Annotated in this window: 51 protein-coding genes, 1 tRNA gene and 1 pseudogene; 19 read left to right on the top strand and 34 right to left on the bottom strand. The window is 73.1% G+C overall.

Annotated elements, in window-relative coordinates; all coding sequences use genetic code 11:
* Positions 1 to 347: 347 nt before the first annotated feature.
* Positions 348 to 1019 carry a class I SAM-dependent methyltransferase gene (locus BM414_RS07445; protein WP_175551479.1) on the bottom strand — a complete coding sequence of 224 codons (672 nt, stop codon included), beginning with the start codon at positions 1017 to 1019 and terminating at the stop codon, positions 348 to 350.
* 165 nt (positions 1020 to 1184) lie between these two features.
* On the opposite strand from BM414_RS07445, the gene BM414_RS07440 reads away from it, so the two are divergent.
* A complete protein-coding gene (locus BM414_RS07440) occupies positions 1185 to 1688 on the top strand; it encodes a DUF5994 family protein (RefSeq protein WP_093578826.1) in 504 nt (167 codons plus the stop codon).
* An 84-nt stretch (positions 1689 to 1772) separates the two neighbouring features.
* Entirely contained in the window at positions 1773 to 1913 is a 141-nt protein-coding gene (locus BM414_RS29190) for a hypothetical protein (RefSeq protein ID WP_175551478.1), read from the top strand.
* A gap of 18 nt (positions 1914 to 1931) precedes the next feature.
* On the opposite strand, the gene BM414_RS07435 is transcribed toward BM414_RS29190, so the two are convergent.
* The 3 genes from BM414_RS07435 to BM414_RS29180 are packed head-to-tail and all read right to left on the bottom strand — an operon-like array spanning position 1932 to position 6639.
* Positions 1932 to 3254: an ATP-dependent 6-phosphofructokinase gene (locus BM414_RS07435; protein WP_175551477.1), complete on the bottom strand. Its 1323-nt coding sequence runs from the start codon at positions 3252 to 3254 to the stop codon at positions 1932 to 1934.
* A 53-nt stretch (positions 3255 to 3307) separates the two neighbouring features.
* Positions 3308 to 4312 (bottom strand): zinc-dependent alcohol dehydrogenase, encoded by a 1005-nt coding sequence (locus BM414_RS29185; RefSeq protein WP_175551476.1) that lies wholly within the window; start codon positions 4310 to 4312, stop codon positions 3308 to 3310.
* A gap of 2 nt (positions 4313 to 4314) precedes the next feature.
* Positions 4315 to 6639, bottom strand: a complete 2325-nt coding sequence (locus BM414_RS29180; RefSeq protein ID WP_175551475.1) for a transketolase-like TK C-terminal-containing protein — start codon at positions 6637 to 6639, stop codon at positions 4315 to 4317.
* Positions 6640 to 6737: 98 nt separating this feature from the next.
* Here BM414_RS29180 and BM414_RS07425 point away from each other — a divergent pair, with 98 nt between their 5' ends.
* The gene (locus BM414_RS07425; protein WP_093578824.1) at positions 6738 to 7091 is read left to right on the top strand and encodes a nuclear transport factor 2 family protein; all 354 of its coding nucleotides are present in this window, start codon (positions 6738 to 6740) and stop codon (positions 7089 to 7091) included.
* Positions 7092 to 7125: 34 nt separating this feature from the next.
* Here BM414_RS07425 and BM414_RS07420 read toward each other — a convergent pair whose 3' ends face one another.
* The 3 genes from BM414_RS07420 to BM414_RS07410 are packed head-to-tail and all read right to left on the bottom strand — an operon-like array spanning position 7126 to position 9948.
* Positions 7126 to 8151, bottom strand: a complete 1026-nt coding sequence (locus BM414_RS07420; protein WP_093578823.1) for an NAD(P)-dependent alcohol dehydrogenase — start codon at positions 8149 to 8151, stop codon at positions 7126 to 7128.
* Positions 8148 to 8903: a metal-sulfur cluster assembly factor gene (locus tag BM414_RS07415; RefSeq protein WP_093578822.1), complete on the bottom strand. Its 756-nt coding sequence runs from the start codon at positions 8901 to 8903 to the stop codon at positions 8148 to 8150. The genes BM414_RS07420 and BM414_RS07415 overlap by 4 nt, the downstream gene beginning before the upstream one ends.
* A 1-nt stretch (position 8904) precedes the next feature.
* Positions 8905 to 9948, bottom strand: a complete 1044-nt coding sequence (locus tag BM414_RS07410; protein ID WP_093578821.1) for an amidohydrolase family protein — start codon at positions 9946 to 9948, stop codon at positions 8905 to 8907.
* A 167-nt stretch (positions 9949 to 10115) separates the two neighbouring features.
* Between BM414_RS07410 and BM414_RS07405 the strand changes: the two genes are divergently transcribed.
* The gene (locus BM414_RS07405; RefSeq protein ID WP_245784552.1) at positions 10116 to 11588 is read left to right on the top strand and encodes a helix-turn-helix domain-containing protein; all 1473 of its coding nucleotides are present in this window, start codon (positions 10116 to 10118) and stop codon (positions 11586 to 11588) included.
* Positions 11589 to 11634: 46 nt separating this feature from the next.
* On the opposite strand, the gene metH is transcribed toward BM414_RS07405, so the two are convergent.
* Positions 11635 to 15453, bottom strand: a complete 3819-nt coding sequence (metH, locus tag BM414_RS07400) for a methionine synthase (protein ID WP_245784551.1) — start codon at positions 15451 to 15453, stop codon at positions 11635 to 11637.
* A 140-nt stretch (positions 15454 to 15593) separates the two neighbouring features.
* Between metH and BM414_RS07395 the strand changes: the two genes are divergently transcribed.
* Complete coding sequence (locus tag BM414_RS07395; RefSeq protein WP_093578818.1) at positions 15594 to 16457, top strand: PAC2 family protein; 864 nt, start codon at positions 15594 to 15596, stop codon at positions 16455 to 16457.
* Positions 16458 to 16617: 160 nt separating this feature from the next.
* Here BM414_RS07395 and BM414_RS07390 read toward each other — a convergent pair whose 3' ends face one another.
* The 5 genes from BM414_RS07390 to BM414_RS07370 form a co-directional block, all read right to left on the bottom strand.
* Positions 16618 to 17652 (bottom strand): HD domain-containing protein, encoded by a 1035-nt coding sequence (locus BM414_RS07390; protein WP_093578817.1) that lies wholly within the window; start codon positions 17650 to 17652, stop codon positions 16618 to 16620.
* Complete coding sequence (gene mshC, locus BM414_RS07385) at positions 17652 to 18917, bottom strand: cysteine--1-D-myo-inosityl 2-amino-2-deoxy-alpha-D-glucopyranoside ligase (RefSeq protein ID WP_093578816.1); 1266 nt, start codon at positions 18915 to 18917, stop codon at positions 17652 to 17654. The genes BM414_RS07390 and mshC overlap by 1 nt, the downstream gene beginning before the upstream one ends.
* A 133-nt stretch (positions 18918 to 19050) precedes the next feature.
* The gene (gene glpK, locus BM414_RS07380) at positions 19051 to 20571 is read right to left on the bottom strand and encodes a glycerol kinase GlpK (protein ID WP_093578815.1); all 1521 of its coding nucleotides are present in this window, start codon (positions 20569 to 20571) and stop codon (positions 19051 to 19053) included.
* A 40-nt stretch (positions 20572 to 20611) separates the two neighbouring features.
* Positions 20612 to 21337 (bottom strand): MIP/aquaporin family protein, encoded by a 726-nt coding sequence (locus BM414_RS07375; RefSeq protein WP_217644600.1) that lies wholly within the window; start codon positions 21335 to 21337, stop codon positions 20612 to 20614.
* Positions 21338 to 21481: 144 nt separating this feature from the next.
* A complete protein-coding gene (locus BM414_RS07370) occupies positions 21482 to 23227 on the bottom strand; it encodes a glycerol-3-phosphate dehydrogenase/oxidase (RefSeq protein ID WP_245784550.1) in 1746 nt (581 codons plus the stop codon).
* Positions 23228 to 23401: 174 nt separating this feature from the next.
* Between BM414_RS07370 and BM414_RS07365 the strand changes: the two genes are divergently transcribed.
* Both BM414_RS07365 and BM414_RS07360 read left to right on the top strand, forming a co-directional pair.
* A complete protein-coding gene (locus BM414_RS07365; protein WP_093578814.1) occupies positions 23402 to 24385 on the top strand; it encodes a sugar-binding transcriptional regulator in 984 nt (327 codons plus the stop codon).
* A gap of 36 nt (positions 24386 to 24421) precedes the next feature.
* Complete coding sequence (locus BM414_RS07360; RefSeq protein WP_093579030.1) at positions 24422 to 25138, top strand: maleylpyruvate isomerase family mycothiol-dependent enzyme; 717 nt, start codon at positions 24422 to 24424, stop codon at positions 25136 to 25138.
* Positions 25139 to 25297: 159 nt separating this feature from the next.
* On the opposite strand, the gene BM414_RS07355 is transcribed toward BM414_RS07360, so the two are convergent.
* The 3 genes from BM414_RS07355 to BM414_RS07345 are packed head-to-tail and all read right to left on the bottom strand — an operon-like array spanning position 25298 to position 27349.
* Positions 25298 to 26041: an SCO1664 family protein gene (locus BM414_RS07355; RefSeq protein WP_093578813.1), complete on the bottom strand. Its 744-nt coding sequence runs from the start codon at positions 26039 to 26041 to the stop codon at positions 25298 to 25300.
* 16 nt (positions 26042 to 26057) lie between these two features.
* Positions 26058 to 26609 carry a DUF3090 family protein gene (locus BM414_RS07350; protein WP_093578812.1) on the bottom strand — a complete coding sequence of 184 codons (552 nt, stop codon included), beginning with the start codon at positions 26607 to 26609 and terminating at the stop codon, positions 26058 to 26060.
* A 35-nt stretch (positions 26610 to 26644) separates the two neighbouring features.
* Entirely contained in the window at positions 26645 to 27349 is a 705-nt protein-coding gene (locus BM414_RS07345; RefSeq protein ID WP_093578811.1) for a histidine phosphatase family protein, read from the bottom strand.
* 78 nt (positions 27350 to 27427) lie between these two features.
* Here BM414_RS07345 and BM414_RS07340 point away from each other — a divergent pair, with 78 nt between their 5' ends.
* Positions 27428 to 28093, top strand: a complete 666-nt coding sequence (locus BM414_RS07340; protein ID WP_093578810.1) for a GPP34 family phosphoprotein — start codon at positions 27428 to 27430, stop codon at positions 28091 to 28093.
* A 4-nt stretch (positions 28094 to 28097) separates the two neighbouring features.
* On the opposite strand, the gene BM414_RS07335 is transcribed toward BM414_RS07340, so the two are convergent.
* A complete protein-coding gene (locus BM414_RS07335; protein WP_093578809.1) occupies positions 28098 to 28931 on the bottom strand; it encodes an undecaprenyl-diphosphate phosphatase in 834 nt (277 codons plus the stop codon).
* A gap of 177 nt (positions 28932 to 29108) precedes the next feature.
* On the opposite strand from BM414_RS07335, the gene BM414_RS07330 reads away from it, so the two are divergent.
* Positions 29109 to 30089: an aldo/keto reductase gene (locus BM414_RS07330; protein ID WP_093578808.1), complete on the top strand. Its 981-nt coding sequence runs from the start codon at positions 29109 to 29111 to the stop codon at positions 30087 to 30089.
* The gene (locus BM414_RS07325) at positions 30086 to 32068 is read left to right on the top strand and encodes an AAA family ATPase (protein WP_093578807.1); all 1983 of its coding nucleotides are present in this window, start codon (positions 30086 to 30088) and stop codon (positions 32066 to 32068) included. Before BM414_RS07330 ends, BM414_RS07325 begins: the two co-directional genes overlap by 4 nt.
* A gap of 56 nt (positions 32069 to 32124) precedes the next feature.
* Here BM414_RS07325 and BM414_RS07320 read toward each other — a convergent pair whose 3' ends face one another.
* The 5 genes from BM414_RS07320 to BM414_RS07305 form a co-directional block, all read right to left on the bottom strand.
* Positions 32125 to 32895 carry a DUF2470 domain-containing protein gene (locus BM414_RS07320; protein WP_093578806.1) on the bottom strand — a complete coding sequence of 257 codons (771 nt, stop codon included), beginning with the start codon at positions 32893 to 32895 and terminating at the stop codon, positions 32125 to 32127.
* A gap of 136 nt (positions 32896 to 33031) precedes the next feature.
* Positions 33032 to 33454, bottom strand: coding sequence for a Rossmann-fold NAD(P)-binding domain-containing protein (locus BM414_RS30090; protein WP_217644599.1), 423 nt, complete (start codon positions 33452 to 33454; stop codon positions 33032 to 33034).
* 18 nt (positions 33455 to 33472) lie between these two features.
* Entirely contained in the window at positions 33473 to 33916 is a 444-nt protein-coding gene (locus tag BM414_RS30085) for an NAD(P)H-binding protein (RefSeq protein ID WP_217644598.1), read from the bottom strand.
* 30 nt (positions 33917 to 33946) lie between these two features.
* A complete protein-coding gene (locus BM414_RS07310; protein ID WP_093578805.1) occupies positions 33947 to 34429 on the bottom strand; it encodes a hypothetical protein in 483 nt (160 codons plus the stop codon).
* A gap of 70 nt (positions 34430 to 34499) precedes the next feature.
* Positions 34500 to 34760: a hypothetical protein gene (locus BM414_RS07305; RefSeq protein ID WP_093578804.1), complete on the bottom strand. Its 261-nt coding sequence runs from the start codon at positions 34758 to 34760 to the stop codon at positions 34500 to 34502.
* A 123-nt stretch (positions 34761 to 34883) separates the two neighbouring features.
* On the opposite strand from BM414_RS07305, the gene BM414_RS07300 reads away from it, so the two are divergent.
* A complete protein-coding gene (locus BM414_RS07300) occupies positions 34884 to 35087 on the top strand; it encodes a DUF5703 family protein (protein WP_093578803.1) in 204 nt (67 codons plus the stop codon).
* A 56-nt stretch (positions 35088 to 35143) separates the two neighbouring features.
* Here BM414_RS07300 and BM414_RS07295 read toward each other — a convergent pair whose 3' ends face one another.
* From BM414_RS07295 to BM414_RS07280, 4 genes are all read right to left on the bottom strand, one after another.
* A complete protein-coding gene (locus BM414_RS07295; protein WP_093578802.1) occupies positions 35144 to 36097 on the bottom strand; it encodes an NADPH:quinone oxidoreductase family protein in 954 nt (317 codons plus the stop codon).
* A 63-nt stretch (positions 36098 to 36160) separates the two neighbouring features.
* A complete protein-coding gene (locus BM414_RS07290) occupies positions 36161 to 36967 on the bottom strand; it encodes an SDR family oxidoreductase (protein ID WP_093578801.1) in 807 nt (268 codons plus the stop codon).
* A gap of 21 nt (positions 36968 to 36988) precedes the next feature.
* Entirely contained in the window at positions 36989 to 38308 is a 1320-nt protein-coding gene (locus BM414_RS07285) for a M20/M25/M40 family metallo-hydrolase (protein WP_093578800.1), read from the bottom strand.
* A gap of 114 nt (positions 38309 to 38422) precedes the next feature.
* Positions 38423 to 39016, bottom strand: coding sequence for a hypothetical protein (locus BM414_RS07280; RefSeq protein ID WP_093578799.1), 594 nt, complete (start codon positions 39014 to 39016; stop codon positions 38423 to 38425).
* 186 nt (positions 39017 to 39202) lie between these two features.
* On the opposite strand from BM414_RS07280, the gene BM414_RS07275 reads away from it, so the two are divergent.
* A tRNA-Leu gene (locus BM414_RS07275) sits at positions 39203 to 39290 on the top strand.
* On the opposite strand, the gene BM414_RS07270 is transcribed toward BM414_RS07275, so the two are convergent.
* The 3 genes from BM414_RS07270 to BM414_RS07255 form a co-directional block, all read right to left on the bottom strand.
* Positions 39269 to 40972, bottom strand: coding sequence for a recombinase family protein (locus tag BM414_RS07270; RefSeq protein ID WP_093578798.1), 1704 nt, complete (start codon positions 40970 to 40972; stop codon positions 39269 to 39271). The two genes, BM414_RS07275 and BM414_RS07270, sit on opposite strands and share 22 nt — an antisense overlap.
* 163 nt (positions 40973 to 41135) lie before the next feature.
* Complete coding sequence (locus tag BM414_RS07265) at positions 41136 to 42806, bottom strand: recombinase family protein (RefSeq protein WP_093578797.1); 1671 nt, start codon at positions 42804 to 42806, stop codon at positions 41136 to 41138.
* Between the two features lie 585 nt (positions 42807 to 43391).
* Complete coding sequence (locus BM414_RS07255) at positions 43392 to 44192, bottom strand: hypothetical protein (RefSeq protein WP_139245736.1); 801 nt, start codon at positions 44190 to 44192, stop codon at positions 43392 to 43394.
* A 2044-nt stretch (positions 44193 to 46236) separates the two neighbouring features.
* Here BM414_RS07255 and BM414_RS07250 point away from each other — a divergent pair.
* Positions 46237 to 46737, top strand: coding sequence for a hypothetical protein (locus BM414_RS07250; RefSeq protein ID WP_093578794.1), 501 nt, complete (start codon positions 46237 to 46239; stop codon positions 46735 to 46737).
* A gap of 275 nt (positions 46738 to 47012) precedes the next feature.
* On the opposite strand, the gene BM414_RS07245 is transcribed toward BM414_RS07250, so the two are convergent.
* The gene (locus tag BM414_RS07245; RefSeq protein WP_093578793.1) at positions 47013 to 48374 is read right to left on the bottom strand and encodes a hypothetical protein; all 1362 of its coding nucleotides are present in this window, start codon (positions 48372 to 48374) and stop codon (positions 47013 to 47015) included.
* 1606 nt (positions 48375 to 49980) lie between these two features.
* Between BM414_RS07245 and BM414_RS29175 the strand changes: the two genes are divergently transcribed.
* Positions 49981 to 50472: a hypothetical protein gene (locus BM414_RS29175; protein ID WP_093578792.1), complete on the top strand. Its 492-nt coding sequence runs from the start codon at positions 49981 to 49983 to the stop codon at positions 50470 to 50472.
* A 267-nt stretch (positions 50473 to 50739) separates the two neighbouring features.
* Here BM414_RS29175 and BM414_RS07235 read toward each other — a convergent pair whose 3' ends face one another.
* Positions 50740 to 51423: a hypothetical protein gene (locus tag BM414_RS07235; RefSeq protein WP_139245734.1), complete on the bottom strand. Its 684-nt coding sequence runs from the start codon at positions 51421 to 51423 to the stop codon at positions 50740 to 50742.
* Between the two features lie 967 nt (positions 51424 to 52390).
* The gene (locus tag BM414_RS29170; protein WP_175551474.1) at positions 52391 to 52540 is read right to left on the bottom strand and encodes a hypothetical protein; all 150 of its coding nucleotides are present in this window, start codon (positions 52538 to 52540) and stop codon (positions 52391 to 52393) included.
* Between the two features lie 366 nt (positions 52541 to 52906).
* Here BM414_RS29170 and BM414_RS07230 point away from each other — a divergent pair, with 366 nt between their 5' ends.
* The 3 genes from BM414_RS07230 (at position 52907) to BM414_RS07220 (ending at position 55693) form a co-directional block, all read left to right on the top strand.
* Entirely contained in the window at positions 52907 to 53785 is an 879-nt protein-coding gene (locus BM414_RS07230) for a spherulation-specific family 4 protein (RefSeq protein WP_175551473.1), read from the top strand.
* A 634-nt stretch (positions 53786 to 54419) separates the two neighbouring features.
* Positions 54420 to 54893: a hypothetical protein gene (locus BM414_RS07225; protein WP_139245733.1), complete on the top strand. Its 474-nt coding sequence runs from the start codon at positions 54420 to 54422 to the stop codon at positions 54891 to 54893.
* Positions 54890 to 55693 (top strand): hypothetical protein, encoded by an 804-nt coding sequence (locus BM414_RS07220; protein WP_093578788.1) that lies wholly within the window; start codon positions 54890 to 54892, stop codon positions 55691 to 55693. The genes BM414_RS07225 and BM414_RS07220 overlap by 4 nt, the downstream gene beginning before the upstream one ends.
* Positions 55694 to 55824: 131 nt before the next feature.
* Here BM414_RS07220 and BM414_RS07215 read toward each other — a convergent pair whose 3' ends face one another.
* A complete protein-coding gene (locus tag BM414_RS07215; RefSeq protein WP_093579029.1) occupies positions 55825 to 56103 on the bottom strand; it encodes a ribonuclease H-like domain-containing protein in 279 nt (92 codons plus the stop codon).
* Positions 56104 to 56455: 352 nt separating this feature from the next.
* On the opposite strand from BM414_RS07215, the gene BM414_RS30680 reads away from it, so the two are divergent.
* Together BM414_RS30680 and BM414_RS29165 are read left to right on the top strand one after the other, a co-directional pair.
* Entirely contained in the window at positions 56456 to 56620 is a 165-nt protein-coding gene (locus tag BM414_RS30680; protein ID WP_245784549.1) for a hypothetical protein, read from the top strand.
* 199 nt (positions 56621 to 56819) lie between these two features.
* Positions 56820 to 57497 carry a hypothetical protein gene (locus tag BM414_RS29165; RefSeq protein ID WP_175551472.1) on the top strand — a complete coding sequence of 226 codons (678 nt, stop codon included), beginning with the start codon at positions 56820 to 56822 and terminating at the stop codon, positions 57495 to 57497.
* Positions 57498 to 57530: 33 nt separating this feature from the next.
* Here the strand turns inward: BM414_RS29165 and BM414_RS28275 are convergent.
* A pseudogene (locus tag BM414_RS28275) lies at positions 57531 to 57671 on the bottom strand (IS701 family transposase); the annotation flags it as partial.

The following is a 57671-nucleotide window of genomic DNA, read 5'->3' as shown; positions in this document are numbered from 1 at the left end:
CGCCGTCGATGGTCAGCACCCACAGTCCGATGGCATGGGCTCCGCCCTTGACCTTCAGCGCCCTTGACCTTCAGGTGGATCCCGGTCCCGACGACGGTGACCGTCCCGTCCGCGTTGAAGGTGATCCGGTCCATGCCGCGGTCGGACGTGGTCAGGGGGCCCCCGAGGGGCCGGTCGACGTGGTCGTGAAACCGGGGTGGGCGACGATCCGTGTGATCTCGCCGGACTCGTCGACGTGCACCGTGGCCCGGAAGTGACCTCGGGAGGCACTCCTCACGTCGAAGCCGCACGCGTCGGTCAGGACCGGGTCGATGGCCGGGCACGGTACGAGGGACGGGAGGGCGACGTCAGGGCAGCGGCACGGCCGTGGACCAGACGCCGTCGTCGGTCAGCCGCCGGTCGGCGCGCAGGCCGGCGGCGGCGAGGTCCCGGTCGAGGTCGTGCAGGCGCCAGCGGTCGAAGGCGTGCGTCCACGTCTGGCCGTCGGCGTGGTAGTCGACGACCACCTCCACCCGGTCGCCGGAGCGCCGCACCGACCGCAGCACCCGCCGGATGCCGGCCTCCTCCCGCTCGCCGGGCGCGACGGAGCCGAACCAGGCCGGCGCGGACTGCTGCAGCACGACCACGCCGTGCGGCGCGACGTGGCGGCGGCAGGCCGCGAGGAAGCGGTGCCGCAGGCCGGGCGGCCCGTTGACCAGCGTGCTGGCCAGCAGCACGGCGTCGAAGGTCCGCCCGAGGTCGACCGCCTCGATGCTCGACAGCGTCGTCGGGAGGTCGACGGCGTGGGCGAGCATCTCCGGCGACTCGTCGACCCCGTGGACGGGGTGCCCCAGTCGCGCCAGTGCGCGGATCAGCCGGCCGGTGCCGCAGCCCAGTTCGAGCACCGAGGCGCCGGCCGGGATCGCGGCGTGCACGACCTCGGGCTCCCCCATGAGCGGCAGGCGCGCGTACACCTCGACGGGGCAGCCGTCGGGTGCGATCGGGCCGCGACCCGCTCCCCAGTACCCGTTCGTGCCCACGCCCTCCCCCTCCTCGGAGCACCCGGCCGACGACCCGGCGGGTGTAGGTTCAGCCCACGGCGCCACTGCGGCGCTCAGCCCCTCCGCTCCCGGAGGGAGATCGGCGGTCCCTGTCATGGGACTCACCACGCACGCATCCTCCCGTCGTCCGACCGCGAGCCGGTCGTGACCACCATCCGGGTCACCCGCCGCTCCTCCGCCGGCAGTGGGGACGCCGAGACCCCCGCCGTTCGTCCCGGTGCGGTCCGGCTCGAGCTCATCGACCCGGTGTCGGCCCGCACCACCCTGGACGGCGCCTGGCGGCCCCGGTCGTCGGACCTGACCACCGAGCTGGCCCCGTTGCTCGAGGAGCTGTCCCGTCGCGGGATCCGGGCGACCCGGGTGGCGTTCAACCCCGGCTCCTGGGCGGCGGCACCCCGCCGGCTGCAGGTCGGCGACCGGACCGTCCGGCTGGGCTGGTTCCGCCACCTCGACCCGCAGCTGCTCAACCTCACCGGCGACCTCAGGCGCGGCCGGGTGGACCTGCTCGTCGTGCCGCCGGACACGACGAAGGCCGACGCACGGCGCGCCTTCGCCGCGGCCACCGACCGCGCCAACTCCGCCGAGCCCACCGTCCTGCTGCACGATCTCGACGCCCCGGAACCCGACAGCGGGCAGCCTGCCCGCTGACCCCGGTCAGCTCGATCCCGGGGCGGCCGCCGTCGGCCCCGGGCAGCCGCCGGCCGACCGGCCGGCCCACCCGAGGAGAGCCCCATGGCCGACAAGTCGCCGCGCCACTCGATGTCGAAGAAGTCCGGCAAGTCGCTCAAGGAGAAGCGCAGCGAGCGCAAGGCCAAGGTCGACGACCGGTCGCAGATGGAGCGCCTGACCACCACCGCCGACAAGAAGCACTGATCCCTGCGGGGGCGGTGCCTACTCGAAGCGGACGGGCTGCCCGGTCGCCTCGAGCACCGACATCCACAGGTCGCCCAGCGGGTCGACGTGGTTGCGGCGGCTGACCGCCAGCGCCATCGGGATGTGCACGAACCGCCGGCGCCGGCGCGCCACGATCACCTCGGTGCGCCCGGCCATGGCCGCGTGCACCGCGGCGTGCGCCAGCCGGAGGCAGTACGCGCTGTCGTAGGGGTTGGCCGGGACGCTGCGGATGGCGTAGCTCGGGTCGAAGTAGCGGACGTTGTTCTCGACCTTCGCGTCGTCGAGGTGCTCGGTGATCAGCCGGCGCAGCAGCCGGCCGACGTCGCCGAGACGGACGTTGCCCGAGGCGTCGCGGCCGGGCTCGTGCTCGTCGATGTGCTCCTGCCCGGCGCCCTCGGCCACCACGACGACGGCGTGCCCGCGGTCCTCCACGCGGCGGCGCAGGTGCTCGAGGAAGCCGCGCTCGCCGTGCAGCGCGAAGGGCACCTCGGGGATGAGCACGTAGTCGGCGTCGTCCTTGGCCAGCACCGAGTAGCAGGCGATGAAGCCCGAGTGCCGGCCCATGAGCTTGACCAGGCCGACACCGCCGGGCGCGGAGCGCGCCTCGACGCTGGCGGCGTGGATGGACTTGGTCGCCTCCGACATCGCCGTCTGGAAGCCGAAGCTCTGGTCGATGTAGGGGATGTCGTTGTCGATCGTCTTCGGGATGCCGACGACGGCGATCTTCAGGCCGCGCTCCCCGATGACCCGCACGACCTCCATCGCGCCGCGGATCGTCCCGTCGCCGCCGACGACGAACAGGATGTTGATCGCCAGCCGCTCCAGGGCGTCGACGATGTCCTCCGGGTCCTGCATCCCCCGCGAGGTGCCGAGGATGGTGCCGCCCTCGTCGTCGATGTGCTGCACCACCTCGGGCGAGAGGTCGACGACGTCCTCGCCGTAGTGCGGGATGAAGCCGCGGTAGCCGTTGCGGAACCCGACGATGCGGCGGACCCCGTAGTGCCGGCACAGCTCGAGGACCAGCCCGCGGATGACGTCGTTGAGGCCCGGGCACAGCCCGCCGCAGGTGACGATGCCGACGCGGGTCTTGGCCGGGTCGAAGTAGATGCGCTTGCGCGGGCCGCCGGGCTCGAGGCTGGGCAGCTGCTCGACCGGGACGCCGCGGACCCCGGCCATCGAGATCGTGTCGTCGAAGAGGATGCGGTCGTCCTCCACCACCGAGTGCTGCGTCGTCTCCCGGGCGGCCAGCCGTTCGGCCAGCGGCGAGTCGATGCGGCAGGGCCCCAGCGTCCGCACGGCGAGGTCCTCGTGTCCGATCACGGGGAGAACGCTCCCACACCGGCACCCCGCCACTGCGCGCGGCACCCCGGTCGTCAGGTCGTCATGTCGACCAGGATCTTGGGGCCCGGTCCGGCTCCCCGGGGCCGCCGTCCGCCGAGCACGGCTCCCACCTGCTCCAGGCCCACGGTCGCGGCCACCAGCGGCCGCGGGTCGACGTCGCCGGCGGCGTAGGCGGCCACCGTGTCGGCGAGCCCGGGCGAGGCCGACAGGACGCCGACCGCCGTGACGTCGCCGAGCACCAGCGCCCGGGTGTCCACGGTGCTCGGGACCCCGGCCAGGCCGATGTACACGACCCGGCCGCCCGGCTCGACCAGGTCCAGCGCCCGCGCCGGGACGGCGGGGTCGCTGGAGGCGTCGACGACGGCGTCCAGCGGCAGGTCCGGCGCAGCAGCGGAGGCGGCGAACCCGAGGCTCCGGGCGAACTCCAGCGACGGCGCGGTCACCCCCAGCAGGTGCACCTCGGCGCCGGCGGCCCGCAGGAACATCGCCGTCAGCAGGCCGATCGTGCCGGGACCGACCACGAGCACCCGGTCGCCCGGGCCGGCGCCGGTGGCCCGCGCCGCGCGCAGCGCGTTGCCGCCGGGCTCGACCAGCGCACCCAGGACCGGGTCGACGGCGTCGGGCAGCGCGTGCAGCGACCGCGCCGGCACCGCGAGCCGGTCGGCCAGCGCCCCGGGCCGGGCGCCGCGGATGCCGACCTCCTGCCGCTGCGCGCAGACGTGCTGCTGCCCGCGGCGGCAGCGCCGGCAGGTGCCCTCGCCCAGCATCGTGTCGCCGGTGACCCGGCGGCCGGCCCAGCCCGGGTCCACGCCCTCCCCCACCGCGGACACCGTGCCCGCCCACTCGTGGCCGAGCCGCATCGGGTACGCGGCGTGCCCCTGGTGCAGGTAGGCCATCTCGCCGGTCCAGAACTCGACGTCGGTGCCGCAGACGCCGGCCCGCTCGACGTCGACGACCACCTCGCCCGGGGCCGCGACAGGGTCGGGCACCTCCTGCACCCCGCCCTGCCCCGGCCCGGTGACGACGAACGCGCGCACGCCTAGTCGACGAGGTCGAGCGCCGCGCCGACCAGCGAGTCGACGTCGAGGCCGTGGTACCGGTACACGCTGTCGAGGTCGCCGGACTGCCCGAAGCGGGTGACGCCCAGGTGCGCGGCCGGCACGCCGCGGACGCCGGCGAGGAAGGCCAGCGTGTGCGGGTGCCCGTCGAGGACGGTGACCAGCGGCGTGGCCCGGTCGGCGGGCAGCACGGCGTCGAGCACCCACGGCGAGGTCTCGTCGAGACCGCGCCGGGACTGCACCGCCCGGAACAGCAGCCCCGGGCTGGTCACGACGACGACGTCGGCGGGGAACCCGAGCCCGTCGAGCCGCTCGGCGGCGGCCAGTGCCTCGGGGACGACTGCGCCCATCGCGGCGAGGGTGACCGCCGGGCGCGGCGCCCGGCGCAGCGGGTAGGCGCCGGCCACCACCTGGCGGCGGCGCCGCTCGCGGGCGGCCCGGTCGGCGGGGACGGCGGCCAGCGCCTGGTCGACCGGCCGGGTGGACAGCCGCACGTAGGCCGACTGCCCGCCGGGGCGGCCCATCTGCCCGAGCGCGGCGAGCAGCACCCACTCGGTGTCGAGGGTGAACGCCGGCTCGTAGGACAGGCAGCCGGGCTGCTCCAGTCCGACCGACGGCGTGGTGATCGACTGGTGCGCCCCGCCCTCGGGCGCCAGCGTCACACCCGACGGCGTCCCGACCAGCAGCGACTGCCCGCCGGCGTAGATGGTGAACGACCAGGGCTCCAGCGCCCGCTCCACGAAGGGGTCGTAGAGGACGCCGACCGGCAGCAGCGGCTGGCCCCACCGCGACCAGGTGGCGCCCAGCTCGCCGATGGCGCCGACCAGGTTGGTCTCGGCGATGCCCAGCTCCACGTGCTGGCCCGAGGGCCGCTCGCGCCAGTGCAGGATCGTCTCGGCGTCGTCGGCGAACCAGTCGCGGCGGTCCTCGTGCGACCAGACGCCGACCTTGTTCACCCAGCCGCCGAGGTTGGTCGAGCTCGACACGTCGGGGCTGACGGTGACCACCCGGCGGCCCACCTCGGGCGCGGCCCGGTTGAGGTCGAGCAGCGTGCGGCCCAGCGCCGCCTGCGTCGTGGCGGTGCCCGACGGCGTCCGGCCGAGGTCGGCCGGCACCTCCGGGGCGGGGCGGTCCTCGGGCGCCGGGCGGCGCAGCCGCCGGGCGGCCGCCGCCAGCAGCTGCGCCGGGCGGCTGCCGTCGGGGAAGCCGGCCCAGGGCTGCGCCGGGTCGACGCCGACCCGCGCGGCCAGCTCGCCCAGCTGGGCCTCGGTGAGCAGCGCGGAGTGGTTCTGCGGGTGCCCCTCGGTGGCCAGGCCGTAGCCCTTGAGCGTGTAGGCGATGACCACCGTCGGGCGGGTGTCGTCGATCCGCGCGAACGCCTCGCGCAGCGCGCTCAGGTCGTGCCCGCCGAGGTTGCGCACCGCGGCGAGCAGGTCGGCGTCGGAGACCCCGGCCACCAGCCCGGCGATCGCACCGGCCGCCGGCCCCTCCCCCGGCAGCTCGCGGCGCACGTCCTCCGCCGGGCGCCGCAGCAGCCGCTGGTACTCGGCGTTGCTCATGCCGTCGATGCGGTCGCGCAGCTCGGCGCCGCCGGGCCGGGTGAACAGCTCCTCCAGCAGGGCGCCGTACTTGACGGTGAGCACCTGCCAGCCGGCCGCGGTGAACATCCCCTGCAGCCGGGTGCCGCCCATGGTCGGGACCACGCGGTCCAGCGACTGCCGGTTGAGGTCGACGATCCAGTTCACCTCGCCGAGCTCGGCGACCATCGGGTCGAGCACGGCCTCCCACACCGCGCCCTCGTCGAGCTCGGCGTCGCCGACCAGCGACCACTGCCGGCCGGTGCCGCCGGTGCCGAACTGGGTGTTGACGTAGCGGCGGGCCAGCGCGCCCCAGATCGGTGCGGTCGCACCGATGCCGACCGACCCCGTCGAGTAGTCCGCCGGGACGGGGTCCTTGAGCCGCGAGGGATAGGACTGCAGGCCGCCGAACTCGCGCAGCGTGGTCAGCCAGGAGGCGTCGAGCTGCCCGAGCAGGAACTCCAGCGCGTGCAGCACCGGCGAGGCGTGTGGCTTCACCGACACCCGGTCGTCGGCCCGCAGCTGCTCGAGCCACAGCGCCGTCATGATCGTGACCATCGAGGCGCTGGAGGCCTGGTGGCCGCCGACCTTGAGCCCGCTCGGGTCGGGGCGCACCCGGTTGGCGTGGTCGACGACCGCCGTGGCCAGCCACAGGACGCGCTGCTCGATCTCGCGCAGCGCGGCGTCGTCGGCACCGGTGGCGGGCGGCCGCGGGGCGGCGAGCGTCATGGGTCTCCTGTCGGGACGGCGGCGGGATCGCAGGCACCAGGATCGCGCGTGCCCGCCGGCACCCCGCGACGAGGTGCCGTGTGCCACCGTGCGCGGCCATGACCGCACCGGACCGCGCCGATCGGCTGCGCGCGCTCTACCAGGCCTTCACCGCCCACAACGTCGACGCGGTGCTCGCCGCCATGGCCCCCGACGTCGACTGGCCCAACGGCTGGGAGGGCGGGCGCCTCTCCGGGCACGAGGAGGTGCGCGGCTACTGGGAGCGCCAGTGGGCCGAGATCCGCCCGCTGGTCCGGCCCACCGGGTTCGCCGACCGCCCCGACGGCTCGGTCGCCGTCACCGTGGCCATGACCGTCCGCGACCCGGGCGGCACGGTGCTGTCGCGGGAGACCGTCCGCCACGTGTACCGGTTCGACGGCGACCTCGTGCAGCGGATGGACGTCGAGCGGTAGGCGCCCCCGGCCCGGGAGCCGGGGGCGCCACCGGTCACGGCACGAGGATCGCGCGCCCGCGGACCTTCCCGGCGTCGAGGTCGCGGATCGCGTCCACGGCCCGGTCGAGCGGGTACTGCTGGGTGTGCAGGGTGACCTTCCCGGCCTGGGCGAGCACCATCAGCTCGGCCAGGTCGGTGTAGGTGCCGACGATGTTGCCGACGATGTTCTTCTCCCCGGCGACGAACTCCAGCGTCGGGATGCGCAGCTCGCCGCCGTAGCCGATGACGTAGAGCGAGCCGGCCGGGCCGGTCATGCGCCAGCCGTCCATCTCCGCGCCCTGCTCGGCGACGAAGTCGAAGACGACGTCCGCGCCCCCGCCGGTCAGGTCCTGCACCGCCCGCACCTGGTTGCCGTCGGCCACCACGGTCTCGTCCGCGCCGATCTGCCGGGCGAGCTCCAGCGCGTCGGGGTTGCGGTCGACGACGACCACCCGGGTGCCGGAGAGCGCGGCCAGGCACTGGACGCCGATGTGGCCGAGGCCGCCGGCACCCTGTACGACCGCCGTGGTGCCCGGGTGCAGCAGCGGCAGGGCCTTGCGTACGGCGTGGTAGGCGGTGATGCCGGCGTCGGCGAGCGCGGCGACGTCGGCGGGGTCGGTCGACGGGTCGAGCTTCACGCAGGCGCGGGCGGTGGTGCGCAGGTACTCGGCCATGCCCCCGTCGTCGTTCGACAGCCCGGGGAAGAAGGCGTTCTCGCACTGCATGTCCCGGCCGGCGCGACAGGCCCTGCAGAGGCCGCAGCTGGGCTGCGGGTGCAGGATCACCGTGTCACCGACGGCGACGTTGGTGACGCCCTCCCCGACCGCGTGCACCCACCCGGCGTTCTCGTGCCCGATCACGTAGGGCAGGTCCGGGTTCTGCAGGTCGGCCCACTGGCCCTCGAGGATGTGCAGGTCGGTCCGGCAGACCCCGGCGCCGCCGATCTTGACGATGACGTCGAGGGGACCCCGGAGCTCCGGTTCGGGGACGTCGTCGATCGCGGGGTCGGCGTGGTACTCGTGCACGCGGACGGCCTTCATGGCAGGACCTCCAGGGGCAGGACGGGACGGTCGTCGGGGCGGGGCACCTGGTCGGCCTCGGCCCCCGGGTAGCGGGTGGTGAGCAGCCCGCGGCAGAAGTGGGCGTTGCCGTCGACGGAGATCCGCACCGACCGGGCGCGGCGCAGGACCATCGCCGCGTCGGCGGGGCCGGGGCGGGTGCCGTCGTCGTGGACGAGCACAGCGGCGCCGTCGTCGACCGGCAGGCCGACGGCGGCCCGCCGGCGCCGCAGGGCCGCGGCGGCGTCGCCGGGGAGGTCGCCGAGGGTGACCGCCCCGAGGTCGACCGACGGGTCGGCCCGGAGCAGGGCGGTGAGCGCCCGCTCCATCGCGGCGGTGTGCGCCTTGCGGGTGAAGGTGGCCCGCAGCTCGTCGAGGGAGTCCTCGGCCTCGGTGCCGAACGTGCCCCGGTAGCCGAGCCCGGCGGCCAGGCCGCGGTTGATGAGGTCGGAGTCGGAGTGGTCGTCGAGCTCGACGACCACCCGCTCGACCCCGGGGACGGCGCAGACCGCGTCGTGCGCGTCGGACACCATCAGCCAGGCGAAGTTGGGCGCGCAGAACGAGGTGGGCAGCCGCAGGTGCACCTCCACCGCCCCGCCGTCGACGGCGACCGAGCGGACGAAGCCGAGGTCGGTGACCGGCTCGTCCAGCTCGGGGTCGACGACGGTGCCCAGGGCGGCGCGGACCTGCTGCTCGGTGACCCCGGTGGCGAGGTCGGACAGGACGGCCGTCACCTCACACCGACGCCAGGTCGGCCGCGGCCGGCTCGCGCGGGCCGGTCCGGGTCTCGTCGGCCTCGGGCAGCCGCAGGTGCTCGGGGACGGGGAGGTCGTAGAGGCGGGCGGCGTTGAGCCCGAGGACCTTCTTCTTGAGCTCGGTGGTCAGCGGCGCGTACTCGGTCAGGTCCTCGGGGATCTGGAAGTCGACGAACCGCTCCACCAGCCACTTGGGCGTCCAGAGCGCGTAGTCGCTGGAGAACAGGATCCGGTCCTCACCGAGCCAGTAGACGAGCTCGCCCATGATCTGCGCGAAGTAGCGCGGGCGGGTGTGGATGAACGGGATGGCCACGGCCAGGCCCGCGACCACGTTGGGCTCCTGGGTGGCGATCCAGCAGAAGTCCTCCAGCCGCGGCAGCCCGCAGTGCTCCACCACGAACGTCAGGTCGGTGAAGTCGGTGGCCACGTGGTCGACGTCGGCGACGTCGAAGGCGTCGCGGTCCAGCGGCCGGATCGTCGGGCCCTTGTGGACGTGGATGTTCCGGATGCCCAGCTCGCGGCACAGCTCGAGGTAGCGGTAGGCCATCGGGTCGGTGAGCTTCCAGCCGCGGGACTCCCCGTGCCAGTCGGCGGTGTAGAGCTTCACGCCCTTGAGGTGCATCCGCTCGGCGGCGGCGCGCAGCGCGTCCAGGCCGTTCTCGCCGTCGCGCGGGTCCCAGTAGTGGTTGTAGGTCAGCTTCTCCGGGTGCGCCTGCGCGAGGGCGAACGCCTCCTCGGTCTGCCCGAACCCGCGGTGGTAGAACTCCGCGAGCCGCGCCGGCTGGAAGATCGCGTGGTCGACGATCCCGTCCACGAAGACGTCGCGCATCAGGCGCTCGCCGCCCTGGTACAGGTACTCCTCGTAGTCCCACACCTCGGCCTCCGGGCTGAGGTTGCGGTGGTAGTCGTAGAAGCAGTCGATGAACTGCTTGCCGTGCACGTTGCGCTGGTTCTCGGGGCGGGCGTCCCACAGGGCGATGTGCGCGTCCACGACGTAGTACTGCTCGCCGTCCTTGGTGTACATCCGTCGGCCTCCGTCGGCTCCGGGGCGTGAGCTGGATCACGTCTCCACCCGTGACGCTAGGTCGGGACGGGGCCGCCGCCCACGGCCCGGCTGTCCCACTTTGAGACGCCGCACCGCTCCTCCTCCGCGTACATTGCCGTGACACAGGCCACAGCCGGGAGGTGCCCGTGGACGAGGTGGTCACCGCACCCGGTCCGCTGCCCGACCCGGCGCCGGCCGCCCGGCGGGCCGCCCCACGGGTGCGTGCCTCGTGGCGGCGCAGTCAGGGCTACGGGGTCCCGTCCGACGAGGTCGTGCCCGTCTTCACCGGCACCCCGGACACCGGGTCGCTGCTGTACGAGTGCGCGCACCGGGTGCTCACCGACCTGCAGTCGACGATCGCCGACGAGCCGGTCAGCCTGATGGTCGCCGACCCGGACGGGTTCGTGCTCGCCCGCCTCGGCGACGACGCGTCGATCTCCCGCGCCCTCGACCGCGTCCACCTGGCACCCGGGTTCTCCTACAGCGAGCGCAACGCCGGCACCAACGGCCTGGGCCTGTCGCTGGCCGACCGGGCGCCGTCGCTGGTGCGTGCCGCCGACCACTGGTGCACCGACCTGCGCGGCTACACCTGCGCCGCCGCGCCCGTGCTCGAGCCCGTCACCGGCGAGCTGGCCGGCAGCATCAACCTGACCACCTGGTCGGACTCCTCCTCCGAGCTGCTGCTTGGCTTGGCCCAGACGGCGGCCAGCGCCACCAGCGCGCTCATGGCGGTGCGCACCGGCGGCCGGGTGGTGCGCCCCGCGCCGCGCGGCGAGGTCTTCCGGGTGATCGGCGGCTCGCTGGCGCCCGACGACGGCGACCCCTGCGTCTCCCCCGCCTGGCGGGCGGCGGTGGACCAGGCGGCGGTCGCGGTCTCCGCGGGCCGGGTGACCGTCGTCGTCGGCGAGGAGGGCGCCGGCAAGGCGACGCTGGCCGCACTGGCCCGGCGGCGGATGCCGGCCCGGCAGCGGCTGCTGCACGCCCGCGCCCCGGAGGCCGGGGACGTCGCCCCCTGGCTGGAGCTGTGGACCCCGGAGCTGCGCGACGCCGACACCTGCGTGATCGTCTCCGGGCTGCACCGCCTGCCCGCCTGGGCCGCCGGGGAGCTCGCGCAGGTGCTGGCGACGGTCCGCCGCACCGGCCGGCCGCAGCCGTTCGTGCTCACCGCGCCGGACTACGCGGCGCTGCCCGACCCGCTCGCCCGGCTGGTCGACGCCGTCGTCGAGGTGCCGCCGCTGCGCGCGCGGTCCGACGACGTGCTGCCGCTGGCCGCCTGGACCGCCCGGCGGGAGCGCCACCGCGAGGTCGCGTTCACCCCGCGCGCGGCCCGGGCGCTGGCCGGCTACGGCTGGCCGGGCAACGTCGCCCAGCTGCGCCGCGTGGCGCGGGAGGCCGCGGCCCGCGCCGACGTCGTCGACGTGCACCACCTGGCGCCCGAGGTCCTCGACGGCGGCACGCGGCCGCTGTCCCGGCTAGAGCGGCTCGAGCGCGACGAGATCGTGCGGTGCCTGACCGAGCCGGGCACCACGATGACCCGCGTCGCCGAGGAGCTCGGCATCGGCCGCGCCACGCTCTACCGCAAGATCGCCCAGTACAAGATCACGGTCCCGCAGCGCTGAGCAGGCGGCGTGTCGGAGCGGCCCCGGTGCACGGGCCCGCAGTTCGTCACTCGTCGTCGGTGCGGTAGCCCAGGTTCGGGGCCAGCCAGCGCTCGGCCTCCCGCAGCGTCCAGCCCTTGCGCCGCGCGTAGTCCTCCACCTGGTCGCGGCCGACCCGGCCCAGGTTGAAGTAGCGCGACTCCGGGTGCGAGAAGTACAGCCCGCTGACCGCCGCCCCCGGCCACATGGCCATCGACTCGGTCAACTGCAGGCCGGTGGCCGCCTCGACGTCGAGCAGGTCCCAGATCGTCTGCTTCTCGGTGTGCTCGGGGCAGGCCGGGTAGCCCGGCGCCGGCCGGATGCCGCGGTAGCGCTCGGCGATGAGCGCGTCGGCGTCGAGCCGCTCGTCGGTGGCGTAGCCCCAGAACTCCCGGCGCACCCGCTCGTGCAGCCGCTCGGCGAACGCCTCGGCCAGCCGGTCGGCCAGCGACTCGAGCAGGATCGCCGAGTAGTCGTCGTGGGCGGCCTTGAAGGCCGTCACCCGCTCGGCCGAGCCCACCCCCGCGGTGACGGCGAAGGCGCCCACGTGGTCGCGCAGCCCGGTCTCCTTGGGCGCCACGAAGTCGGCCAGCGACTTGCGCGGCGCGCCGTCGCGGCCCTCGTTCTGCTGCCGCAGCTGGTGCAGCACGGCGCGCACCTGCGTGCGCGACTCGTCGGTGTAGACCTCGATGTCCTCGCCGTCGACCCGGGCGGCGGGGAACAGCCCCACGACGCCGTTGGCGGTCAGCCAGCGCTCGGCGACGATCCGGTCGAGCATCTCCTGCGCGTCGGCGTAGAGCCGCCGCGCCGCCTCGCCGCTGGCCGGGTTGTGCAGGATGTCGGGGAACCGGCCGCGCATCTCCCACGCGGAGAAGAACGGCTGCCAGTCGATGTAGCCGCGCAGCTCCTCGAGGGAGTAGTCGCGCAGCACGCGGGTGTGCTGCACGGCCGTGTGCTGGACGGCCTGGCCGTGCCCGCGGTGGTCGCAGGCCGGGCCGGTGCACACGTCGCGGGCCTGCTGCACGAGCATCCGCGGCCGCGGCGGGGTGTAGGACGACCAGTCCAGCTGCGGCGCGGCGGCGCGGGCGGCGGCCAGCGGCAGCAGCCGGCGGGTGTCCTCCCGGGCGGCGTGCCGCTCCCGCAGCGTCTCGTACTCGGTCTCGGTGGCCGACAGCAGCCCCGGGCGCTGCTCGTCGCTCAGCAGCGCGGCCACGACCGGCACCGACCGGGAGGCGTCCTTCACCCAGATCACCGGGCCGTGGTAGCGCGGGGCCACCTTGACGGCGGTGTGCGCGCGCGACGTCGTCGCCCCGCCCACGAGCAGCGGGACCTCGAAGCCCTGCCGCTCCATCTCGCCGGCCAGGTTGACCATCTCGTCCAGCGACGGCGTGATCAGCCCGGACAGGCCGATGACGTCGGCGCCGACCTCCTTGGCGGTGTCGAGCACCTTCTGCGCCGGCACCATGACGCCGAGGTCGACGACGTCGTAGTTGTTGCACTGCAGGACGACGCCGACGATGTTCTTGCCGATGTCGTGGACGTCGCCCTTCACGGTGGCCATGACCACGGTGCCGTTGGTGCGCTCGGCGTCGCCGGGCTGCTTCTCCGCCTCGATGTACGGGATGAGGTGGGCGACGGCCTTCTTCATCACGCGGGCGGACTTGACCACCTGCGGCAGGAACATCTTCCCGGCGCCGAACAGGTCGCCGACGACGTTCATGCCGGCCATCAGCGGGCCCTCGATGACCTCGATCGGCCGGCCGCCGCGGGCGGAGATCTCCACGCGCAGCTCCTCGGTGTCGGCCTCGACGAACTCGTCGACGCCCTTGACCAGCGCGTGGGTGATCCGCTCGTCCACCGGCAGCGCGCGCCACTCCTCGGTGGCCGCCTCCTTGGCGACGCCGTCGCCGGCGTAGTCCCCGGCGATCTCCAGCAGCCGCTCGGTGGCGTCGGGGCGGCGGGCGAGGACGACGTCCTCGATGCGGTCCCGCAGCTCGCGCGGGACCTCCTCGTACACCTCCAGCGCCCCGGCGTTGACGATGCCCATGTCCATGCCGGCGGCGATGGCGTGGAAGAGGAACACCGCGTGGATGGCCTCGCGCACCGGGTTGTTGCCCCGGAAGGAGAACGACACGTTGGAGACGCCGCCGGAGACCAGCGCGCCGGGCAGGTTCTCCTTGATCCAGCGGGTGGCCTCGATGAAGTCCAGGCCGTAGCGGGCGTGCTCCTCGATGCCGGTGGCGACGGCGAAGATGTTGGGGTCGAAGATCAGGTCCTCGGCGGGGAAGCCGACCTGCTGCGTGAGGACGTCGTACGCGCGGCGGCAGATCTGCTGCCGGCGCTCGAGCGTGTCGGCCTGGCCGTCCTCGTCGAAGGCCATGACGACGACGGCCGCGCCGTACTTGCGGCACAGCCGGGCCTGCTCGACGAACTCCGCCTCGCCGTTCTTCAGCGAGATCGAGTTGACGATCGACTTGCCCTGCAGCTGCTGCAGACCGGCCTCGATGACCTCCCACTTGGAGGAGTCGACCATCACCGGCACGCGGCAGATGTCGGGCTCGGAGGCGATCAGGCGGGTGAAGCGGGCCATCGCCGCGACCCCGTCGATCATGCCCTCGTCCATGTTGACGTCGATCACCTGCGCGCCGGCCTCGACCTGCTGGCGGGCCACGGCCAGCGCCGTCGGGTAGTCGCCGTCGCGGATCAGCCGGCGGAAGCGGGCCGAGCCGGTGATGTTGGTCCGCTCGCCCACGTTGACGAACAGCGAGTCCCCGTCGACGGTCAGCGGCTCCAGGCCCGACAGCCGCAGCGCGGGGCGAGCCGTCACCGGCGTGCGCGGGGGCAGCCCGTCGACGGCCGCGGCGACGGCGGCGATGTGCGCCGGCGTGGTGCCGCAGCAGCCGCCGACCATGTTGACGAAGCCGTCCTCGGCGAAGCCGCGCAGGACCGCGGCGGTGTCCTCGGGCGCCTCGTCGTACTCGCCGAAGGCGTTCGGCAGCCCGGCGTTGGGATAGGCGGAGACGAAGGTGCCGGCGAGCCGCGCGAGCTCGGCGACGTAGGGCCGCAGCTCCTTGGCGCCCAGCGCACAGTTGAGCCCGACCAGCAGCGGCCGCACGTGGCGCACGGAGTTCCAGAACGCCTCGGTGGTCTGCCCCGACAGCGTCCGGCCCGAGGCGTCGGTGATCGTGCCGGAGACCATCACCGGCCAGCGCCGGCCGCGCTGCTCGAACAGCGTCTCCACCGCGAAGACCGCCGCCTTGGCGTTGAGCGTGTCGAAGACCGTCTCGATCAGCAGGACGTCGGCGCCGCCGTCAACCAGGCCGGCGGCCTGCTCGAGGTAGGCCTCGACCAGCTCGCCGAAGGTGACGTTGCGGGCGCCGGGGTCGTTGACGTCGGGCGAGATGGACGCCGTCCGGCTGGTCGGCCCGATCGCGCCGGCGACGTACCGGGGCCGCTCGGGCGTGCGCGCGGTCGCGGCGTCGGCCTCGCGGCGGGCCAGCCGGGCCGCCGTCACGTTGATCTCGCGGGCCAGCTCCGACATGCCGTAGTCGGCCAGCGAGATCGCCGTCGCGTTGAAGGTGTTGGTCTCGATGACGTCCGCGCCGGCGTCGAGGTACTCGCGGTGGATGCCCGCCACCAGCTCGGGCCGGGTGAGCACGAGCAGGTCGTTGTTGCCCTGGACGTCGACCGGCCAGTCGGCGAAGCGCTCCCCGCGGTAGCCGGCCTCGCTCGGGCGGTCGCGCTGGATCGCCGTCCCCATCGCACCGTCGAGCACGAGGATGCGCTGGCGGAGCAGGGCGGTGAGCTCCGCGGTGGCGTCGGGGCGTGGCTGCGGGGCGTCGGTCACGGGCGTCCTCGGGGGTCGGTGGGTGGAGGTGCGCGTAGCACCAGCAGCGGCCGCGGACCCGGCCGCATTCCACGGCGGCGCCCATCCTCCCATCCCGCGTTCCCCTGGTGGGGCGGCGCGACCGACGTAGGCTCGCAGGGGTGATCGACCCGAAGTCCGCTCCCGAGGAACTGCCCCAGCTGAACCAGCCGGTGGCGGTGGTCGCCTTCGAGGGCTGGAACGACGCGGGGGACGCCGCCACCGGGGCGCTCGAGCACCTCGAGCTGATCTGGGACGCCACGCCGCTGGCGGCGCTCGACCCCGAGGACTACTACGACTTCCAGGTCAACCGGCCCACCGTCTCCCTCGTCGGCGGGGTGAGCCGGCGCATCGAGTGGCCGACGACGCGCATCTCCGTGGCGCGCCCGCCGGGCAGCGACCGCGACGTCGTCCTGATCCGCGGGATCGAGCCGAACATGCGCTGGCGGGGCTTCTGCCAGGAGCTCATCGAGCTGTGCGAGGAGCTCGAGGTCCAGACCGTCGTCGCGCTCGGCGCCCTGCTCGCCGACACCCCGCACACCCGGCCCACGCCGGTGACCGGCTCGGCCTACGACGAGGAGTCCGCGCGGGCGTGGGGGCTGGAGACCTCCCGGTACGAGGGCTCGACGGGCATCCTCGGCGTCTTCCAGGACGCCTGCGTGCAGGCCGGTCTCCCGGCGGTGAGCTTCTGGGCGGCGGTGCCGCACTACGTCTCCCAGCCGCCGTCGCCACGGGCCACCGTCGCGCTGCTGCAGCGCGTCGAGGAGGTGCTGGAGGTGACCGTGCCGCTCGGCGGGCTCCCCCAGCAGGCCGACGAGTGGGTCAAGACCGTCGACGAGATGGCCCAGGAGGACGCCGAGGTCGTCGAGTACGTGCGCTCGCTCGAGGAGCGCGCCGCCGAGACCGACCTGTCCGAGGCCAACGGCGACCAGATCGCCCGCGAGTTCGAGCGCTACCTCCGCCGCCGCGGGTCCTCCCCCAACTAGCCGGTCCCCCGTCCGCCGCTCCGGCGGCGGGCGGGTTCCTCGCGGATGGGTTGGGGGTAACGGCTGGCCGACACCGCGTTGCGGGCGTCGTCCGTGCGTTGCCGGTCCTGCCGCACCCGCACCGCGCGAGCAACGCCGGCAGTGCGGCCTCCCGACCGGCTCAGCCCCGGCGCAGGAGCGGGGTCATGCGGGCGGCGGCGTCGTCGCCGAAGAGCCGGTCGTGGGTGGCCAGCGCGAAGCGGTCGGTCATGCCCGAGACGTGGTCGACGACCTGCGTGACCGGGTCGGCCGCGGTGTCGCGGTAGGTCGCCGGGATGAGCTCGGGGTGCGCGAGGTGGTGATCGACCAGCCGGCGGATGACGTCGACGGCGAGCTGCTTCTGCCCCGCGGCCGTCTCCGACAGGTAGACGCGCTGGAACATGAACGCCCGCAGCTCGTGCATCGCGGCCAGCGGCCGGGGCGCCATGACCACGGCGCCACCGTCGGCCAGCGAGCCCTCGACGACGGCGCCGACCATCGCGCCGACCATCGCGCTGCCGGGCTCGCCGAACACCTCGCGCGCGCGGGCGGGCAGGTCTCCGGCCCGCAGCACCCCGGCCCGGACGGCGTCGAGCGCGTCGTGGGAGAGGTAGGCGATCCGGTCGGCGTAGCGGACGCACTCCCCCTCGCGCGTGGCCGGCGGCGGCGTGATCTTCCAGCTGTGCGCGCGGATGCCGTCGCGCACCTCCCAGGTCAGGTTGAGGTGCTCGAGCACCTCCACGATCCGCACGCCCTGCGCGGCGTGGTGCCAGCCGCCGGGGACGTAGGGGTCGAAGGCGTCCTCGCCGATGTGGCCGAACGGCGAGTGGCCGACGTCGTGGCCCAGCGCGATCGCCTCGGCCAGCGTCTCGTTGAGCCCCAGGGCCCGGGCGATGGCGCGCGCGACCTGGGTGACCTGCAGCGTGTGGGTGAGCCGGGTGACGAAGTGGTCGCCGTCGGGGTTCAGGAAGACCTGCGTCTTGTGCTTGAGCCGGCGGAACGCCTTGGCGTGCAGGATCCGGTCCCGGTCGCGCTCGAAGGCGGTGCGCAGCGGGTCCTCGGGCTCGGCGACGGCGCGGCCGCGGGTGGCCGCCGCGCGCGTGGCGGCCGGGGCGAGCGCCTCCTCCTCCCGCTCCCGGGCGGCGCGGTCGGTGGACCGGAAGCCCGCACCGGCCATCAGGCCTCCTGGAGGCCGACGCCCAGCAGCGCGTCGACGGCGTCGGCGACCACGGCCGGCGCCCCGTCCTCGGGGTCCCCGTCGCCGGCCAGCGTCGCCGCCGCCCACGCGTCGACGGCGGCGATGGCACCCGGGCTGTCGAGGTCGTCGGAGAGCCGCTCGCGCAGCGCCGCGAGCACCGGTGCGGCCGGGGCGCCGGCGTCGAGGGCCGCGGCGCGCCGCCAGGTGGCCAGCCGCTCCTCGGCGGCGGTCAGCAGGTCCGGCGTCCAGGCACGGTCGGTGCGGTAGTGGCCCGACAGCAGCGCCAGCCGGATCGCCATCGGGTCGACGCCCTCGCCGCGCAGCTTGGAGACGAACACCAAGTTGCCCCGGCTCTTGCTCATCTTCTCGCCGTCGAGGCCGATCATCGCCGCGTGCACGTAGGCCTGCGCGAAGGGTCCCTTCTCCCCCGCCGTGATGGCGGTGAGCGCCTCGGCGTGCACGGCGGAGTACTCGTGGTGCGGGAACACCAGGTCGCTGCCGCCGCCCTGCACGTCGAAGCCCATGCCGATGGTGTCCAGGGCGATGGCCGCGCACTCGATGTGCCAGCCCGGCCGGCCCTCGATCCCGCGGGGGCCGGGCCAGGACGGCTCGCCCTCGCGCCGGCCGCGCCACAGCAGCGGGTCGAGGCGGTTGCGCTTGCCCGGGCGGTCGGGGTCGCCGCCGCGCTCGGCCGACAGGGCCAGCATGGTGGCCTCGTCGTAGCCGGACTCCTCGCCGAAGCCGGGCGCCTGGGCGACGTCGTGGTAGACGTCGCCCGTGCCGTCGTCGAGGACGTAGGCCAGGCCCTCGTCGAGCAGCGTCTCCACGTGCGCCACGATCCGCGGGATGGTCGCGACCGCGCCCACGTAGTCCTCGGGCGGCAGCACGCGCAGCGCGGTCATGTCCTCGCGGAACAGCGCGGTCTCGCGCATGGCGAGCACCACCCAGTCCTCGCCGTCGCGCTCGGCCCGCTCGAGCAGCGGGTCGTCGACGTCGGTCACGTTCTGCACGTAGTGGACGGCGTGCCCGGCGTCCCGCCACAGCCGGTTGACCAGGTCGAAGGCCAGGTAGGTGGCGGCGTGTCCGAGGTGGGTGGCGTCGTAGGGGGTGATCCCGCAGACGTACATCCGGGCCACCGGTCCCGGCTCGGTGTCGACCACCTGGCCGCGCGCGGTGTCGAACAGCCGCAGGACCGGACCGGGGCCCGGGAGGGTCGGCAGGAGCGGAGCGGGCCAGGCGAGCACGGCAGCGAGCCTAGTGTCGCGGTCCGACACGCCCGCGGACGCCGTCCCCGCCTGGGGACGGCGCCCGCGCACGGCCCCTCTGCAGGGTCCCGCCCCGAGCGTGCGAGGGGTGGGGGGCAGAGGGGTCCCTCACTCACTCGGCGTCGTCGTCGTCCACCCAGTCGAGGGTGCGCTGGACCGCCTTCTGCCACTTGCGGTAGTACCGGTCGCGGTCGGCCGACTCCATCGCCGGGCTCCACCGCTTGTCCTCGGCCCACTGGCTGGTCAGCTCGTCCTCGTCGGCCCAGAAGCCGACCGCCAGGCCCGCCGCGTACGCCGCGCCGAGCGCCGTCGTCTCGGCGATCTGGGGCCGGACGACGTCGACGCCGAGGATGTCGGCCTGGAACTGCATGAGCAGCTCGTTGCCCACCATGCCGCCGTCGACCCGCAGCTCGGTGAGGTCGACGCCGGAGTCGGCGTTCATGGCCTCGACGACCTCGCGCGTCTGGTAGGCCGTGGCCTCCAGCACCGCCCGTGCCAGGTGCCCGCGGTTGACGTAGCGGGTCAGCCCGACCAGCGCGCCGCGGGCGTCGGAGCGCCAGTGCGGGGCGAACAGGCCGGAGAACGCCGGCACGAAGTAGGCGCCGCCGTTGTCGTCGACCGACCGGGCCACCGCCTCGATCTCCGCCGCCCCGCCGATGAGCCGCAGGTTGTCGCGCACCCACTGCACCAGCGAGCCGGTGACGGCGATCGAGCCCTCGAGCGCGTAGACGGGCTTGCGGTCGCCGATCTTGTAGCAGACCGTCGTCAGCAGGCCGTTCTTCGACGACACCGCCTCCTCGCCGGTGTTGAGCAGCAGGAAGTTGCCGGTGCCGTAGGTGTTCTTGGCCATGCCCGGCGAGAAGCAGACCTGCCCGAAGGTGGCCGCCTGCTGGTCACCGAGCGAGCCGGCGATCTTCACGCCGGCCAGCGCACCGGCCTTGCGGCCCTCGCCGTAGACCTCGGAGTTGGAGCGGATCTCCGGGAGCATCGACATCGGGATGCGCATGTCGGCGGCGATGGACTCGTCCCACGTGAGCGTCTTGTAGTCCATGAGCATCGTGCGTGAGGCGTTGCTGACGTCGGTGATGTGCTGGCCGCCGTCGGTGCCGCCGGTCATGTTCCACAGCATCCAGCTGTCGATCGTGCCCATGAGCAGGTCGCCGCGCTCGGCGCGGTCGCGGGCGCCCTCGACGTTGTCGAGGATCCAGGTGACCTTGGGCCCGGCGAAGTAGGTGGCCAGGGGCAGGCCGACCTTCTCCTTATAGCGCTCGGCTCCCCCGCCGAGCTCGCCGAGCTCGGTGACGATCCGGTCGGTGCGGGTGTCCTGCCAGACGATGGCGTTGTACACCGGCTCGCCGGTGTTCTTGTCCCACACGACGGTGGTCTCGCGCTGGTTGGTGAGCCCGACGGCGGCGAGGTCGGTGGCGACGAGGTCGGCGCGGGCGAGTGCCTGGCCGACGACCTCGCGGACGTTGGTCCAGATCTCCTGCGCGTCGTGCTCGACCCACCCGGCGCGCGGGAAGATCTGGCGGTGCTCCTTCTGGGCCACGGCCACGACGGCCCCGGCGTGGTCGAAGACCATGCAGCGGGTGCTGGTCGTGCCCTGGTCGATGGCGGCGATGTAGGTGGTCACTGCTTCCTCCTGGTGCGTCGTTGCAGAGGGGTGGGGCGGGTCAGAAGACCCGGGAGAGCAGGCCGGCCAGGACGGCGCCGACGATCGGTCCGACGACCGGGACCCACGAGTAGCCCCAGTCGCTGCCGCCCTTGCCGCGGATGGGCAGCACCGCGTGCGCGATGCGAGGCCCGAGGTCACGGGCGGGGTTGATGGCGTACCCGGTGGGTCCACCGAGCGACGCGCCGATCGACACGACGAGCAGCGCCACGGCGAGCGGGCCGATCTGGGAGGGGGTGTTGCCGAACTTCAGGATCACGTAGACCAGCACGAAGGTGCCGATCAGCTCGGTGACGACGTTCCAGGGGAGCGCCCGGATCGCCGGGCCGGTGGAGAAGGTCCCCAGGATCTCGCCGGGGTCGGGGTGGGCGGCGTAGTGCTCGCGGTAGGCCAGCCAGGCGACCACGGCGCCGAGGAAGGCGCCGACGAACTCGCCGGCGAAGTAGACCAGGGTGCTGCCGATGGTGATGTCGACGCCGGGGGCGTACTCGTCGGCCCCTGACGCCCACAGACCGACGGTGACGGCCGGGTTGAGGTGCGCACCGCTGCGGTAGGCGGCGTAGACGCCGACGAAGACCGCCAGCCCCCAGCCGAAGTTGATCAGCAGCCAGTCCGCGCCGCGACCCTTCGAGTCGGTGAGCAGCACGTTGGCGACCACGCCGACGCCGAGGAGGAGCAGCAGTCCGGTGCCGAGCACCTCGGAGAAGAAGACGGAGACCAGTGACACGTAGACACCTCTCTGTGTCCGGTTGTGCCGGGATGGGGGTCCCGCCCGGCTCGGGCGGGTCGTGCGGGATCCCTGTCCAGTCCTCCTCTCGCGGGGATCGTCGTGGGGATCCGGGCCGGCGGGGCTCCCCGCCGGCCCGGGGGTTCAGGAGGCGCTGGCGAAGGGCCGGATCTCCGGCGCCTGCAGCCGCGCCCGCTCGGCGGAGGTGTCGTCGGGCATCGCCTCGGCGGCGTGCTCGGCCTCCACGCGAGCGAGGTACGTGGAGATCTCCCGCTCGAGCTGCGCGTCGTCCCAGCCCAGCAGCCCGGCCATGAGCTCGGCGGCCGGGCGGGCCGACGCCGTCCCGCGGTCGGCCTGCTCGTAGGACAGCCGGGTGCGGCGGGTGAGCACGTCCTCCAGGTGCAGGGCGCCCTCGGCGGTCACGGCGTAGACGACCTCCGCCCGCAGGTAGTCCGGCGCGCCCTCGAGCGGGCGACCGAGGTCGGGGTCGGCGTCGACCAGCGCGAGGACCTCGTCGACGAGGCTGCCGTAGCGGTCGAGCAGGTGCTCCACGCGGGTCTCGGTCCAGCCGTGGGCGGTGGCCAGGTGGGCCTTGCGGTTCCAGCGGACCCGGTAGCCGTCGGCGCCGGCCAGCGGCAGCTCCTCGGTGAGCGAGGCGGGGATGGGCGCCACGGGGTCCTCGCCGGGCGCCCGGTCCTTCAGGGCCATGTCGACGACGTCGCGGGCCATGACGCGGTAGGTCGTGTACTTGCCGCCGGCGATCATCGTCAGGCCCGGCCGGACGGTGGCCACGGTGTGCTCGCGGGAGACCCGCGTCGTCCCGCCGGCCTCCTCGTCGATCGGCTGCAGCAGCGGGCGCAGGCCGGTGTAGACGCCGAGGACGTCCTCGCGGGTGAGCGGCCGGGTGAGGACCGCGTTGGCGTGCTCGAGCAGGTAGTCGACGTCGGCGGCCGAGGCGACCGGGTGGTCCTTGGCGAGGTCCCACGGGGTGTCGGTCGTGCCGATCACCCAGTGCGTCGGCCACGGGATGATGAACAGCACGCTCTTCTCGGTGCGCAGGATGAAGCCGTCGTCGCCGGCGATGACGTCGCGCGGGACGGCGATGTGCACGCCCTTGGAGGCCCGCACGGTCAGGCCCTGGGCGGCGAAGAGCTCCTGCACCTGATCGGTCCACACACCGGTGGCACCGACGACGTGGCGGGCGCGGATGGTGAGCTCCCGGCCGGTCTCGAGGTCCACGGCGCGCACGCCGGCGACCCGGCCGTCCTCCTCGTGGTAGCCGGTGACCTGGGTGCGGCTGGCGGCCAGCGCGCCGTGGCCGACGGCGGTGCGCACGAGCACCTGCACGAGGCGGGCGTCGTCGACCTTGGCGTCCCAGTAGCGGATGGCGCCGATGGCGACGTCGTCGCTCAGCGAGGGGGCGACCCGGCGCAGCGCCTTCTTCGACAGGTGGCGGTGCAGCGGGACGCCGCGGCCGCCCACCCGGCCGAGCAGGCCGCCGAGGGCGTCGTAGAGGGCGATGCCGGCGCCGGTGTAGACCCGCTCCCAGACGCGGTGGCGCAGCGGGTACAGGAACGGCACCGGGTGGACCAGGTGGGGCGCGAGCCGGCCGACGAGCAGGCCGCGCTCGTGCAACGCCTCGCGGACGAGGGCGAAGTCGAGCATCTCCAGGTAGCGAAGGCCGCCGTGCACGAGCTTGCTGGCCCGGCTGGAGGTGCCCGAGGCCCAGTCGCGCTGCTCGAGCAGGCCGACCGACAGGCCGCGGCTGGCGGCGTCGAGGGCCGCGCCGGCACCGGTGACGCCGCCGCCGATGACCAGGACGTCGAGGACCTCGCGGGACATGCGCTCGAGGGCGGAGGTGCGGACCTCGGGTGAGAGGGCTGTGGACACCGGGACTCCTGGGTGGTGCGGGTGGTGCGGGGCGACGGCGGGCGTGCCGCCACCCGGGGACAGGGTGCAACTTGCACCTACTCGGCTCCCGGGGCAACCGTCTGCACATCCGTGCACGCCGGGGCTAGTGTGGAGCCCGCGCGCGGGGCCTCCCTGGCGGGGAGGGGGTGGGGCATGGCGGCCGACCAGGACCTGGAGCGGGTGGCCAGGCGGTACTGGCTGGATCGCGTGCGGATGGATGACATCGCCACCGAGGAGGGGATCTCCCGCTCCACGGTGTCCCGGATGCTCGACGCCGCGCGGGCGCTGGGCATCGTCACCGTGTCGGTGAACGCCGTGCACGGACGTGCAGCGTCGATGGCGAGCGAGCTCGGGCACCGGTACGGCGTGACCGCGCGTGTCGTGGCGGTGCCCGACGACGCCTCCGACGTCGCCCGGTTGCAGCTCGTGGCCGACCGCACCGCGGCGGTCCTGGACGAGGCGATGGGCGACGGGATGACCCTCGGACTGGCCTGGGGTACCACCACCAGCGCGGTCGGGCAGCACCTGCGGGCGCGGCCGCTGCGCGACGCGCACGTCGTCCAGCTCAACGGCGCGATGAACACCCACAGCAGCGGCGTGGGGTACGGCAGCGACGTCCTCGGCCGGTTCGGCACCGCCTGGGACGCGCAGGTGCACCACTTCCCGGTGCCGGCGTTCTTCGACCGGCCCGAGACCCGCCAGGCCATGTGGCGGGAGCGCAGCGTGCGGCGGGTGCTCGGCATCCAGCAGTCCGCCGACGTCGCGCTGTTCGGCGTCGGCGCGGTGGCCGGCGCCGTCCCGAGCCGGGTGTGGGCCGAGGGGTACCTGACCCACGCCGACCGCGCCGACCTCGCCGCCGCCTCGGTGGTCGGCGACGTGTGCACCGTGTTCCTGCGCGCCGACGGGTCGTGGGAGGGCATCCCGATCAACGCGCGCACCAGCGGGTTGGTCCCGCCGGCGCTGCGCCGCATCCCGCGGCGGGTGTGCGCGGTGTCCGGCGTCAACAAGGTCACGGCGCTGGCCGCGGCGCTGGCCGGCGGGCTGGTCACCGACCTGGTGCTCGACGAGCGCACCGCCTCCGCACTCCTGCTGCGCCGCACCGCGCCGCGCCCCGTCCCGGCGCTCTGGAGCCGCTAGCGTCGGCCCGCACCCGTGCTGCGCGAGGAGGCCGAGATGGAACTGTCGGGCTACCTGCCGGAGCTGCGCCGGGTCGACGCCCGCTTCGCCGACGCCGCCGCCGAGGCCGTGCTGGCCCGCGGATGGGCGGCCCCGGTGCCCGGCTGCCCGGGCTGGACGCTGGCCGACCTGGTCGCACACCTGGGCGAGGTGCAGCACTTCTGGGCGTTCGTCGTGCGCACCCGCGCCGCCGACCCGGGTGCATACGTCGAACCAGCCCGCCGTCCCGACGACGAGCTGCTGGCATGGGCGGCCGCGCAGTCCGCGGAGCTGGAGACCGTGCTGGTCTCCGCCGACCCGGCCGCGCGGGTGTGGACGTGGGCGCCGCAGAAGGACGTCGCCTTCGTCCTGCGCCGGCAGGTCCAGGAGGCCGTGGTACACACCGTCGACGTCGAGCAGGTCCTCGGCGACGTGCGGCCGATCCCCGCCGACGTGGGCCTCGACGGCCTCGACGAGTGGCTGGAGGTCATGGTGCCCGGCGCGCTGCCCGACGGTCCGCCCGAGGGCGCGCACCCGGTGGTGCTGCACGCGATCGACGCCGGGGTCGAGCGCACGCTGTTCGCGGGCTCCCGTCCGCAGCCGGTGGCCACGCTGCGGGGCACCGCCGGGGACCTGCTGCTCGCCTGCTGGCGGCGGGTGCCGCTGGAGGTGCTCACCGTCGACGGCGACGGGTTGCAGGCCGCGGCGATGATCGCCGCCGTCGACCTGTCCTGAGCCGCCTCAGGGCCAGGTGCGGCATGCCGGGCAGTGTGTGCGCCGACGCCGGGTTCCGGGACCCGGAGTGCTGCGTCAGCGCACACCCTCGTCGGGTGGGGCCCAGCGGCGCCCGGGACGGCACCTGGCCGCGGTGTCGGCCGGTGGCCGACGGTGTGCTCAGAAGGGCGGCCAGGGCAGGGCGGGCCAGTCCCCCGACGGCTCCGGGTGCAGCTGGGTGCGCAGCAGCTCGGCCACCCGCTGCTGGGTGCAGCGGACCTCGCGGCGGGTGAGGTGCTCGTGCAGCGCCTCGCCGAGGTCGCCGCGCAGGTCCTCGGCCAGCCGCTCGAGCACGGCCAGGGCCTCCAGCGGCAGCGGCTTGCCCGCCCAGCGCCACAGCAGTGTGCGCAGCTTCGGGTCCGGTGAGAAGCAGATGCCGTGGTCGACGCCGTACACGTGCCCCGAGGTCGTCGGGATGATGTGCCCGCCCTTGCGGTCGGCGTTGTTCACGACGGCGTCGAACACCGCCATGCGGCGCAGACCGGGGTCGTTGGAGCGCACGAAGGCGGCCAGGTCGACGTCGGGGTCGCTGTCGATCCACAGCTGTACCATGCCCGGCCCGAACGGCCCCTCGCGCAGCACGGTGGGCGGCACGACCGACCAGCCGGTGGCCTCGCTGACCAGCGCGGCGGAGACCTCACGGCCGGCGAGCGTGCCGTCGGGGAAGTCCCACAGCGGGCGCTCCCCGGCGACCGGCTTGTAGACGCACTCCGCCTCGAGCGTGCCGGTGCGCAGCGTGCCGAACAGCGTCACGTTGCTGGCGTCGATCATCCGGCCCTCGAGGTCGATCTCGCCCTCGAGCAGCAGGGTCCGCGCCTCGGCGTCGCCGGCCGGGGCGCGCAGCTCCTCCACGGGGTCGCTCATCACCGGGCCCCGCGGATCAGCGGCGGTAGCCGTTCTGCCGCGGGCAGACGTGCCCGGTCGGGTCCAGCGGCAGTGAGCACAGCGGGCACGACGGCCGTCCGGCGGCGACGACGCGGCGGGCGCGGGCCACGAACGAGCGGGCCGCGCCGGGGGTGATGGTCACCCGCAGCGCGTCGGGGCCCTCCTCGGCGTCGGAGAGGATGGCGTCCTCGTCGACCGGCTCGTCGGTGGCGGCCACGGCCTCGACGACGACGGCCTGCGCCTCGCCGTCCCAGGCCAGGCCCATGGCGGCGACGCGGAACTCCTCGTCGACGGGCGGGGTGAGCGGGTCGAGGTCGTCGACGTCGGCGGTGGTGGGGACGGCCGTGCCGGGGCGCGTGGCGATCTCGTCGAGCAGCTCGTCCATGCGCTCGGCGAGGACCTGCACCTGCGACTTCTCCAGCGCGACGCTGACCACCCGGCCGTCGCCGTCGGAGGCCTGCAGGTAGAAGGTGCGGTCCCCGGGCTGGCCCACCGTGCCGGCGACGAACCGGGACGGGCGGTCGAAGTGATGGACCTGGCGGGGCACGCGCCCAGGTTACGCGGGCGTCCGGACCGCCGCGTTCAGGTCGCGGCCGCCCCGGCCCCGCCGCCCACGACGGCGTCGGAGTCGGCTCGGCTCCGCCGGCGGCCCTTCTTCTTCGGCGGGACCAGCGCGGAGACGTCGCCGCCGGAGTCGTTCATGCGGACGACGAACGGGCGGGTCTCGGTGTAGGTGACCACCGAGATCGACGCCGGGTCGACGACGATCCGCTGGAAGGCGTCCAGGTGCAGGCCGAGGGCGTCGGCGAGGACGGCCTTGATGACGTCGCCGTGGCTGCACGCGAGCCACACCGCGTCGGGCCCCAGCCGGGCGTTCCACTCGCGGACGGCGGCCACCGCGCGGGCCTGGGTCTGTGCCAGCCCCTCACCCTCGGCGCCGGGGAACACCGCCGCGGAGGGGTGCTGCTGCACGACCTTCCACATCGGGTCCTTGACCAGTTCCTTGAGCGGCCGGCCGGTCCAGTCGCCGTAGCGGGCCTCGCCGAGGCGGTCGTCGGTCGCCAGCTCCAGGTCACGGCCGCCCAGGACGGCGCCGGCGGTCTGCCGGCAGCGCTCCAGCGGGCTGCTCACCACCGCGGCCAGCGGCACCGGCGCGAGGCGGGCCGCCACCGCGTCCACCTGCGCCTGCCCGGTCTCGTCGAGCTGCACGCCCGGGGTCCAGCCGGCCAGCACGCCACCGGCGTTCGCCGTCGTCCGACCGTGGCGCAGGAGGATGACGGTGGTCACGCGGCCGAGCGTAGGCGGGCGTCCCGGGCGACGCCGTCCGCGGTGATCACCGGGGTCGAGCGATGCGGAGGGCAGCACGTGGGCGAGGGAACCGGTGGCGGCGCGGCCCTGGACGGGATGCGCGTGGCTGCTCGACTGGCGCTGCTGTGCCTGCAGGGCGACGGGCGCCTGACGCCGTCCCGTGCGGCCGGGCAGGCCGTGCGCGCGGGCGGCCTGGTCGACCTGGTCCTGGCCGGGCGTCTGGTCGAGGAGGCCGACGCCGTCGACCTCCTGCCCGGGCCGGGTGCGGGCCCGGTCGCCGAGGGGCTCGTGGCGGAGGTCGACGCCGACCCGGGACGGCCGCTCGCCGACCTCGTCGAGCGCGGCCGGACGGGCCTGGCCGAGGCGGCCGGCGAGCTGGTGGGCCGCGGGCTCTGGGGAGCGCGGGCGTCGCTGCTGCCGTGGCGCCCGGACCGCTACCGGCCGGCCGACCCGTCGCTGGCCCGGACGGCCCTGGCGCCGGCGGTCGCCGCCGTCTCCACGGAGGGAGCCGCCCCGGCTCCGGACCGGGCTGCCACCGCGGTCCTCGCCACGGTCGCGGGCCTGGTCGACGGCCGCTACGCCGACGCCGACGAGCGCCTGCTGGCCGCCTGCGGACCGGCGGAGTGGGTGACGCGCACGGCCGCCGAGGTCATCACGACGTCACGCCGGTGGCACGACTCCCTCGGCCGCACGACCATCGCCGACCTGGGGACGCCGTGGTGAGCCGCTACTGCGAGGCGAGGACCCCCACGCCGACCAGCGCGAGCAGCGCGAGCCCCAGCACCACGCGGTAGACGACGAACGGCGTGAACGTGCCGCGGTCGAGGTAGCGCAGCAGCCAGGCGATCACGGACAGGCCCACGGCGAAGGCGATGACCGTGGCGAGGGCCGTCGGACCCCAGGAGACCGTCTCCCCCTCGACGCCGCCGGTGAGCACCTCGTAGACCTGGAACGCACCCGAGCCGAGCACCGCCGGGATGGCCAGTAGGAACGAGTACCGGGCCGCGGCGGCGCGGGTGTAGCCGAGGAACAGCCCCATGGTGATCGTGCCGCCCGAGCGGGACACACCGGGCACCAGCGCCATCGCCTGCGCGAGTCCGAACAGCAGCCCGTCGCGGACGGTGAGGTGCCGCAGCTCCCGCTCCTTGCGCCCCACCCGGTCGGCCCAGTAGAGGACCAGCGAGAACGCCACGAGCGAGATGGCCACGATCCGCAGGTCGCGCAGCGTCGTCTCGATGTCGTCCTGGAACAGCAGGCCGAGGACGACGATCGGGATGCTGCCGACGATGATCAGCCAGCCCATGCGGGCGTCGGGGTCGGACCGCTTCGCGCGGTCGGACAGCGCCCGCACCCAGGCGACGACGATCCGCGCGATGTCCCTGCGGAAGTAGAGGAGCACCGCGGCCTCGGTGCCGATCTGCGTGATCGCGGTGAAGGCCGCGCCCGGGTCACCCCAGCCGGCGGCCTCGCCGACCACCCGCAGGTGCGCGCTGGAGGAGATCGGCAGGAACTCCGTCAGCCCCTGCACCAGCCCCAGGACGACCGCCTCGAACCACCCCACGGCCGCTCAGCCCCGCCGGTCCGTCGTCGGGCGGGCGGGCGGGCACGGGCGGAACGGGAGCACGGGGGGACAGCCTAGGTCGGACCCCGCGGTGCGGCCGGAGCCACACCGGCGCGCCGTCGCCGACCCGCCGCGCCCACCGGCCGGTGTCGTCCCGCGGCGGTAGGTTGGCCGGTCGTGGAACAACGGGCGCTGGGGCGCAGTGGCCTGGTCGTCTCCCGGCTGGCGCTGGGCACCATGACCTGGGGCCGGGACACCGACGAGGACGAGGCGGCACTGCAGCTCACCGCCTTCGTCGACGCCGGGGGCACCCTCGTCGACACCGCCGACGTCTACTGCGACGGCGACAGCGAGCGGACGCTGGGCCGGCTGCTCGCCGACGTCGTCCCGCGGTCGGAGGTGCTCGTCGCCACCAAGGCCGTGGGCCGCACCGGCCCCGGGCCACTGGGCCGGGGCGCCTCCCGCGGGCACCTGCTGGCCGCGCTCGACGCCTCGCTGGCGCGGCTGGGCGTCGACCACGTCGACCTGTGGCAGCTGCACGCCTGGGACGAGCACACCCCGGTCGAGGAGACCCTCGCCGCCTGCGACATCGCCGTCGCCACCGGCCGGGTGCGCTACGTCGGTGTGAGCAACTACACCGGCTGGCAGACCGCGCAGGCCGCCACCTGGCAGCGCGCCTGGCCCGGCCGCATCCCGCTGGTGAGCACGCAGGTCGAGTACTCGCTGCTGCAGCGCGGCGTCGAGCGGGAGGTCGTGCCGGCCGCGGAGGCGCTCGGGCTCGGCGTGCTGGCGTGGTCGCCGCTGGGCCGCGGGTTGCTCACCGGCAAGTACCGCACCGGCACCCCGCCGGAGTCCCGTGGCGCCTCGCCGCAGTGGGCCGGCTTCGTCGACGACCTGCGCTCGGCGACCGCCGACCGGATCGTCGAGGCGGTCGCCACCGCCGCCGGCGGCCTGGGCACCTCGCCGCTGGCCGTAGCGCTGGCCTGGGTCCGCGACCGCCCCGGCGTGGTCGCCCCCGTCGTCGGCGCGCGCACCGCCGCGCAGCTGCAGGCCTCCCTCGACGCCGACGCCGTCCGGCTGCCCGCGGCCATCCGCACCGCGCTCGAGGACGTCTCGGCGCCGCACTTCTCCTACCCCGACCAGCGGACCGCCCGATGACCTCTCCCTCCACCCGCACCGCACCGACCCCCGCGCCGGTCTGGCCGGACCCGGTCTTCGGCGCCTTCTGCACCGCCGGGCTGTGGCCGGGCCTGGGCAAGCGGGCCGTCGCCGAGCTGCCCGGCGCCGGGATCACCACCCCCGACGACGTCACCGCGGCGAAGCTGCTGAAGATGCCGCGGGTCGGCAAGCAGCGCGCCGAGCGGCTGTTCTCCTCGTTCCTGTCCGCGGCGCCCACCTACGAGGTGGTCGAGCTGCTGGTCAAGGCCGGGCTGGAGGCCAAGCTGGCGTCCTCGGCCGCCGACTCGCTCGGCGACGACGCGGCGCGGCGGCTGCGCGACGACCCGTGGGCGCTGCTCGGGCTCACCAACGTCAGGCTCGGCGACGCCGACCGGCTGGCGATCTCGCTGCTCCCCGGCGCCGACCGTCAGGACTCCCGCCGCGGCCGCGCGATCGTCGTCATGACGCTGCGGACCGCCGCCCGCGACGGGCACACCGTGCTGCCGGCCGACCTGGTCGTCGCCGCGCTGCGCGCCGAGGGCGTGGCCGACGCGGCGGCGGCGATCACCGCGGCGGTCGAGTCCGCCGACGTGCTCGCCCACGAGCCGCCGGAGCCCGAGTGGGACGAGGACTCCGGCGAGGAGCCGCCCGAGCCCGACCCCGCGCTGCGGACGCTGTCCCTGGCCCGCTACGGCATGGCCGAGGAGGAGGTCGCCGAGGGCGTGGCCCGGCTGGCGGCCACCGCCGAGCGGATCGCCGACCCAGCCGCCGTCCGGTCGGTGTCCAAGGGCCTCGACGAGGCGCAGAAGCAGGCCGTCGCCCAGGTGCTGGGCGCCGGCGTCTCGTTGCTGACCGGCGGACCGGGCACCGGCAAGAGCCGCACCGTGGCCGCCGTCGTCCGGCTGCTCAAGGCCAAGGGCACCGAGGTGGCGCTCGCCGCGCCCACCGGCCGGGCGGCCAAGCGCCTGGAGGAGCTCACCGACCACCCGGCGGTCACCGTGCACCGGCTGCTGCAGGCGCAGGGTTTCGGCGGCGGGTTCGCCCGCAACGAGGAGTGGCCGCTCGACGCCGACGTCGTCGTGGTGGACGAGGCCTCGATGCTCGACGTCGAGCTCACCTCGGCGCTGATCGAGGCCTGTCCCGACGGCACCCACCTGCTGCTGGTGGGCGACCCCGCGCAGCTGCCCTCGATCGGCCCCGGGCACGTGCTCGGCGACCTCATCGACTCCGGAGCCGTCCCGGTGACCGAGCTGAGCACGCTGTACCGGCAGGCCGAGGGCGGCGCCATCGCCCGGCTGGCGAGCGCGGTGCGCACCGGTGAGCTGCCCCCGGTCGACTCCCCCGACCGCGAGGTCGTCGTCGTCCCGGCGTCCGGCAGCGGCGAGGCCGCCCGCCGGGTGGTGCAGCTGGTCACCGACTCGATCCCGCGGGCGCTGGGGATCGAGCCGCGCAACGTGCAGGTGGTGACGCCGGTGCACCGCGGGCCGGCCGGCACGATCGAGCTCAACAAGGCGCTCAAGGAGGAGCTCAACCCCGGCGACGGCACGGTGTTCGGCTTCGACGTCGGCGACCGGGTGGTGGCCACCGCCAACCACCTCGACCTCGAGCCGATCGGGTTCGCCAACGGCGAGGTCGGCGTGGTCACCGGCACCGGCGAGGGCACCCTCGACGTCGCCTTCGCCTCCGGGCCGGTCACGGTGCCCGGTGACGCGCTGCCCGACCTCAAGCACGGCTGGGCGATCACGGTGCACCGCGCGCAGGGGTCGGAGTGGCCGGGCGTCGTCGTGGTGCTGCCGCCGGAGGCCGGCGGGATGCTGTCGCGGCCGCTGGTCTACACCGCGCTCACGCGCGCGCAGCAGCACCTGTCGATCGTGCACGCGTCGGGCGCGGCGCTGGCGCGGGCGGTGCGGGAGGTCGACGTCCGCCCGCGGCGTACCCGCCTGGCCCAGCTCCTCCGCGAGAACCTGTCGCAGGCATAGGAAGCTCTCCGCACGTCTCGGGAGCCGGGACGTGCGGAGAGCTTCCTTTGCCGCGTTCAGTCGCGGCGGGTGAGACCGGCGCGCAGGGCGCAGAGCAGCTGGGACGTCGCCGCGCGGAGCTGGCCGGGGCAGCTGAGCGGGCTCGGGAAGGGCACCCGGACGTCGCGGTGCCCGCCCGGCCGCTCGACGCGCAGCCGGTAGCCGAAGCGGTCGATGCCGAGCGGCCGCACCGTCTCCCCCGGGCCGACCGGTACCCGGCTGCGGAGGACCGCGAGCACGTCGGGGTGGTCGCGGTCGAGGTGCTGCAGCATCCGCTCCTCGACGGCGGCGACCGGGTCGGGCCGGGCAGCGGCGAAGTCGGCCGGCGAGACCTCGGCGCAGTCGGCGCCCTCGCGCAGCACCACCTCGGCCAGGTCCAGGCGCAGCAGCAGGGCGCTCGTGCCGACGTCGAGCAGCGCGCCCTCGGGGCGGACCTCGGCGAAGGCCACCGCGGCCGGGCGCCGGTCGGCCTCGGGCACCGGGGTCAGCCAGCCGGACAGCCACAGGGTGGCGCGCACCGGGTCGCGCAGCGGCACCGGCGCGCGGTCGCTGACCATGAGCAGCGCCGACACGTCCCGGTCGGGAGCGGCGCCCAGGGCGCCGGCGACCTCGCCGTCGGCGGGCACCAGCACGAGGACCTGCCCGGCGGCGGTGGTCGCGTGCGTCAGCGGGCGGCTCGGCTCGCGGCCGGCCACGCACAGCGCGGCGGCGGTGCGGGTGGCCGCGGTGCGGGCGCGCTCGGGGGCACCGGCGACGGAGAGCGCGGACGGACCAGGGCAGGTGGTCAAGGCTCCCCCTCGGGACGACGACTTAGGCCAGCCTAACCACACTCGTCGCCACCGGGGAAGCGGAGGAGCAGCAGGACGAGCACGAGGGGCGACGCCCGAGCACGGCCGGCGCGGGCTCGCCTGCGGACGCGCCGGGTCAGGCGGCCAGCAGCGGGCGCAGGTGCTCGTGCGCCCAGGCCGCGAGCGTCGTCGGCGTGGTGGTCAGCACCGTGCGCGGGTCCGCGGGCTCGAGGTCGCGCAGGCCGGCGGCCATGCCGACGACCGCCTCGACCTGCCGTCCGGTCAGGCCGACCGCCGTCAGCCCGGCGCGCAGGTCGTCGTCGCTGATCCGTTCCGCCCGGACCGGGTGCCCGGTGGCCGTGGAGACGACCTCGGCGACCTCGTGCCAGGTGAGGTCGGCCGGGCCGTGCACGCCCTGCACCTGCCGGCCGGTCCAGTCGGCCGCGAGCAGCCGGGCGGCGGCGACGTCGCCGACGTCGCGCGGGTCGACCCACGGCATCGGGGCGTCGAGGTGCCAGGGGGTGCGCAGCACGCCGGCGCGCAGGTCGTCGACGTCCATGAGCAGGTTGGTCGTGAATCAGCCGCAGCGGAGGTGGCAGACGGCGGCGCCGGTCGTGCCGGACGCCGCGTCGAGCGCCTCCTCGGTGCGCGCCAGCCCGTCGATGTCGCCGGCGCCCGAGCGCTTCTCGGCCCCGACGCTGCTCTGGAACACCGTGTGCCCGATGCCGTGCGTGGTGACCGCGCAGGTGGCGGTCTCCCCCAGCGCGGCCGCCGCGGCGACCGGGTCGTCGGCGCCGGTGGGCGGGCAGACCCAGTACAGGGCGGTGGCGCCCTCGGTCGCGCGCAGCACGGCGTCGCGGTCGGTGAGGTCGACGGGGACGGCGTCGACGTGCCCGTGCAGGCCGGGCTGGAGCCGTGCGGGGTCGCGCAGCAGGAGCCGCGGGCGGACCCCGGCCTGCACGAGCAACCGCGTCACGCGCGAGCCGACGTTCCCGGTGGGCGTGGTCACCACGATCGTCATGCCCGAGGTCTACCGGCCCCCACCGACAGGTCAGGCGGGCGGCCCGCTGTTCAGCGCGACGGCCCGGTGCAGCCGGCGCCGGAAGACCACGGTGGCCCCGACGGCCACGGCGAGGACTGCGACGACGCCCCACGAGACGTCCTCGGGCTCCCCCGCGACCAGCCGGACCGCGATCCCCACGACCTGCAGGAGGAGCCAGACCGCCACCAGGACCAGGAGCACCCGCTGGCCCCTCGTCGCCTCCCGCCACTGCAGCCCGGACAGCGCCTGCCGCGCGTGCGCGACCGCCGCCCGCCGCAGCCGCTCGTCGTCGAGCCTCCGCCCGCGCGCCACCGCGGTGCTCACCGCGGCGGCCTCCCCGGCGCTGAGGCCGTGCGCCCGGACCAGGTCACCCCACGGGTCGGCGCCGCGGCCGGGACGCAGCCGCGACCAGGAACGCCGTCCGCCGAGCCAGAACGCCAGCAGGGGAAGGCCGACGAGCAGCAGGACGATCGAGACGACGGCGGCGGTCACGCCGGGGATCGTCGGGGTGCACGGTCACCCTGCGCGAGGCGCTCCCCCGATCGGGTGCCGTGCTGCAGTGTCAGGAGGTGCGGTCGTCCTCGTCGAAGGGGACGTCGACCTCCTGCTCGAGGACGTCGGCCTCGTTGGCGTCGACGTCGCCGATCGGCCGCAGCGGACCAGCCGAGCCCGGCGCGGCGGCCAGCTGCTGCTCGAGCGCGTCCGCCTCGTTCGCGCCGTCGGCGATCGGGCCGGCGTCCCCGGCGACCGCGGGCGCGGCCGGCTCGAGGAGGGCCTCCTGCTCGGCGCGGTCGGCCTCGCTGGCGGAACCGGGATCGGTCACGTCGTCCTCCCTCGGGTGCGGCTGGCGGATCGCCGCCCATCCTGCCGTCCGGGCTCCGGAGCGGCAGCCCCGCAAGCGTCGGGCGGGTGTCCGGCAGGTGTCGGCCGTGGCAACATCGGTCCGGTGAGCACGGCCGACGACTACGAGTACGCGCCGCTGCGGATCCCGCCGGGCACGTCCCGGACCGCAGCGGCGACCATGCTGAGCCTGCAGGTCGACGTCGGCGGCTGGGAGCTCGCGCGCCTCCAGCTGCACGCCGACGGCACCCGCAAGGCGATCCTCCGCCGCCGCGCGCGGCTGTCCTACCTCCCGATGCCCGTCACCTGAGGCAAGGAGACCCTGCCCCACCCCTCGCACGCTCGGGGCGGGCGCCTGCAGGGGGCCTAGGGAACGAGCACGACCTTGCCGACCGTGCCGCGGTCGGCCAGCGCGGCCAGCGCCCGCGGTGCCTGGTCCAGTGGCAGCACCTGGCCGACCAGCGGGTCGACCTGCCCGGCGGTGACCAGCCGGACGAGCTCGTCGTGGGTCTGGCCGATCACGGCGGGGTCCTTCTTCTTGTACAGCCCCCAGTGCAGGCCGACGACGCTGTAGTTCTTGACCAGCGCGTGGTTCGCCGGCGCCTCCGGGATGCGCCCGCTGGTGAAGCCGACGACCACCAGCCGGCCCTCGAAGGCGATGCACCTGCGCGACCTGTCGAAGACGTCGCCCCCGACCGGGTCGTAGACGACGTCGGCACCCTCGCCGCCGGTGAGCTCCTTGACGACCGGCACGAAGTCCTCGGCCGTGTAGTCGATCACGTGGTCGGCGCCGAGCTGGCGGCAGACCTCGGTCTTGTGCGCGCCGCCGGCCGTGGCGATGACCCTGGCGCCGGCCGCCTTGCCGAGCTGGATGGCCGCCGAGCCGACGCCGCCGGCACCCGCGTGCACCAGCAGCCACTCCCCCGCCTGCAGGTGCGCGCGGCGGTGCAGGCCGACGTGGCCGGTCTGGTACGTCAGGTGGAGGGCGGCGGCCTTCTCGTCGGACAGCGTGTCCGGCACCGGCCAGGCGTCGCGGGCGTTCATCAGCGCGTACTCGGCGAACGCGCCGGGACCGCCGGCCGGCCCGCCGATCACCCGGCGGCCGTCCTCGGTCTCCCCGCACAGCTCGACGCCGGGGGTGAAGGGCAGCGGCGGGCGCTCCTGGTACTTCCCCTGCGCCATGAGCACGTCGGGGAAGTTGAGCGCCGCCGCCCGCACGCGGACCTTGATCTGGCCCTCGGCCGGCGTCGGCTCCTCGACGTCCTCCAGCCTCATGACCTCCGAGGGGTCGCCGAGCACGTGGACCCGCCATGCGCGCATGCGCCCGACCCTGCCAGAGCGCTGGTGACCGGCGTCACCGGGGCTCCGGTCGGTGCGGCCGCGTCAGCGCATCGACGGCGGGCGCAGCGCCTCGGGGACGACGGCGGTCTCGCCGGTCGCCGTCCTCGCGCTGGGCACGCCCTTGAACTTGTAGGGCACGGTGCCGATGCCGGGCTGGATGACGTACGCCGCACCCGGCTCGCCCGACGTCCAGGCCATGACCATCGCGTCGGCGACCTCGGCGGCCGGGATGACCGGGAAGCTCGCCGCCTCGAACTCGTGCCGGATGCGGTCGATGATCGCGGTGTCGGCGAAGCCGGGGCAGATCGCGGAGATCGTGATGCCCTCGCGGCTCAGCCGCGGCGCCATCGAGCGGACGAACGCGATCGCGCCGCCCTTGGCCACGCTGTAGCCCGGGTCCGACGGCATGGGCGACAGGCCCGCCAGCGACGCCGTCACCACGATCGCTCCCCCGCCGGCCCGCGCGATCGCCGGGCGGGCCGCCGCGACGCCGTAGACGACGCCGAACAGGTCGATGTCGACCACGCGCATGAACTCGTCGAGGTCGAGGGCGTCGTCACTCTTGGCCGCGGAGATGCCGGCGTTGAGGTAGGCGGCGTCGAGCCGGCCGTGCTCGGCCTCCACCTGCGCGACGACGGCCTCGTTCGCGGCGCGGTCGGCGACGTCGAGGGCGACGAAGTGCGCGCCGAGCTCGTCGGCGACCGACCGGTTGCGCTCGCTGTCGCGGTCGGCGGCGACGACGGTGACGTCCCGCTCGCGGAGCTTCTGCGTGAGGGCGCGGCCGAAGCCGCCGGTCCCTCCGGTGATCAGCGCGACGGAACCGGGGCCGGGAGGTGTGGGAGAGGTCACCCCGGCATCACACCATGCGGGTCAGACCGCGCGGAGGAACCGGTCGAGCACCCGGACGCCGAAGCGCAGCGACTCCACCGGCACCCGCTCGTCGATGCCGTGGAACAGCGAGGCGAAGTCGAGGTCGGCCGGCAGCCGCAGCGGTGAGAACCCGAAGCACCGGATGCCCAGGCGCTCGAAGCTCTTCGCGTCGGTGCCGCCGCTCATGGTGAACGGCACCGGGCGGGCGCCGTCGTCCTCGCTCTTCAGGGCGGCGACCATCTGGTCGACCAGCGGGCCGTCGAACGTCGTCTCCACGGCCTGGTCGTGGACGATCCACTCGCGCTGGATGCCCTCGCCGATCAGCGAGGCGAGCTGCCGCTCGAACTCCTCGGCCTGCCCGTGCAGGAAGCGGCCGTCGACGGTGGCGCTGGCCGTGCCGGGGATGACGTTGGTCTTGTAACCGGCCTGGAGCATCGTGGGGTTGGCCGTGTTGCGCAGGGCCGCGCCGAGCATCCGGCTGATGCTGCCCAGCCGGGCGAGCGCCTCCTCCGGCTCGTCGGGGTCGATCTCGATGCCGTAGGCCTCCTCGACGGCGGCGAGGAACTGCCGCATCGGCGGGGTGAGCACGGTGGGCAGCCGGGCCGAGCCGAGGCGCGCGACGGCCTGGCACAGGCGGGTGACGGCGTTGTCGTCGTGGACGAACGAGCCGTGCCCGGGCCTGCCGCCGGCGGTGAGCCGCATCCAGGCCAGGCCCTTCTCCGCCGTCTGGACGAGGTAGAGGCGCAGGTCGTCGCGGACGGTGATGCTGAAGCCGCCGACCTCGCTGATCGCCTCGGAGCAGTCGGCGAACAGGTCGGGGTGCTCGTCGACCATCCAGCGGGCGCCGAGCTTGCCGCCGGCCTCCTCGTCGGCGACGTAGGCCAGCACGATGTCCCGCGGCGGCTGCACGCCGGTGCGGGCCCACTCGCGCACCAGCGCCAGGACCATCGCGTCCATGTCCTTCATGTCGACGGCGCCGCGGCCCCAGACGTAGCCGTCGCGCTCCTCGCCGGAGAACGGGTGCACGCTCCACTCGGCGGGGTCGGCCGGGACGACGTCGAGGTGCCCGTGGACGAGCAGCGCGGGACGGCTGGAGTCGCTGCCGGGGATCCGGGCGACGAGGCTGGCCCGGCCGCGCTCGGACTCGAGGACCCGCGAGCCGATGCCGACCTCGTCGAGCTTGCCGGCCACCCACTCGGCGGCGCCCCGCTCACCGGCACTCGTGGCGGTGTCGCCGGTGTTGGTCGTGTCGATCCGGATCAGCTCGCTGAGCAGCTCGGCGACCTCGGCCTGGGCCTGGACGGCACCTGGGTTCTCCACCCTCGCGAGCGTACGGGGCGGCTCAGCGGCTGATCAGGTCGAACAGCCGGCTGCCGCCGAGGACCCCGCCGGCCGCGCAGACCGCGTAGCCGGCCCACCACCACGCCCGGCGGGTCACCGGCCGGCCCCCTCGCGCAGGGTGGCCGCCTCGGCCGCGCGGAACTCCTCGCCGGCGAGCGCACCGGAGGCGTGCAGGCGGGCCAGCCGCTCCAGTCGGCCGGCCACCGAGGCCCCGGGGTCGTCCCCGCCGGGGAGGTCGGGCTCGCTGCTCTCCCGCGACGGCGGCGGCCGGTCGCGCAGGTGCGGGTACGGGGTGACGACGGGCGGCGGGCCGGCCTGCGCGGCCCGGGTCGTGCGTCCTCGGCGCCAGGCGGCGAGCAGGAGCAGCAGCGGCGCGGCGCCCATGAGCACGGAGACGACGCCGCAGACGACGTAGCCCACGCTGATGCCCTCGGCGCCCGGCGGCGGGTCGAAGCCGTCGACGAGGAAGTGCCACCCGAGCGTGAGGAAGAGCGCCGGCCAGCCCAGCAGCACCGGGTTGGGGGCGCCGGCCGTGTGCGCTCCCCACCACGTGCCACCGAGGAGGAGCGGGACGAGGACGAACGGCAGCCCGATGACGGCGCCCGTGCCGTCGAGGCAGGGCTGGGCGGAGACGTGGGGGCCGCCGTCGGCGCAGGACCCGCCGACGGCGGTGACCGCGCGCATCATCCCAGAGAGCAACGTGGCGGCGGTGCCGGTGACGCGGCGGGCGGTCCAACGGGCGGGTCCTGGGGTCCGGGCACGGCGGCAGGCCAGGGGTGGACGCAGCGCTGCGGTGACCTGCGCGGCGTCCCGACACGGCGGGGTACCCGTGCCGGGCCGCGATCGGTGTCGGGTAGTCTGGGCAGCGCACTCGTCCGGGTGGCGGAATGGCAGACGCGCTAGCTTGAGGTGCTAGTGCCCTTTATCGGGCGTGGGGGTTCAAGTCCCCCCTCGGACACCACGTTTTGCACACGCCTTGGCCGTGCTCACCTCAGCGTCCACGTCGCCGCTAGTCGGGTGGTACGTCAGGCGTAACGCCAGCCCGCCGTACAGAGCGGCCTTGGCCACCGGTGGGGCCGTCGGCAGGCCGCTGACCAGGGCAGACATGTCCTCGACGACCTTGCTCAGGTCGGTCGCGGTCATCTCGGCGGGGATCTCGTTGTTGAGCAGGCCGAGGTCGGTTCGAGCGCGGGCGAGGTCCGCTTGTGCCTCGTTGATCCACGCGCTGACCACTGCCGGGTCGGCTCCTTGTGCCAAAGCTGCCTTGAAGCGGGTGAGTCGCTGTTGTGCCTCGGCGATGCGCCCGTCGATGGCTGTTCGGCGGCTGTCGTCGGCCGTGGCGTGGTGGCCGTTGGCGGTGAGGTTCTCGACTGTCGCGTGCACGGCGTCGGGGCCGAGGACACTGTCGAGCCACCGGTCCAGGGTCTCGACGAGGGTGTCTTCGCGTAGGTAGACGGTGCTGGGGTGACCGGCCTGGCGGGACGGGATGAGGTCCGCGGCGCGGCACCGGTAGTACAGCGTCGAGCCCCTGCGGTGGCCGGCCATCCGGCGTCGGCAGAGGCCGCAGTGCAGGTGTCCTCGGAGTTGGTAGGGGCTGCTGGCGGCTCGCACCGTTCGTGGTCGCTCGGACGCGGTCCGGGGGCCGCCGTCCAGTAGTCCCTGGACGCGTGTGAACGCATCGAGTGAGACGAGTGGGACGTGGGACTGCTCGTTGCTGGTGACGACCCGCTCCGCTGTGCTGCGGCGGAAGACGGTCACGGTGCCGGCGGCCACGTCCTTGGGGTCGAGTAGTCGCTCGACCCGGTGCCAGCGGCCCCAGACCTGGTGTCCGAGGTATCTCGGATTGGTGAGGATGGCGCGGACGGCCGAGGGCTGCCAACCATCCTGCAGCCGGTGGGTATTGCGGCCGGGGTCATGCGCGGAGGGGCAGGGGATGCCGTCGCTGTTAAGTTGGGCTGCCACCGCGCGGAGGCCGGCGCCGGACAGGTACAGGTCGAAGATCCTCTGCACCACGGGTCCGGTCGCAGGATCGGCCTCGAGGGCGTGCAGCATGATGCCGTCCGCGGCCTTGCTGGGGTTGGGGTGTGGTCCGGCGCTGGCGATCCGGTAGCCGTAGGGCGGCCGGCCACCGAGGAAGCGGCCCTGGTTGATGGTCGCTGCCTCCATGGCGCCGACGACTCGCCGCTGGATGCGTCGCCGCTCTCCCTTGGAGATGCCGCCGAAGATGGTCATCATCAACTCGTGGACGTCGGAGTCCGGGTCGATGCGGCCGCCGACGTCCGGTACCCACAAGTCGACACCGAAGTGCTGGAGGACCGGGAAGGTGTCGCTGAACTGGGAGCCGTAGAAGGCGCGCTGCGGTTCTCCGATGACGATCGCGTCGAAGGTGCGGCCAGGGTCGGCTACCGCCTCCAGTAGCCGCGTCGCTTCCGGGCGGCGCCGCCAGGGCAGCGACCGGCTGTAGCCCACGTCGAAGTACTCCTCGACGATCAGGCCGTGCGGCTCCGTCAGGAGTGATGCAGCACGGCGCTGCCAGCCGAGGCTGGTCTGGGGATCCTGGAGGTCCTCGGTGGAGCAGCGGCCGTAGAAGGCGAAGCGCTGCTGTGGGTTCTCCGACCCTCCGGGGTTGGACCTGCGGTTCATCTGACCTCCTGTTGGCGTCTGGGACCGGAATGATCGCGTCGACGTCCGACAGGTGGTCGCCCGTCCGAGCCGGCTCCAGTCGGCGGGCCGTGGAGCGTTCGGTCATCAGCCGTGCGGGCGGTCGGCGAGCAGGCGCTGCTGCTGCGCTGCTCGTGGTCGCTGGTCACTGCAGTTCCACGGAGGCGTGGTCGTGGCGGTAGACGAGGCGCAGGTGGAGGGCCTCGTAGAGGGCAGCCTTTTTCTCCGGGTCGGCGGTGGCCAGGCGGTGGCGCACGACGTCCACGTCCTCGACCATCGCGCGGATGGTGTCGGCGGTGAGTCGCTGGCGGGTGTCGATGCCCAGTTCCTGCAGTTCGGTCCTGGCGAGCGCGATGTCCTGCAGAGCCTCGTTGATCCACTTCACCACCAGGGCAGGTTCGGCTCCGGCGCCGAGCGCCTCCTTGTACTGGTCGAGTCTCGCCTCCCCGTCCGCGATGCGGGCGGTGAGGACGCTGGACTGCGAGGCCTCGGCCAAGGAAGGGCCTTCCGCCGACAGGAGCGCGCCGACCGACTCCTCGAGTCGTTCCGGGGTGAAGAGTTGGGTGATCCAGTTGTCGAGGGCGGGTACGAGGGCCGACTCCCGGAGATAGATGGTGGTGGGGTGTTCCGTGCGCGAGGCGCCCGGCGTCTGGTCGTTCGCCCGGCACCGGTAGTAGGTCTTGCCGTGGTTGGTGTTGCCTTGCAGGCGGCGACCACATGTGCCGCAGATGAGGCGCCCGCGCAGCAGGTAGGGAGTACCTGTGGTGCGGGGACTGCGCTGCCGCTGCTCGGAGCCGTTGCCCTGGGACCCCAGCCTCGACTGGACCTGCTCGAAGATCTCCGCGCTGACGATCACGGGATGAGCCGGCTCCCGACTCACGACGACGCGCTGGGGATCGCTACGCCGGAACTTCACGACGTTGCCGGCGGCCACGTCGTTGGGGTCGAGCAACCGCTCGACCCTCTCGGCCTTCCCCCATTCCGCGAAGCCGGTGTAGCGCCGGTTGGTCAAGATCGCCCGGATGGTCGCTGGTTGCCAGCCGTCCTGTGCGCGGTGGGTGTTGCGGAGCGGGTCATGCGCTGAGGGGCAGGGCACGCCTTCGAGGTTGAGTCTCGAGGCGATGGTGCGTAGCCCCGTGCCGTCGAGGTAGAGGTCGAAGATCCGGGTCACCACTGCGGCTGCGATCGGGTCGAGTGCCAGGGTGTGGAGGCGTAGTCCCTGCGCGGCCTTGTGCGGATTGGGGTGACGCCCGTTCGCGACGAGGCGGTGGCCATATGGTGGGCGACCGCCCAAGAAGCGTCCCTGTTCGACGGTTGCCGCCTCCATCGCCGCCGCCACTCGCGTCCGCACCCTCTGTCGTTCGGCTTTGGAGAGGCCGCCGAAGACGTTCATCATGAGGTCGTGGGCCTCAGACCGGGGGTTGAAGGCTCCCCCCATCTCAGGCAGCCACAGTGCGACGCCATGGTGCTCGAACAACGGCCAGGTGTTGCCGAACTGGTTCCCGAAGAAGGCTCGCTGCGGTTCGCCGATGACGACGGCATCGAAGGCACGTTCGGGGTTTGCCATCTCCTGCAGCAGTCGACTCGCCTGCGGACGGCGCTGCCACGGAAGCGAGCGGCTCAGTCCGATGTCGAAGAACTCGGTGACGACGCTTCCCTGACCGACGATGGTCCGCTCCGCCAGGCGGAGTTGCCAGTCTCGACTGAGCCTCGGATCCTGCATGTCCTCCGTTGAGCAGCGCCCGTAGAAGGCGAAGGACAGGCCGTCCCCGCCCAGCGATATCGCGGACTCGGCCCGCGAGGTGGACGCAGTCATGACGCCTCCTGTAGGTCATCGCTGCACTTAGGGCTGGCGTCCGGGGCAGAGGTCTTCAGGATGTCGAGGAGGATGCGAGCAGCCTCAGCAGTGAGGAGGGGCGCGTCCTGCGGCAGGATCAACGTGATGTGATCCCTGGATTGAAAGGTGAGTGGCTTCTTCACGCGCTCTTGCATCGGTCGATTACTTGGATGCCCGATGCGATAGTTCGATGATCTGTAGTGATCCGCGTCACGCTGGCTGGAGTGCTGAGAGGATCACCGGACGACACGCACTGCCTTAGGCCGAACCGTGGGCGACATCGAGACCTATGTGGGCTCGTGACGTCCTCGAAGTGCTGACGGTGCGAGAACTTCCGACTTGACGATGCGCCATTCCCAGATGGAGGGGACGGGTCCTCCCGGACGCCTTACGCCCACAAGTCTGGGCGCGAGGGGCTTCCATTCCGTGCAGATAGGTGGGGCGACTCCTCCGCCATGCAACACCGATTGACCGGCGGATCGTCGTGGCACGATGCTCGTCGTCAACAGCGGCGAAAGCACGTCAGCGTGATAACGCAGCCATCCTGGGTGCGAAGAGTGGGCGTCAGGTCGCGGTGAGGTCCTCAAGGGCATCGTCGGCGAGACCGCGAGCAACGAGATAGGCGATCAGATGGTCCTTCGGGAGTCCACTCAGCCGCTGTACGACGGAGGCGCACGAGCCGTCGCGGTCGAGTTGTCCGGGGGTGGTGCGTTGCGGTTGCTCACCCCACAGCGCCTCTGGCGCCCGCAGGATCTGCAGCATGCCCGGGGGCGCGTTCACGTCCTCGGCGGCCTGTGCCACCTTGTTGAGCAGAGCGTCCCGCGGGCTGATGTAGAGGACATGGGCGTATTTGCCACGGATTGTGGCCCGCCGGTATCCCCTCATCAGCACGCGGTAATCAGGTGCTTCCTTCTCAGAACGCTCGTATTCCACGGCGATCGCGCCGCGGACAGACATGCCGCGTTCCCAGCCGACAGGAAGGATCAGGGCGTCCGGATAACGCCGTCTGCCGTGGACGTCGAGATAGCCGTGGACCGGTTCGTCGCGCGCGGAAGCCTTGAGGTTTCCTTTGGCGGACCACTGAAGTCCCACGCCACTGGGCTGATTCGTCGCCGGCGCCTTGTCTGCGGCCGTGATCTCGCGCTCGGTCACCACGGTGACCGGCCGGGGAAAGCCGTCCGGCAACCAACCCTCCCCCATCTCCCACGAGATGAGGAGGTCGTTGAGCGACAATGTGTGTTCCAGTGTCCCCGGTGATGGCCGCGGTAGGTACTTGGTGACGACCCCCGCGCTCTCAGCCATCTCGTATCCCTGCCGGGTCGGCTGGTAGACGTGCACCCCCTTCAGCACCTGCTGCATCTCCACCAGCCCAAGCGTCCTGAGCCGACCGAGCAGCCGGGCCGCGGCCTGCCGAGTGGGCATCGCCTGCGCCGGCCACAGCCGACGCATCATCTGGGGAGTCGTCGCATACCGGACCCGAGCCAGCCAGCAGACGACCTCGACGTCCCGGGCCTGTAGTCGCACCCGCCCTGTGGTCGTCTGCCTGCGCAACGCGGACTGCTGACCGACCGGGACTACCAGTGCTGACTGCGGAGTGAACTGGTCACGGCGAGGAGGGAGGGGGGGCGCTGTTGCCCCCGGGAGGGGAAGCGCCCCCGGGTTGCGGCGGTCCTGCCCAAGGCGGTCGTCTGCTGAGGGAGGCGGGAGCACGTCGTCCAGCCTCGGCACAGCGAAGACGGACTCGTCGACGTCCATGTCAGGCATGCGGGCTCTCCGGGGTCGGGGCGGGCGATCACCGTCCTCATCGACGCGCGGACCCGTTGACTGGACGTTGCGGCCGCAACAAGTTCCCGCGCCGAATAGGTCGCGAGTCCCTCACACCGCCCGTTGCAGGCTGACAACGCCTCCGCTGGTGCCCCCGTTCGGCGAAATGTGCAGGTCAACGCGAGGTCGGGCCTGATGTGCATCAGGGGTCCCGAGGGTCATCTCAGGGCGCAGGCGTGGAGCCGCCGCTGTGGTGAGATGGCTTGTCCGGTCGTGCGGTCCACCGGAAGCGCTCCACCTGGGCGGTCGCCGTCCGTGGGTGGCTGGGTGGCCGGTCGCGCGCTTCCCGGGGGTGGGGGCTGGTTCGCTTCGCTCACCTCGCCCCTCCCCCGGGGTCGCCGCGTCACGGCCTGGGAGCGGAGGACCCGGGGGCGCTCCCGGGAGCCCGGGGAACCGGGACACCCGGTCTGGCTTGCGTTCCTTCGCTCCCCGGCCTCGCCCTCTCCCCTCCCCCTCCCTGGGCAATGCCGCCTGTGCTGCTCGGGTGTGCTGCCTCCGTGGGACCGGGTGTGCGGGTCGATGGTGACTGCTTGTGAGTGATGACGGCGGGCACGTCCGCCTTCGGACGGGCGATCGCAGGTCTCGGTCGAGGGGGATGCGGACCGCGGGGTGATCGGTGGCCGTGCGTCTCGGGTCGGTCATCGTCCGGCGAGGTGAAGTGGCCCGCGGGTGGGACGACGTGGCCCCGTGTCCTGACGTGGATGCGCACTGGTGCTGGGAGGCCGGTCGCCGGTGGGCGGGCGCTTGCCAGGGTGTCCGGCGCCGAGTCTTGGGGCCGTGGGATGAGGTTGAGCCGCGGCGCCTGGTGGCCTTCACCGCAGTGGGACCGGCGTTCGGTCGCAAGGCTGTTGGGCCGGTGGGCGGCGCTCGTGCTGCGGGGTGGATGAAGCGAGACCGCGGCCACGGCGCCTCGACCGTCCGTGCTGGGCGGTCTGCACCCAGGTTCATGACGCTACCGGCCGCTGGGCGGCGCTCGTGCTGCGTGGCGAGCGAAGCGAGACCGCGGCCACGGCGCCATCCAGCACCGCCGCAGGCGGACGGACGGACGCCAGTGGTAGGGCTTCGGTGGGCGCAGCGCTGGCGGCTGGGCCCCGGCCTTCCTGGGTCCCGGCCCGTGCAGGCAGGTGGAAATGGGCGTCCTCGCCTGGCGACGCCACCAGCCGCTGGGCGGCGCTCGTGCTGCGTGGCGAGCGAAGCGAGACCGCGGCCACGGCGCCATCCAGCGCCGCGTTCGTCAGGTCCGTGCGTGGATCCGGTTGTAGGCGGACGTCCAGCCGGCCAAACGGCGGGTCGCGGCGATACAACGGCTCGGGTGTGGTGGAACTGGGGTCCGTCGGCACGATCCTTCCGCGCGAGGTGGACCGGCCGGTCCCGTTGAGGGGATTGCCGGGGAGGTGCGCTTTGGGCGCTGTCCTGCAATGAAGCGACGGATGCAGGGCTTCTGTCGGGCTGCGGGCGTGGTTGGCGAAGGGCGGGCATACAGACTGTGTGCGGCGGCGCCGACACCTCAAGTCCGGAGCCGACCATCGAGTACACAGACTGCATTCGCGCAGGGTGGCGGCCACTGCTTGAGGAGGACGTCGCCGTGCCGCGGTCGCGTGAGCCCAGACCTGAACTCTTCCTGCGCTTCCACACTGCAGCGGAGACTGCGGCTGCAGAGGCGCTTCTTGCGCTGATGAGCCAGGCGTTGGAGGTCGTCCAGCGCGAGGAGGACGGCGCGGCCGCACGCCTGAGCCAGTTGTTGACGCTACTTGTCAATCCGCACCAGCCCACTGTCACTTTTGTGGATCATGAGGAGCGGATCCGATGCGTGCCCACAACTTCCAGCCGGGTCGCTCAAGTGCGATTGAGCGCCTTGGGTCGCTTGCGGGAGGTCGGATTGAACTACGAGGCGATCGGGTCGTTGCTGGGCTTGAGCAAGTCGGCTGTTCAAGCGATCTTCGATCGGGCGGCGGGTCGCAGGCTCAGGCAGGTGCGCATCTCGGCGACCGATGCCGCGCTCCTCGAGGCGGTCAAGGCCTGCGCTGATGGGTGGCTCGCGTGTCGCCGCGTCGGCGTGCCTGGTACAGGCCCGGAGGAGGGGTAGGGACCGCCGGGGACCAGGGCAGTCAGTGACTTGTGATCTGGAGTGGGCGACGGTGGAGCCTTGGGCGGAAGCGGCTGTTGTCGGAAGGACGGGGCGCTTCGTGCGGTGGCCCAGGATCGTAGGTGGGAGCGCGGTGTTGGCCCTGCTGGCCAGCGACGACCTCGATGACCCGGCCCTCACCGGGGTTCAACGGCCAAGGGCCTCGCCTGACGGTGGTCAGGCGAGGCCCTTGGGTCCTACAGCGATCGGGGTCGGTCCGTGAGACGTGGGCTGCCTCAGTCGGTCGATCCGGGTGCCGCGCCGCGCGGGGGCTGAGGGCGCCGGCGGCGGGACGTCGACCTCCGCTTGGTAGTGGGCTTGCGGAGCCGGCAGGTCGTCGGCTGACACTCACGGTCGACCTGCCAGAGGTCGCTCCTCCACCGCGCGGTGACCGCGCGACCGGCGGCGACGGCGGCGGCCACCTGCGCAGTGGTCCATCCGGTCGGCAGAGGGCGCACGCCGGGCAGCAGCCATGCGGTGCTGGCCTGGGAGTAGCACAGGTTCCGGGCGGAGCACGACCGCTGCGCGGGCGGGTTGCTGAGGTAGACCTGGGCCTCCGGGGGCAGGGCCTGGATGTCGGTGTCCTCGCGGAGCCGGGCGTTCCAGGCCGGTGTGATGAGTCCGCGGACGGTGCCGCGCCGGCGGTCGGGGCCGGCGTGGTCGAGGGTCGCTGCGTTGGTGGTCTTGCGGGTGTTGCGGCGCTGCGGCGGCTGGAGGGTCTTGCCGCTGATGGCGCAGCGTCCAGCCTGCTCGACGAGCAGTGCGTGCACCCAGGTGCCAGCGTAGTACCAGTCGAACCAGCGACGGTCGAGGGCCACCTTCTGCTTGGCCGGGTCGTTGCCGGCGATCTGGAGCAACTTCGCGGTCACCGAGGCGATCGCGGCTGGGGTGAAGGTGCCGCGTCCGGTCCCGGTCCGGCTCCGGCCGTAGATCAGTCCGCGGGTGACCGCCCAGCACTGCGCGGGCGGGCTGGCCAGGTAGGCCTGGCGGCGGTCGAGCACCGGCTGCCACCAGTGCTCGTCGAGGACCTTGCGCTGCAGGTTGGTGTTGCAGGACGGACAGAGGATGCCGCGGATCGTGGGGACCCAGGCCGCCGCTGAGGGGTTCCAGATGTCGAAGTGGTCGACGTGCACGCCGCCAGCGGATCCGTCGGCGTCGGTGCGGAAGGTAAGCGGGTGCAGGCAGATGGCGCAGCGGCGGTGCTGCAACTCCAGGAGCACCTCGACCGGGGTGCCGGCGTAGGACCAGGTGCGCGGCGGGTCGTAGGTGGGGTCTGTGGTCAGGTCCGCGGTGAGGTCGGCTGCGCCCTTGGCCCAGGGACCGCGCCAGCGGTGCGCGCCGGCGGGGAGGATGGTCAGGCCACCGGTGGTCGGGTTGTCCCACAGGTTGCGCCAGCGGGGGTCGGTCTTCCTGGCGAGGGAGTGCCCGTAGCAGACCAGTCCTGCGAGGCGGCCCTGCGGGTCGGTGGCCCACCGGTCCTGCTGCGGGAGGGGCTCGTGGCAGCCGGGGAGGGCGCAGGTGCCGTGCTGGCGGGCGCGCACCAGGCGTGCGGCGTCGGCGCGGTACAGGGGCTGGTCGGGGTTGGGGGTGCCGTTCACGGTGTCTCCTATGAGTTGTCGCTTGCAGGGGGGTCGAGCGGCTTTCGTGGTCTTCTGCGGCCGCTCGGTGATGAGGACGAGGAACTGGCCGGATAGCGCCGCCGCGGCGGGGCGCGGATGAGCCTGTGAGTTTGGGTCTGATGGGTGACGGTTGTGGTGTTCGTCCGGGCGTTCACGTTTTCTCCTCTCGTTGGGACATGGCAGAGAGCGCGCTATCCGCGGCGTTCGCATAGCCGCCGGAGTTCGTGCCGCTTTCTCTTCTGTGCGTTCCTGAAGCAGTGTCTTGCACTAGTCCGACAGGTCATCCGTCCAGGTTCGCTTCGGCGGGTTGGGCATCCATGGCGGCGTTGGCTGGTTGTGGTCGTTGTCCGGCGGCTGGGTGAGGATGTCTGCTTGGTCCGACAGGTCGTCCACCCGTCCAATAGCCCGTCCAATAGCGAAAGCGCGGCCCGCGGTGGCCCGGCAAAACGGGGTGTGCTGCACGACGATCGCAAGCATGCCGAGTCGTCGACGGGACGTAGCGGTCGTCCGCGGACCGCGTTCCGCGCCAGGGGAGGTGTACGACCACTCGGCCTCTGGCACGGTCTAGTGGGTCGGCCGTCGCTTGAGGCAAGTACCGTCTGCGCACACCCGGAGTCGCCGGATCGTAGGCGCAGCAGGTGCGTTTCTTGCTCACGGCAGAAATGGTCGGACACGAGTCCGACAGGTCGTCTGTGATGCTTGGACGGGCGAACTCGGTCGCCGGCCCGCTGATAGATCCCACATCTGCGCAGCGATGCCCGCTCACGCGCCTAACCGGGTGACGGCGTCCTCAGCGAGGTGTCCGCGGTCGGTCTCGCTTGGCCACGGGATGACCGCGGTGCCCGTACTCGTGTCGTATCAACGTGCCGTCGACGGCACGGGAGCATCGATCAAGCGGCGGAGGTGAAGGACCAATCGCTCACCGTTCACAGCGTGCGCCACGTGCAGCGGATGGCTACGGGCGAGGAGTACGGCTCCTCGTGCGAAGTCGTCGCTCCGGAACGGTCGTCCCCGTCCGACCGGAGCCTGCCTCGGATTGACCCCGGTCCCCTGCCCGATGCGGGCGCATTCCGCGCCATGTTCTTGCCGACAGCCTGGCCGCCACCGGTCTCGCCGGCGCCGAACGGCGAGAGGCTATGAGGCGTCATGCAGCGGTCGAATGCGCCGTCCGGGACGCCGGTTTACCGGCTGACCATGCCCGGTAGCGATTCGTCCGCAAGCGGGACGATTCGACGGAGCCCGCCGCTGCGCGTCTGCACCGGGACATCCGTCATGTGCACATAGATTGGTTGTCGGTGAGGGTCGCTGCGTCGTGTCGAACCGCCCTCCGCCTGCGTGGCCCCACTCCCCCGACAGGGCGAGAAGCAGATCGAAAGCATGCCGCCTGACTCGCCGGTGGTTGCAGCAGATCGGCTGAGACAGATGTGCAGAGCAAATCTTCCGCAGTTTTGTTCACTCATCTGGGTGATCCGCCGATACCACCGACGTGTCCAACACCCACGCAGCAGTAACTGCGACTCGAGACAAGAAGAAGAACCTGGTCGACGTCAGCATTGACCTCGATCCCGCCAGGAGTCATGTACTGATGACGCTGTCGGGACAGGTCCGGTGCCGCAGCGGCCTGGGCTGCGAGGACCGCTGTGCCGGCCACCGGCTTCAGACGACCTTGCACCTGCCGATGAGCGCCGTCGAGACGGTGATCGCCGCACTCTCGGAGAAGCGCTACGGCCCCCACGGCCACCCGATCACGGTGTCCGCACGGATCCGGCCGCACGGCACCGTCCTCGTGGCGGGCATCGGCACCTGGGTGAGCCCCACCCTCGAGGTAGAACGCCGAGCACCCGACCGCTTCCGGCTCCGCCTCACCTTGGAGCACCGCGCAGCGGAGCAGTGCGAAGGAGACGGTGACGACCCGATCGAGGTGGTGGTCGTGCTGCCCTACGCCGCTGCCCTCAAGTTGCACGTCTCGCTGCTGCGCTGGCGGTCCCGCTGCAGTCCGATTGTCATGTTGCTGGGATCGGGCAAGGCGAGGATCACCCGCGCGGCAGGCGGCACCTTCTGGAACGGCTCGCTCTGAGGGCAGGCCGGGCAGCCCCGCTCGTGCCGCCGCGAGCGGGGCTGCCGGCGCGGTAAGCGGTCGACTCGAGGGTGACGCCGACCGCTCCAAGGCGCCCTGCTCGTCGACCTCCCCTAGAGGTTGCAGTCCCCGGCGAGGTTCACCATGGCGACGTCTCGGTCCTCATGGCCACGACGCCCGCGGACGGTGATGTTGCGGAGGCGCCAACCAGGGCCGTAGGCCAGGGCCCCTGCGGGCTCCCAGCAGAGATTGAACCGTCTCCCCTGGTCAGGACCACCACAGGCCGACCACTGCCACTCCCGCCGGTAGGTCCGCCTCCCGCAGCGCACCCGCTGGCGCCGTCCAGCGTGGCTGTTGCACGGTCCACGAGGTCCATGCCTGCGCGGATGCGACGTCCAATGCTGCCGAGACGTTGTCCGTCACACCCCACGCCGCTGCCCGCTCGAGCAGCGCGCCTGCGTTGCCGGCCGGCACCCGGATGCCGTCGAAACGCACGAACGCACGCCGCAGCGCGCCCACGAGGCAGCCACTGAGGTCCTTGGCCTGCTCGACCAGCCACGTCATCGGCGGCTGACCGAAGTTCAGCCGCGCCGACACGTCCTCAACAGGCATCAACGCGAGCGCTTGCGCCGCCACCTGAGGCGGCACATCCCCCAGCCGGACCGACGACTGCGAGGTCGGATCGCGGTAGGGCTGCAGAAGGCCGTCGAGCAGCAGCGCGCTCGCGCCGTGGTCGTGCAGGTCCAGATAGCGCAGGGCCTCGTGCTGGTGACGGAGCAGACAGCCAGGCCGGCCTGCAAGGTTGCTCCTCGAGGACAGCGGTAGATCGGGCACATAAGGCTTGTCGCCGCAGGTCCGACACCGGGCCATGTATTGGCGGCCGTCGCTGAACGGCCGAGACAGCCTGCGGACGCTGACCTGACGGTCATCACTGTCGAACCGACCAGCCATGGCCAGCATGCTGGCTACCGCCTGCCGGTCCCGGGACACTCCGCCGCACGCTCCTCTGCTGGCTTCCGGGTAACACCGGAGCGGGTCAAGGAGCCCGACGCTAGGTCCAGCCACCGACTTTTCCTCCCTGGCGCATCCCGTGTGCGCGTAGGCGGGGCATCCTCCAGACGAGCCGTCGGCGCTGCGTCAAGGCCCGATGCGACGGCGGCTGGTGCCCGAGGTCTTGAGCGCCCCGAGCACCAGCCAGGCAGGCGCTCCACGGCGGCCGCCCATGGGGAGTCGGTTCGGCGTGACTCCCCTACCATCGGCGCCCCCGGCCACAGAGGCGCCGACAGGCCAGGGGGGCTGGAGCCGCTCGCCCCCGAGCACTAGGAAGGTAACGGCACGGTCTGACAGGACGGGACCGGTAGGCCGTCCGAGTTAAGGCCTGCGACCACACATCCTGCCCTCCACAAGGCAGCCTTGACGCTCAAGGTGGCCCAGAGACGATGGGGTGAGTGACCCGGCTTTCTTTTGCGCGCATGGGCACACCGGATCAACTGCGGCAGGTTTGTAAGTGCATCCGAGCGACTAGCGAACCCTTAGTCAACATCCCTGGGTTAGTGGTCAGCTTTCGTCACTGACGATAATCCCTTGCACTAGGCCGGGCGCAAGTAGGCCATCGAACTGGAGCCGGTCCTGAAGTCGTCGATCGATAGCATCCCGACGTGCGGCCGCTGGAGCACCAATAGGCACCGGGTCGCGTCGCCCGTGACGGCGCTCTCCTGTGACCTCCGGGGCGTAGCAGCGACGTCGGGACCCCGTGCTTCTCAAGCAGCCGCCCGATTAGATCGGGCAGGGCGACGTCGAGCAGGCAGCGGGTCGCCGCAGCCGGGCGCGCCTTGGTATGGCTACCGCCAGCCCGGCAAGCCCTCGCCAGGGGCGTCACACCGGGTTGTCCTCCGGGTCCGCGTCGTCGGGCTCGCCCTCATCGGGAGTCGTCTAGCCGCCCGATAACGGCGTATAGGCGCCGACCGACATCGGTCAGCCAGCTCTCCAACGCGTCGAGAACATGCTTCTCCGGCTTGCCGACGGGCAGCTCGATGGGCACTGCGTTCGATTCGTCAGTGGTCTCCACGACCTGCACGGGAAAGGCGCGGCGAGCGGCCTCCCCACCGTGCACCGACGCACGTCACGGCATCCGTGCGCGACCTCCCGATGCGGTCACACTCGTTAGCCTCCGGCGATTCGCCCTTCACCGTGCGTCGATGGCGCGGGCCGGCCTGGTCCAGCCGGCCACCGGGCGCGACCAGCCACCATCCGTGGCGCCCTGTCGTCCGACCGCACTTGCGGCTGACCAACCGCTTGACAGTGGCTGTGGGGTCGGTTCGACACTGAGCCGGTCACCTTTGGGGAGGAGGCCGTGCCCATGCCCAGTCCTCTTCCGCGCATCGCGAGGCTCAGGAACCCAGTCGTCCGCCCTCCGGAGTGGCTGGCTCGGCTGATGAGTCGTTTGGTCCTCGGCACGCCGGCACTGGCCGTCGCCGCATTCATGGTGGAGCGCCCTGGTCGCGTGGATTCGACCGGCCGGGAGATGACTCGCGCGTGGCTGTTCGACCAATGGGCCCGGATCGCCGAGGCCGGTTCCGCCGTCCGCGTCGTTGTGGTGGAGGGCAGCGTCCGCGGCCTGCGCCCGGACTGGACGACCTACGGGCAGTGGACCGCCGCCTTGGACGCCTGCCGAGCAGCCGGGCAGCAGCTCTACGGCTATGTGCCGGTCACGAACGGCACACGTCCCCTCGCCGAGGTCGCGGCTGAGGTCACCCAGTGGCAGGCCAACCTCGGGTCACGGCTGACAGGCATTTACCTGGACGAGGGGCCGGTGTCCTGCAGTCCGGCCGTGGCCGCCAGCTACCGCGGATACGCCCAACACATCCGCAGCTTGGGTCTGCGCGTCTATCCCTTAGCCCCTCAATGGCCCGACGACGCCACCGACGCTGCCGGGGTCTCCGACCCATGGATGCGTCAGCTCGACCCCGACTTCTTGCAGTTGTGGGAGGAGGGGGTGGACGCCTACCTCAATCGATACGGCGCCCTGGACTTCTGTGACACGCAAAACCTGCTTCCTCCGCCGGCGTGGTGGACCGCCCTGTGGGGCTGGCAGCCGGGCGTGCGCGTCTTCGGTCACAGCGCTCGGCGGGTGCACACCATTAACGACTGCCCAGACGCTCCAACGATGCGGCAGGTGATCGCGCTAGCGATCCAACGCAGCGCGAGGACCGTGTGGGTCACCCGCGCTCGTCAGGATCCGGTCCTCGGCTCGGTGTATGACGAACTGCCCCCGTACTGGGATGAGATGGTGGCGTTCATCCGGACACCATGACTCGGGCCGGCACGGTGCTGGGGCGCGATGGCGCCGCGACTCGTCCGCAGCCGAGCACCGGAGGCGTCCGCGCGTCGAAGTCCGATTGGAATCGGGTGGGATACGCAGTCCGAGCGCGCATAGCTGAAGGCGTGGCGGTGAGGTGGATCCTTAACCGGCGTGTGCGGCTGCACCCCAACCGTCACCACCGGCTCAGTGAGTCCGACGGCTGAGCTGATCACGGTCGCCCTCGACAGCACCAGCGTTCGCGCGGAAGCCGTGCGGAGGACTCCTCGAGAGGGCCCGTACGGCAGTACCGTGTGGTCTAGGTCACATCGGCGGAGCGGGATGTCAAGGTCCAGGGTGCTCGTCCACGGAGCCACAGGAACGCAGGGGACGCCAGTCGTGGAGAACGCCCTCGCCGCGGGGCGTCCGGTGGTGCGCTCGTCGACCGCGCCGCTCACGAGGTCTACGTTGCACGGAGACGGATCACCCTGCGAGATGCCGGCACTGCGGACCGTGAGACCGGCTCGCTGTCGAGTCCTGGCGCGATCGCCAAGGTCATGCTTCGTGGCAGCCCGGGCGCAAGCCGCTCAAGCTCCGGACGGGGACGTTCTCCCTGTTGAACATCCCATTGCGTCCCTACGCTTCGCCATTGTTCGGGCCGCCGACGCGCAACGGGGGAACTATGGCTGATGCTGCGGACACCGCGACGGCCGCAGTGAACAAGGTCAAAAACCTGATCGCGCTGCTAGCGGCTCTGACCGGCAAGAGCGAATCGACTGACACCGCCACCGCTGCCTCAAGTGCCAACATCGCCGGCGCGCACGCCGCCGTGGCGGCCTACCGGAAGACCGCCCGTTGGATCGTCGCCGCCTTATCGGCAGTCGCGCTCATCATCTTCGGCACCCTGCCCTTCTTTAACGTCACCCGGCTGCCCGACACCGCGCTCTTGTCGCACGCATTGGTCTGGCTGGGGTTGTTCTTCGTCGGACTCGGGGTCGTCCTCGCCGTAAGCGCGGTCGCCTCGACGATGACGCCCGTCAGGGCCAGCCTTGGCGAGCTGGCTGCCGAGACCCAGCCCCGCCAGGGCCACCCGTCCGCGATGCCATCCGCACAAGGGAGGTGAAACAGCTGAAGGAGGCCCTCTGCGGGTCGGAAAAGTCCTCCCACCTTGGACCAGACATCACCAGCGTCAATGGCCTCATGAAGCTTAATGAACTGGACAACGAGCGCCTAGACGGACTGAAAAGAACTCAGGCCGGAGCGGTCAGACTGCAGACCGCGGTTGACCACCGCGCCGTGTTAGCTGACCAACTTAAGGCGCTGCGGGCCGAGTTTATAGAGCTCAAGGCTGCGACGCCGCTGGACGTTAGGAACGCGGGAAGGCTCTGTCACGTCAGCACCCGGATTGCTGACCTCAACAGGAAGCTCGACGACGCCGCGACGCAGGAAGGGGGGGCGCTCAACGACGCCGGCACCTGCGGCGCTGAGCTCGCCAAGACGATGGCCGCTCGAAACGTCTACCTGTTCCACCGCAGCATAGTGGTCGACAGCTACGGGGTCACTCTCGTCCGCGCTGCATTCCTCCGCGCCCGCAGGCGGCTTGTATGGGCCGCCTTCTTGACGCTCCTGGGCGCTGCGCTCTACGCCTACATCCTGCCAGCCGACCCCACGGACGAGGACGAACCCGTCCCGGCAGCTCTACAGCCCGCCCCCGCGGTCATTCTCCGGTTGGACCCCGACGGCGCGGCGTACCGGGGGCTGCCAGCCAGATGCGGCCAAGGCGGCGACCTGACCGCCTACGTCATTTCGGGGGCGGACTTCAAAGAGCACGGACCTGCGACGGTGGTACTCGCCTCCGGGACGTGTGCGGGGCTGCAGCTCCGAGTTGGGGATGATGAGGGCACGCTGCAGCTTCAGCAGTAGCCCGTAGAACCAGCGTGTGGGGATGCGAGCTGACCCACTAGGTTCCGCTCCGATCGCAGTGGCCGATCTCGAGCTCACCCATGCACCGGCGGGCGCCAGCGACCAGCCGCTGCTTGACGGCCATCTGCAGATCACACGTCCCCAACTGTTGTTGCATCCGCCGTGAGCCAGGCGCGAAGGTGCTGCATCGCGCGGACGTCGTCCCGGTTGTAGACGAGCAGTCGTGCCTCGGCGGCCGGGTCGCCGGCCCGTGCCTGGTCGTACCAGGTCTGGGACTGCAGACCACCGGGGTCGTCGTCCTGCCACGCGAAGCCGGCGACCTGTTGGTGCAGCGCCTCACCAGCGGCAGCGCGGTCACCGCGGGTGCAGACCATCGATAGGTCGACGCGCTCGGCGGGATCGGTCAGCATGCCGGCGATCTTGCCGAGGAGGTCCGACAGGCGCAGGCGCTTTCCGTGGCAGCTCTCCGCTGACCGGGCGTGCGCTGCGGCGCCGCGCCAGTACCGATCCGGTGCGAGGTGCTCGGCGCGGTCGGCTGAACAAGCTCGGCTGCGGCAGCGCCAGCATGCGAACACGCGTTCGATGTCGTGGAAGCATGCGGGGTGGCCGGCGGCATGTCCCGGGGCAGGCGGGGCGAGTCGCTCGCAGACCGGGCCGCGTCCTCCGGGGGTGCGGCCGTCGGGGCAGCTGTCACCTCGGCCGACCGCCGGCGCGAAGGACCACCCTCGGACGGCTGGTGACGGCCACAGCCGACACTGCTGGGTGCGCGATCCACCCGAGGCGCCGGGCATCTGGCCCGGCCTGCTGGTGGAGTGGCGCCAGCAGGAGGACGGGTGGCACGGGCGCGTCGCCTACACCCTGCCGGGCAGCTACGGCCCCGTCCTGGTCGAGGCCTGGTTGCCGGCCGACCAGCTCAAGAGCGACTGACCGAAGACCGCGGCCGCCCGTCCGCGACGGCTCACGTCCCGCCGGTTTGGACCGGTAGGGCGCCAGCGCCCCATCCGCCGGGCTATGCCGGCCCCTGCAGCCACCCCCGGCGGCCCGGCGGGCGACTTCTACCCCGCCCGTCACGCCGGTGAGGCCGTCATCCGCCGGTCGGCGACGTCCGTTCCGCACACTGCTGGCCGTGTTCTCCCAGCGCTTCGGGTCGGGCCGAAACCTCCGCCGCGGCGCGCAGCGGTCCATGGTCGCCGCGGCCGCCGCTGGGGTGGTGCTGACCGGCTGTGGCGCGTCCGCCGGCGCCGGCGACGACACCGACGATGAGCGGTTCGACACCGGGCCGGCGCAGCAGCTGCTCGAGACCATCGGCGAACGCGCCGCTGCCGGGCAGGGGCTGGACTTCGCGACCTGTCCGCTGCTCGACGCCGCAAGCGTCGAGCGGACCGCGCCCGCCGCGGTCACCCTGCCGCCCTGGGGAACGTGGGCCGGGGGCCTGACCCCCGACTTGACCAACGCGCTCGGGCAGGTCGCCGGGGTCGACCTGGGCACGGGGAACAACCCGTCGATCGGCTGCTGGGGAACCTGGAGCTCACAGGGGGCGACCGCCAGTCCGCAGCTGGACGTGCTCATCATGCTGACCGCCCGCAGCGGCGACCCGATGCCGGATGCCGAGCCGTTAGGCGGCGGAGAACTGTGGACCGACTGCGGCCAGTACGCCGGGTGCACGGCTAGTACTGCAACGGCAGTTATGGCGGTGCCTGTCCGCGGGCTCGGTAGTGGGCGGCGCGGGCCTGGGCCTGGCGTCGTCGGCGCCACCAGGACCAGTCGGCGGTGTGGTCGAGGTCGGGCCGCGGTGTATGGATGAGGGTGTTGAGCAGGCGGCGGAGCTCGGGCACGGTCAGCGCGATGAGCTGCTCGGTTGCGGCTGCAGACCCCCCTTTTCCGCGCTGGCGCGGGTGGCACTCAGATAGGCGTGGGCGAGCATTGCCAGGGTGATGTGCCGATACCAGGCGGTGTAGTCCCGCACCTGGTAGGAGGC

The organism is Geodermatophilus amargosae (genome assembly GCF_900116515.1).
GTDB classification, from domain to species: Bacteria; Actinomycetota; Actinomycetes; order Mycobacteriales; family Geodermatophilaceae; genus Geodermatophilus; species Geodermatophilus amargosae.
Note: the sequence above shows the minus strand (reverse complement) of the source record. Positions and strands in the feature narration are given on the sequence as shown.

Bases quoted from the DNA above. Each gene is read 5' to 3' on its own strand.
- BM414_RS29175 (WP_093578792.1), top strand. From the start codon at position 49,981: ATGACGCTGTCGGGACAGGTCCGGTGCCGCAGCGGCCTGGGCTGCGAG.
- BM414_RS07390 (WP_093578817.1), bottom strand. From the start codon at position 17,652: ATGGCCGGTGCGGGCTTCCGGTCCACCGACCGCGCCGCCCGGGAGCGG.
- BM414_RS07270 (WP_093578798.1), bottom strand. From the start codon at position 40,972: ATGAACCGCAGGTCCAACCCCGGAGGGTCGGAGAACCCACAGCAGCGC.
- BM414_RS07265 (WP_093578797.1), bottom strand. From the start codon at position 42,806: ATGACTGCGTCCACCTCGCGGGCCGAGTCCGCGATATCGCTGGGCGGG.
- BM414_RS07355 (WP_093578813.1), bottom strand. From the start codon at position 26,041: ATGAGCGACCCCGTGGAGGAGCTGCGCGCCCCGGCCGGCGACGCCGAG.
- BM414_RS30090 (WP_217644599.1), bottom strand. From the start codon at position 33,454: ATGGACGTCGACGACCTGCGCGCCGGCGTGCTGCGCACCCCCTGGCAC.
- BM414_RS07295 (WP_093578802.1), bottom strand. From the start codon at position 36,097: ATGCGCGCATGGCGGGTCCACGTGCTCGGCGACCCCTCGGAGGTCATG.
- BM414_RS07230 (WP_175551473.1), top strand. From the start codon at position 52,907: ATGAGTCGTTTGGTCCTCGGCACGCCGGCACTGGCCGTCGCCGCATTC.
- BM414_RS07280 (WP_093578799.1), bottom strand. From the start codon at position 39,016: ATGATGCGCGCGGTCACCGCCGTCGGCGGGTCCTGCGCCGACGGCGGC.
- BM414_RS07425 (WP_093578824.1), top strand. From the start codon at position 6,738: ATGACCGCACCGGACCGCGCCGATCGGCTGCGCGCGCTCTACCAGGCC.
- BM414_RS07215 (WP_093579029.1), bottom strand. From the start codon at position 56,103: ATGCTGACCGATCCCGCCGAGCGCGTCGACCTATCGATGGTCTGCACC.
- BM414_RS29190 (WP_175551478.1), top strand. From the start codon at position 1,773: ATGGCCGACAAGTCGCCGCGCCACTCGATGTCGAAGAAGTCCGGCAAG.
- BM414_RS30085 (WP_217644598.1), bottom strand. From the start codon at position 33,916: ATGACGATCGTGGTGACCACGCCCACCGGGAACGTCGGCTCGCGCGTG.
- BM414_RS07410 (WP_093578821.1), bottom strand. From the start codon at position 9,948: ATGTACACCAAGGACGGCGAGCAGTACTACGTCGTGGACGCGCACATC.
- BM414_RS07235 (WP_139245734.1), bottom strand. From the start codon at position 51,423: ATGGCTGGTCGGTTCGACAGTGATGACCGTCAGGTCAGCGTCCGCAGG.
- BM414_RS07365 (WP_093578814.1), top strand. From the start codon at position 23,402: ATGGCGGCCGACCAGGACCTGGAGCGGGTGGCCAGGCGGTACTGGCTG.
- BM414_RS07360 (WP_093579030.1), top strand. From the start codon at position 24,422: ATGGAACTGTCGGGCTACCTGCCGGAGCTGCGCCGGGTCGACGCCCGC.
- BM414_RS07325 (WP_093578807.1), top strand. From the start codon at position 30,086: ATGACCTCTCCCTCCACCCGCACCGCACCGACCCCCGCGCCGGTCTGG.
- BM414_RS07420 (WP_093578823.1), bottom strand. From the start codon at position 8,151: ATGAAGGCCGTCCGCGTGCACGAGTACCACGCCGACCCCGCGATCGAC.
- BM414_RS29180 (WP_175551475.1), bottom strand. From the start codon at position 6,639: ATGACGCTCGCCGCCCCGCGGCCGCCCGCCACCGGTGCCGACGACGCC.